This window comes from Thermobifida sp. (assembly GCF_017577275.1).
GTDB lineage: Bacteria > Actinomycetota > Actinomycetes > Streptosporangiales > Streptosporangiaceae > Thermobifida > Thermobifida fusca.
Genome location: NZ_PITY01000014.1, coordinates 56,618 through 113,463 on the forward strand (window position 1 = coordinate 56,618; position 56,846 = coordinate 113,463).

Annotated in this window: 56 protein-coding genes and 1 pseudogene (2 of these 57 running past the window's edge); 26 read left to right on the top strand and 31 right to left on the bottom strand. The window is 67.9% G+C overall.

The genetic code is table 11. The features are described 5' to 3' along the window. On the top strand, window positions 1-1,168 hold the 3' portion of the coding sequence (locus CW348_RS02485; RefSeq protein ID WP_011290610.1) for a serine/threonine-protein kinase. The gene continues 542 nt to the left of window position 1, outside the view; 1,168 of the gene's 1,710 nt are visible here — the last part of the coding sequence; its start codon lies beyond the left edge, outside the window; it ends in the stop codon at window positions 1,166-1,168. 97 nt (window positions 1,169-1,265) lie between these two features. After that, on the top strand, window positions 1,266-2,051 hold the full coding sequence (locus CW348_RS02490) for an alpha/beta fold hydrolase (RefSeq protein ID WP_011290609.1): 786 nt from the start codon (window positions 1,266-1,268) through the stop codon (window positions 2,049-2,051). A gap of 454 nt (window positions 2,052-2,505) precedes the next feature. On the opposite strand, the gene CW348_RS02495 is transcribed toward CW348_RS02490, so the two are convergent. Together CW348_RS02495 and CW348_RS02500 are read right to left on the bottom strand one after the other, a co-directional pair. Beyond that, complete coding sequence (locus CW348_RS02495; protein ID WP_011290608.1) at window positions 2,506-2,736, bottom strand: hypothetical protein; 231 nt, start codon at window positions 2,734-2,736, stop codon at window positions 2,506-2,508. An 84-nt stretch (window positions 2,737-2,820) separates the two neighbouring features. Next, window positions 2,821-3,915, bottom strand: coding sequence for a Vms1/Ankzf1 family peptidyl-tRNA hydrolase (locus CW348_RS02500; RefSeq protein ID WP_258076908.1), 1,095 nt, complete (start codon window positions 3,913-3,915; stop codon window positions 2,821-2,823). 257 nt (window positions 3,916-4,172) lie between these two features. On the opposite strand from CW348_RS02500, the gene CW348_RS02505 reads away from it, so the two are divergent. Beyond that, window positions 4,173-4,361, top strand: coding sequence for a hypothetical protein (locus CW348_RS02505; protein ID WP_016188038.1), 189 nt, complete (start codon window positions 4,173-4,175; stop codon window positions 4,359-4,361). An 86-nt stretch (window positions 4,362-4,447) separates the two neighbouring features. Here CW348_RS02505 and purL read toward each other — a convergent pair whose 3' ends face one another. The 3 genes from purL to purQ are packed head-to-tail and all read right to left on the bottom strand — an operon-like array spanning window position 4,448 to window position 8,001. After that, window positions 4,448-6,745, bottom strand: coding sequence for a phosphoribosylformylglycinamidine synthase subunit PurL (gene purL / locus CW348_RS02510; RefSeq protein ID WP_287462645.1), 2,298 nt, complete (start codon window positions 6,743-6,745; stop codon window positions 4,448-4,450). Between the two features lie 32 nt (window positions 6,746-6,777). Continuing rightward, window positions 6,778-7,260, bottom strand: a complete 483-nt coding sequence (locus tag CW348_RS02515; RefSeq protein ID WP_011290604.1) for a hypothetical protein — start codon at window positions 7,258-7,260, stop codon at window positions 6,778-6,780. 33 nt (window positions 7,261-7,293) lie between these two features. Next, complete coding sequence (purQ, locus tag CW348_RS02520; RefSeq protein ID WP_011290603.1) at window positions 7,294-8,001, bottom strand: phosphoribosylformylglycinamidine synthase subunit PurQ; 708 nt, start codon at window positions 7,999-8,001, stop codon at window positions 7,294-7,296. A 199-nt stretch (window positions 8,002-8,200) separates the two neighbouring features. On the opposite strand from purQ, the gene CW348_RS02525 reads away from it, so the two are divergent. Next, the gene (locus tag CW348_RS02525; RefSeq protein WP_016188037.1) at window positions 8,201-9,157 is read left to right on the top strand and encodes an alpha/beta hydrolase; all 957 of its coding nucleotides are present in this window, start codon (window positions 8,201-8,203) and stop codon (window positions 9,155-9,157) included. A 40-nt stretch (window positions 9,158-9,197) separates the two neighbouring features. After that, window positions 9,198-9,884: a class I SAM-dependent methyltransferase gene (locus CW348_RS02530; protein ID WP_104612924.1), complete on the top strand. Its 687-nt coding sequence runs from the start codon at window positions 9,198-9,200 to the stop codon at window positions 9,882-9,884. A 125-nt stretch (window positions 9,885-10,009) separates the two neighbouring features. On the opposite strand, the gene CW348_RS02535 is transcribed toward CW348_RS02530, so the two are convergent. The 9 genes from CW348_RS02535 to CW348_RS02575 form a co-directional block, all read right to left on the bottom strand. After that, window positions 10,010-11,359 (bottom strand): polysaccharide lyase family 1 protein, encoded by a 1,350-nt coding sequence (locus CW348_RS02535; protein WP_011290600.1) that lies wholly within the window; start codon window positions 11,357-11,359, stop codon window positions 10,010-10,012. 239 nt (window positions 11,360-11,598) lie between these two features. Then, a complete protein-coding gene (locus CW348_RS02540) occupies window positions 11,599-11,838 on the bottom strand; it encodes a hypothetical protein (RefSeq protein ID WP_016188034.1) in 240 nt (79 codons plus the stop codon). 39 nt (window positions 11,839-11,877) lie between these two features. Then, window positions 11,878-12,138 (bottom strand): hypothetical protein, encoded by a 261-nt coding sequence (locus CW348_RS02545; RefSeq protein ID WP_011290598.1) that lies wholly within the window; start codon window positions 12,136-12,138, stop codon window positions 11,878-11,880. A gap of 81 nt (window positions 12,139-12,219) precedes the next feature. Further along, a complete protein-coding gene (locus CW348_RS02550; RefSeq protein WP_011290597.1) occupies window positions 12,220-13,050 on the bottom strand; it encodes a class I SAM-dependent methyltransferase in 831 nt (276 codons plus the stop codon). A gap of 178 nt (window positions 13,051-13,228) precedes the next feature. Further along, window positions 13,229-13,801 (bottom strand): DoxX family membrane protein, encoded by a 573-nt coding sequence (locus CW348_RS02555; RefSeq protein WP_011290596.1) that lies wholly within the window; start codon window positions 13,799-13,801, stop codon window positions 13,229-13,231. Between the two features lie 314 nt (window positions 13,802-14,115). After that, window positions 14,116-14,913, bottom strand: a complete 798-nt coding sequence (locus CW348_RS02560; RefSeq protein WP_276525619.1) for an SURF1 family protein — start codon at window positions 14,911-14,913, stop codon at window positions 14,116-14,118. A gap of 55 nt (window positions 14,914-14,968) precedes the next feature. After that, on the bottom strand, window positions 14,969-16,900 hold the full coding sequence (locus tag CW348_RS02565; protein WP_238569702.1) for an endonuclease/exonuclease/phosphatase family protein: 1,932 nt from the start codon (window positions 16,898-16,900) through the stop codon (window positions 14,969-14,971). A gap of 280 nt (window positions 16,901-17,180) precedes the next feature. After that, entirely contained in the window at window positions 17,181-17,981 is an 801-nt protein-coding gene (locus tag CW348_RS02570; RefSeq protein WP_104612925.1) for a chaplin family protein, read from the bottom strand. 884 nt (window positions 17,982-18,865) lie between these two features. Continuing rightward, window positions 18,866-19,288 carry a Fur family transcriptional regulator gene (locus CW348_RS02575; RefSeq protein ID WP_011290592.1) on the bottom strand — a complete coding sequence of 141 codons (423 nt, stop codon included), beginning with the start codon at window positions 19,286-19,288 and terminating at the stop codon, window positions 18,866-18,868. 269 nt (window positions 19,289-19,557) lie between these two features. Here CW348_RS02575 and CW348_RS02580 point away from each other — a divergent pair, with 269 nt between their 5' ends. The 4 genes from CW348_RS02580 (at window position 19,558) to CW348_RS02595 (ending at window position 24,138) form a co-directional block, all read left to right on the top strand. Continuing rightward, the gene (locus CW348_RS02580) at window positions 19,558-20,694 is read left to right on the top strand and encodes a CapA family protein (RefSeq protein ID WP_011290591.1); all 1,137 of its coding nucleotides are present in this window, start codon (window positions 19,558-19,560) and stop codon (window positions 20,692-20,694) included. Window positions 20,695-21,525: 831 nt separating this feature from the next. Next, the gene (locus CW348_RS02585; protein WP_061783842.1) at window positions 21,526-22,149 is read left to right on the top strand and encodes a TetR/AcrR family transcriptional regulator; all 624 of its coding nucleotides are present in this window, start codon (window positions 21,526-21,528) and stop codon (window positions 22,147-22,149) included. A 205-nt stretch (window positions 22,150-22,354) separates the two neighbouring features. Next, window positions 22,355-23,239, top strand: a complete 885-nt coding sequence (locus tag CW348_RS02590) for a S9 family peptidase (RefSeq protein ID WP_173668430.1) — start codon at window positions 22,355-22,357, stop codon at window positions 23,237-23,239. Window positions 23,240-23,511: 272 nt separating this feature from the next. Beyond that, window positions 23,512-24,138 (top strand): HD family hydrolase, encoded by a 627-nt coding sequence (locus tag CW348_RS02595; RefSeq protein ID WP_011290588.1) that lies wholly within the window; start codon window positions 23,512-23,514, stop codon window positions 24,136-24,138. A 10-nt stretch (window positions 24,139-24,148) separates the two neighbouring features. Here the strand turns inward: CW348_RS02595 and CW348_RS02600 are convergent, their stop codons facing one another. After that, window positions 24,149-24,901, bottom strand: coding sequence for a sulfite exporter TauE/SafE family protein (locus tag CW348_RS02600; RefSeq protein WP_011290587.1), 753 nt, complete (start codon window positions 24,899-24,901; stop codon window positions 24,149-24,151). Window positions 24,902-25,016: 115 nt separating this feature from the next. Next, on the bottom strand, window positions 25,017-25,802 hold the full coding sequence (locus CW348_RS02605) for an ABC transporter ATP-binding protein (RefSeq protein WP_011290586.1): 786 nt from the start codon (window positions 25,800-25,802) through the stop codon (window positions 25,017-25,019). Between the two features lie 414 nt (window positions 25,803-26,216). On the opposite strand from CW348_RS02605, the gene CW348_RS02610 reads away from it, so the two are divergent. The 3 genes from CW348_RS02610 (at window position 26,217) to serB (ending at window position 28,872) form a co-directional block, all read left to right on the top strand. Beyond that, window positions 26,217-26,837, top strand: a complete 621-nt coding sequence (locus CW348_RS02610) for a DUF1707 domain-containing protein (RefSeq protein ID WP_011290585.1) — start codon at window positions 26,217-26,219, stop codon at window positions 26,835-26,837. A 29-nt stretch (window positions 26,838-26,866) separates the two neighbouring features. Continuing rightward, entirely contained in the window at window positions 26,867-27,481 is a 615-nt protein-coding gene (locus tag CW348_RS02615) for a DUF1707 domain-containing protein (protein ID WP_011290584.1), read from the top strand. Between the two features lie 161 nt (window positions 27,482-27,642). Next, window positions 27,643-28,872, top strand: a complete 1,230-nt coding sequence (gene serB / locus CW348_RS02620) for a phosphoserine phosphatase SerB (protein ID WP_227480977.1) — start codon at window positions 27,643-27,645, stop codon at window positions 28,870-28,872. Window positions 28,873-28,896: 24 nt separating this feature from the next. Here the strand turns inward: serB and CW348_RS02625 are convergent, their stop codons facing one another. From CW348_RS02625 to CW348_RS02645, 5 genes are all read right to left on the bottom strand, one after another. Further along, entirely contained in the window at window positions 28,897-29,370 is a 474-nt protein-coding gene (locus tag CW348_RS02625; RefSeq protein ID WP_011290582.1) for a histidine phosphatase family protein, read from the bottom strand. A gap of 224 nt (window positions 29,371-29,594) precedes the next feature. Then, window positions 29,595-31,949 (bottom strand): sodium-translocating pyrophosphatase, encoded by a 2,355-nt coding sequence (locus tag CW348_RS02630; RefSeq protein ID WP_016188027.1) that lies wholly within the window; start codon window positions 31,947-31,949, stop codon window positions 29,595-29,597. Window positions 31,950-32,521: 572 nt separating this feature from the next. Beyond that, window positions 32,522-33,019: a DUF309 domain-containing protein gene (locus CW348_RS02635; protein WP_011290580.1), complete on the bottom strand. Its 498-nt coding sequence runs from the start codon at window positions 33,017-33,019 to the stop codon at window positions 32,522-32,524. Continuing rightward, window positions 33,000-33,935, bottom strand: coding sequence for an alpha/beta fold hydrolase (locus CW348_RS02640; protein ID WP_016188025.1), 936 nt, complete (start codon window positions 33,933-33,935; stop codon window positions 33,000-33,002). The genes CW348_RS02635 and CW348_RS02640 overlap by 20 nt, the downstream gene beginning before the upstream one ends. After that, entirely contained in the window at window positions 33,932-34,366 is a 435-nt protein-coding gene (locus tag CW348_RS02645) for a phage holin family protein (protein ID WP_169803314.1), read from the bottom strand. The genes CW348_RS02640 and CW348_RS02645 overlap by 4 nt, the downstream gene beginning before the upstream one ends. 205 nt (window positions 34,367-34,571) lie before the next feature. Between CW348_RS02645 and CW348_RS02650 the strand changes: the two genes are divergently transcribed. From CW348_RS02650 to CW348_RS02685, 8 genes and pseudogenes are all read left to right on the top strand, one after another. After that, entirely contained in the window at window positions 34,572-35,357 is a 786-nt protein-coding gene (locus CW348_RS02650; protein WP_049755009.1) for a Fic family protein, read from the top strand. 724 nt (window positions 35,358-36,081) lie between these two features. Then, complete coding sequence (ssd, locus tag CW348_RS02655; protein ID WP_104612926.1) at window positions 36,082-37,176, top strand: septum site-determining protein Ssd; 1,095 nt, start codon at window positions 36,082-36,084, stop codon at window positions 37,174-37,176. Continuing rightward, window positions 37,173-38,369 carry a TadA family conjugal transfer-associated ATPase gene (locus CW348_RS02660; RefSeq protein WP_011290575.1) on the top strand — a complete coding sequence of 399 codons (1,197 nt, stop codon included), beginning with the start codon at window positions 37,173-37,175 and terminating at the stop codon, window positions 38,367-38,369. Before ssd ends, CW348_RS02660 begins: the two co-directional genes overlap by 4 nt. A gap of 2 nt (window positions 38,370-38,371) precedes the next feature. Beyond that, a complete protein-coding gene (locus CW348_RS02665) occupies window positions 38,372-39,124 on the top strand; it encodes a type II secretion system F family protein (RefSeq protein WP_011290574.1) in 753 nt (250 codons plus the stop codon). Between the two features lie 12 nt (window positions 39,125-39,136). Next, on the top strand, window positions 39,137-39,877 hold the full coding sequence (locus CW348_RS02670) for a type II secretion system F family protein (RefSeq protein WP_016188021.1): 741 nt from the start codon (window positions 39,137-39,139) through the stop codon (window positions 39,875-39,877). Between the two features lie 134 nt (window positions 39,878-40,011). Continuing rightward, window positions 40,012-40,218: a DUF4244 domain-containing protein gene (locus tag CW348_RS02675; RefSeq protein WP_011290572.1), complete on the top strand. Its 207-nt coding sequence runs from the start codon at window positions 40,012-40,014 to the stop codon at window positions 40,216-40,218. Beyond that, window positions 40,211-40,666, top strand: coding sequence for a TadE family type IV pilus minor pilin (locus CW348_RS02680; protein WP_227480976.1), 456 nt, complete (start codon window positions 40,211-40,213; stop codon window positions 40,664-40,666). The genes CW348_RS02675 and CW348_RS02680 overlap by 8 nt, the downstream gene beginning before the upstream one ends. Window positions 40,667-40,703: 37 nt before the next feature. After that, window positions 40,704-40,922, top strand: a pseudogene (locus tag CW348_RS02685) (Rv3654c family TadE-like protein); the annotation flags it as partial. 96 nt (window positions 40,923-41,018) lie between these two features. Here CW348_RS02685 and CW348_RS02690 read toward each other — a convergent pair. Beyond that, window positions 41,019-43,304 (bottom strand): DEAD/DEAH box helicase, encoded by a 2,286-nt coding sequence (locus CW348_RS02690; RefSeq protein ID WP_104612927.1) that lies wholly within the window; start codon window positions 43,302-43,304, stop codon window positions 41,019-41,021. A gap of 222 nt (window positions 43,305-43,526) precedes the next feature. Between CW348_RS02690 and CW348_RS02695 the strand changes: the two genes are divergently transcribed. Both CW348_RS02695 and CW348_RS02700 read left to right on the top strand, forming a co-directional pair. Further along, window positions 43,527-43,880, top strand: a complete 354-nt coding sequence (locus tag CW348_RS02695; protein WP_011290569.1) for an STAS domain-containing protein — start codon at window positions 43,527-43,529, stop codon at window positions 43,878-43,880. Between the two features lie 7 nt (window positions 43,881-43,887). Beyond that, window positions 43,888-44,433 carry an ATP-binding protein gene (locus CW348_RS02700; RefSeq protein ID WP_011290568.1) on the top strand — a complete coding sequence of 182 codons (546 nt, stop codon included), beginning with the start codon at window positions 43,888-43,890 and terminating at the stop codon, window positions 44,431-44,433. Between the two features lie 99 nt (window positions 44,434-44,532). On the opposite strand, the gene CW348_RS02705 is transcribed toward CW348_RS02700, so the two are convergent. Genes CW348_RS02705 through nth form a run of 3 tightly spaced genes read right to left on the bottom strand, consistent with a single transcriptional unit; the run spans window position 44,533 to window position 47,080 of the window. After that, a complete protein-coding gene (locus CW348_RS02705; RefSeq protein ID WP_016188019.1) occupies window positions 44,533-45,711 on the bottom strand; it encodes a MarP family serine protease in 1,179 nt (392 codons plus the stop codon). A gap of 32 nt (window positions 45,712-45,743) precedes the next feature. Further along, the gene (locus tag CW348_RS02710) at window positions 45,744-46,409 is read right to left on the bottom strand and encodes a CoA pyrophosphatase (protein WP_011290566.1); all 666 of its coding nucleotides are present in this window, start codon (window positions 46,407-46,409) and stop codon (window positions 45,744-45,746) included. Beyond that, window positions 46,406-47,080, bottom strand: a complete 675-nt coding sequence (gene nth / locus CW348_RS02715) for an endonuclease III (protein WP_081430380.1) — start codon at window positions 47,078-47,080, stop codon at window positions 46,406-46,408. Before nth ends, CW348_RS02710 begins: the two co-directional genes overlap by 4 nt. Before the next feature lie 363 nt (window positions 47,081-47,443). On the opposite strand from nth, the gene CW348_RS02720 reads away from it, so the two are divergent. Next, window positions 47,444-48,130 (top strand): Crp/Fnr family transcriptional regulator, encoded by a 687-nt coding sequence (locus CW348_RS02720; protein ID WP_011290564.1) that lies wholly within the window; start codon window positions 47,444-47,446, stop codon window positions 48,128-48,130. A 168-nt stretch (window positions 48,131-48,298) separates the two neighbouring features. Here CW348_RS02720 and CW348_RS02725 read toward each other — a convergent pair whose 3' ends face one another. From CW348_RS02725 to CW348_RS02740, 4 genes are read right to left on the bottom strand one after another with little or no spacing between them, the layout of a single operon-like run. Further along, on the bottom strand, window positions 48,299-49,114 hold the full coding sequence (locus CW348_RS02725) for an MBL fold metallo-hydrolase (protein WP_038043041.1): 816 nt from the start codon (window positions 49,112-49,114) through the stop codon (window positions 48,299-48,301). Window positions 49,115-49,152: 38 nt separating this feature from the next. After that, the gene (locus tag CW348_RS02730; protein ID WP_011290562.1) at window positions 49,153-50,085 is read right to left on the bottom strand and encodes an NUDIX domain-containing protein; all 933 of its coding nucleotides are present in this window, start codon (window positions 50,083-50,085) and stop codon (window positions 49,153-49,155) included. A gap of 46 nt (window positions 50,086-50,131) precedes the next feature. Next, complete coding sequence (locus CW348_RS02735) at window positions 50,132-50,599, bottom strand: RidA family protein (RefSeq protein ID WP_011290561.1); 468 nt, start codon at window positions 50,597-50,599, stop codon at window positions 50,132-50,134. Further along, complete coding sequence (locus CW348_RS02740) at window positions 50,596-50,769, bottom strand: DUF4177 domain-containing protein (protein ID WP_011290560.1); 174 nt, start codon at window positions 50,767-50,769, stop codon at window positions 50,596-50,598. Before CW348_RS02740 ends, CW348_RS02735 begins: the two co-directional genes overlap by 4 nt. A 118-nt stretch (window positions 50,770-50,887) precedes the next feature. Here CW348_RS02740 and CW348_RS02745 point away from each other — a divergent pair, with 118 nt between their 5' ends. After that, complete coding sequence (locus CW348_RS02745) at window positions 50,888-51,901, top strand: ArsA-related P-loop ATPase (RefSeq protein ID WP_041427540.1); 1,014 nt, start codon at window positions 50,888-50,890, stop codon at window positions 51,899-51,901. Continuing rightward, window positions 51,898-53,037 carry an ArsA family ATPase gene (locus tag CW348_RS02750; RefSeq protein WP_011290558.1) on the top strand — a complete coding sequence of 380 codons (1,140 nt, stop codon included), beginning with the start codon at window positions 51,898-51,900 and terminating at the stop codon, window positions 53,035-53,037. Before CW348_RS02745 ends, CW348_RS02750 begins: the two co-directional genes overlap by 4 nt. 271 nt (window positions 53,038-53,308) lie before the next feature. On the opposite strand, the gene CW348_RS02755 is transcribed toward CW348_RS02750, so the two are convergent. Continuing rightward, the gene (locus tag CW348_RS02755; protein ID WP_011290557.1) at window positions 53,309-53,617 is read right to left on the bottom strand and encodes a WhiB family transcriptional regulator; all 309 of its coding nucleotides are present in this window, start codon (window positions 53,615-53,617) and stop codon (window positions 53,309-53,311) included. Window positions 53,618-54,083: 466 nt separating this feature from the next. Here CW348_RS02755 and CW348_RS02760 point away from each other — a divergent pair, with 466 nt between their 5' ends. Continuing rightward, entirely contained in the window at window positions 54,084-56,489 is a 2,406-nt protein-coding gene (locus CW348_RS02760) for a penicillin-binding protein (protein ID WP_011290556.1), read from the top strand. A gap of 77 nt (window positions 56,490-56,566) precedes the next feature. On the opposite strand, the gene CW348_RS02765 is transcribed toward CW348_RS02760, so the two are convergent. Beyond that, window positions 56,567-56,846, bottom strand: partial view of a GatB/YqeY domain-containing protein gene (locus CW348_RS02765; protein ID WP_104612928.1) — the 3' portion only. 173 nt of this gene lie beyond the right edge of the window; only the last 280 of its 453 coding nucleotides appear in the window; its start codon lies beyond the right edge, outside the window — the gene reads right to left on this strand; the stop codon is at window positions 56,567-56,569.

Below are 56,846 nucleotides of genomic sequence, written 5' to 3' on the forward strand. Positions count from 1 at the left end.
GGAACAGGTGGAAGGACGCGAACTCACCCCGGCCGTGGACATCTTCGCCTGGGCCGGGGTCATGGTGTTCGCCGCCACCGGACAGTCGCCCTTCCACGACGAAACCCTGCCCGCGATCATCAACCGGGTCCTCCACCAGCCGCCCCGCCTCGACGGAGTGGACGAGCGGCTCCGGCCGCTCCTGGAGGCCTGCCTCGCCAAAGAGCCGGAGCGCCGCCCCACCGCGGTGCAGGTCCTCGGTGTCCTCGTCGGCCACGACCCGGCGACACTCCCCCAGGTGCCGGTCGAAGAAGTCCTGGAAAACGGGTACACCGCGGCCCTCAACGAGCAGACGCAGATCGCGGCGACCGCTGCACTGCCGATCCCCATCGGCGACCAGGCCCCAGAACCCGCCCCCACCGCGGTGATGCCCGCGGCCGAAGACACCCCCGCCCCGGAGTCCCGCACGCCGGTGAGCGGCCTGGCCGCGCTCGCCGCGAACCGCCCCGCCGACGAGGCCCCCGCCAGCAGTCCCCCGAGCGGCCCGCTGCGTACCACGAGCGGACTCGCCGCCCTCGTCAACACGGGAGAGAACAAGCAGCCAACCGCCTCCTCTCCCGGGGAGGGCCCGCCGCGCCGGAGTGCCGGTCCCGGCCACCAGCCGCTGCCCCCGCGTTCCACACGCGAGCGGAAAACCGTCCTGTCCTGGCTTGTGGCCGCGGGGATCCTCATCATCGTCCTGGCCGGCGGCTGGTTCCTCATCGACACGTTCCTGCTCTCCCCCAACGGGCAGTCCCCCGAAGCCACCCCGGTGGACGGCACCCGCCGCGACACCCCGGCACAGGACGGCATCGACGACTCCGTCCCTTCCCCGTCCGCGATCGACCCCGACACCCCCACGAGCAGCGACACCGGCTACCCCGGCGGAGAGCTCTACCCGTCCCTGCCGTACGACGACATGTCCCAGACCGACCCCATGGAAGAGCCGCACCTCAACCCCACCATTCCCGGGGAAGGCCCCTGGCACAGTCCCCCCGCCGGGGAGGAGGCTCCCGGACAGCCCCACGGAGGCGGTGCTGAGGAAGGCGGTTCCGAAGGGGGCGAGCAGCCGGGCACCGGCGGGCCCGGGGGAAGCGGAGAAGGCGGGGCCGGCGTAGGCCGAGTGGCTGTCTCGCCGGCCGCTCCATGACCGGAACGGCCTGCTCCGTGCCGGACGCACCCGGAAAATGCCCTACGGCTCAAGGGAATGCCGGTAGGCTTTGGCTCGCTGTCCCAGGAGGTCCCAGATGGCCGTTGTCCCCCTTCAGCACCGCTTCGACGGACCGCGGACCGCACCGGTGGTGGTGCTGGTCCCCACCCTCGGCACGAAGTGGTCGATGTGGGAGCCGCAGATGCCGGAGCTCACCCGCCGCTTGCGGGTACTCCGTGTCAACCACCGCGGCCACGGCTCGTCTCCCGCTCCTCCCGGCCCCTATTCCATGCAGGAGCTCGGCGGCGACCTGCTGACCCTCCTCGACGAGTGTGACCTGGAGCAGGTGTCGTTCATCGGGATCGGTTTGGGGGCGATGGTGGCGCTGTGGGTGGCTGCCACGAACCCTTCCCGGGTCTCCCGGCTGGCATTGGTCTCCACCACGGCGTGGGCGCCCCCGCTGCCCCGTTGGCGCGACATCGGCGACCGGGTACGCCACTTCGGGATCTCCTCAGTGATCGACGAGGTCACCCGCTCCTGGTTCACGCCTGGTTTCTGCGAGCGGCGGCCCGACATTGTCACCCGGTTCACCGAAGAATTCGAGAAGATCTCGCCGGAAGGCTACGCCGGGTGCTGTGACGCCATCGCCGCCTTGGACCACCGACCGCTGGCGCGGCTAGTCCACGCACCCACCGTGGTGATCGCGGGCGCCCACGACCCGCAGACCCCGCCGGGTCACGGCCGCAGGCTCGCAGCCCTCCTCCCCCACGCCCGCTTTGAGGTCGTCAGCGGTGCCGCTCACCTCGTCAACGTGGAACGCTCCGACGTCGTCAACGAGCTGCTGCTCCAGCACCTGGACCCGCTCTCGGTCCACTGGCCTTGACTGCGGTACCGCAATAGAGACGACGCCCCGTCTCACACCGGCGGCCCTGCCGTGGCGGCAGCTCTGCGCCTACCCGTTCCGGAGGTCAAAAGGCCGTCCGCTGGCCTGTGCCGCCAGGCCCGCCATTCCGAATCCAGAAAATTCACGCCTTCGGGGATAGACGCACATCCCCTTTTTTATTTCCGGGACTACCCGGAAAGCACACCACCGGGTCTTCTGCGACAGCGGTCCGGAATATCTGCCCCGGCACAAAAACCTCGGAAACATCTTCAGTTGCTCGCGGCCGCCCGCTGAAGAATTTCCTTCTCTTCCCGCAAAACACGCGTCCGGGGTTTTCGCCGCGGCGGCCGCTTTTCCAACCTTCAACAGCGGAATGCGTCAGCGGGGAACCGCGGGCGGGCGCTCCGCCCCTGCCGCGGACCGCGCCACGCCGCCCCCACCGCGGTCGCCGGCATCACCGCTCGTAGCGGCGGCGGCGACTCACCCAGTAGACGTTCAGACACGCCGCGAGGAAACCCGCACCCAAAACGACCGCCAACGGCACGGAGTCCGCCCACACCGCGGCGAGCACCGCTCCCACCAGGAGCACCACTGCACCGAAGACAGCGAGGACCAGGCGGAACGTCAGCGCGCTCGCCGGCCGGTCGTGACTTCCCAACGGCCCTTTGAGACTTCCGCGTCGCATACTCCCCTCCACCGACGGTCGTAGCCTCGCAACGGTCTTCCCTCGGAGGGCAGAACGACGGCTATGACGACGTCCGCCCAGCGGCTACCGCACTGCTGTGGTGTACCGCAGGATGGCCCCGACGCCCTCCGCAGCGCTGTTGTCCGTCAACTCTACGAACTCGGCATCGGTGTAGGCAGCCGCCCGCAGGAGCAGGGCACTGGCCGGCGCCTGGATCGCGCTCTCGGGGTCGCTCAGCGACTCCCGGTCCACCGACACTTCCAGCGGATCGGTGCGGGAGCCCCAAATCCACGGCTCCTTCCCCAAGTCCGCTGCCAGGAGCAGCGTCTTCACTTGGGCGCGGCGCAGGGCTTCCGCGGCAGCCGCGATCCCCTGGGTCGCCCCCTCACCCCGGCTCAGCGCCGTAGTGAACTCGGCACGTTCCCGCTTCCTGGTCTCGGCCACCACGCAGTCCACCACACCGTCTGCGGCCTCCCGCAGACTGGCCAGCGCCGCCGGATCGTGCCGTCCCCCGCCGGGATGCTCCACGAGGATGTCGCGCACCCGTTCGCTCAAGTGGTCACGGAGCTTGCCGATCGCCCGCTCGTCTCCGCCGACGAACACGACCTCGGCGCCCACATGGGCAGCCGTATCCTCCACGTCTTTGGCCACTTCTTGGGCGTTGGCGTCCCACAGGTTCTCCGAGCGGCGCTGGTAGTGCTTGTGCGTCCACCCGCCGACCCGCACCTTCTGGATGTGCAGGGTGCTGCCGGAGAAACTCCGCTGGAACTCGGGTTTGTGCTGGGCAGCGGTGTAGGCGGACACATCAGCCCCTTCCCGGTCCGCCGCCACCGTCACATAGGGGATCTGGTGGTTGCGGTCGATGACCACGCCGAGAGGGTAAGCGACCGGCCACCAGACCGCGCTGTCCCGCAGCGGCGGCCGGGACAGGGTGAACGCGCCCAGCACTCTTCCCTCTGCGGCGAACAGTGCCTCCCCCTGCGGGCCGGGAACACCGGGTTCTCCCTCCGCCACTTCGTCCAACGCTTGCAGGGTCGCCTCATCGGCCCCCTGCTCGGCGAGGCGCTCCCGGGCGGCACGCCAGCGCAGCTCGATCTCTTTGAAGGCGCTCTCTGTGGTCCGAGTGGTGTCCAGGTAGACCGAGGCCACCGGAGCGGTCGTCTCGTACAACGGTCGCAAGAAACCCAGATGCATGCGCCGCGGGCCTGTTGATCGGCGGCCCGCTCACCCCCTCCGAACTCGGTGGTCAACCTTGTCCGGTTCCGCTGCCCGACTCGGGAAGGAGCATGCGCAGGGCTGGGGAAAAAGCCCGCGGTCCGCCCGGTTCGCGCCGGTGCATTGCGGGACTTCTGGGGCGTGGAACGCGTTTCCTGACCGGATGGTCGGGTAGTGCGAAGGATCCAGCCGGTTCAGGAGGTGGAAGGGAGACACCCCTCATGGAGCGCGGCAGCGATAAACACGGTCCCCGACTCGACGAGAGCCTCAAACACGAGATCGAGGGGGCACTCAAAAGCGGCGGCCCGACCCGGGCCCACGAAGACCGCGAACCGGAGCCTTTGGTTGATGACGAGGGAATCCCGGCCACCGACCGTGAGGCAATCCAGCGCAGGCAGCGGAGCGAATAAGCCGCTGCCCGGTCTGCACCCCCGCACGATCCCCGACCGCAGGCTTGGCCCGGCCCCAACTCGGCGGGGCCGGGCCGTACCACAAACTACTTGTTCCCGAAGAGCGCGGGCAGCGTCGACTCGTACGCGTCGCGCAGCTCGGCCACCTCAATGCTGATCCGCCCGGTGCGGTGGACCATGGTCAGCGCGGACCCACCGACAGTACCCAGCCTCCTGACCGGAACCCCGTGCTTGGCGCACAGGTCCACCAGGGCGGTCTCGTGCTCGGGCCGCACACTCACCACGGCGCGCGCCGCGGATTCGCTGAACAGTGCGGTGAACGCGTCATCGCCGAGGTCGACTTCGCAGCCGACGCCGCCGCGCAGGCAGGACTCGGCGAGCGCCACCGCGAGCCCGCCGTCGGAAAGGTCGTGCGCCGAAACCAGCAGTTCCGCTGCGGCGCCGTCGATGAGCACCCGGCCGAGGGCCGCCTCAGCGTCGAGGTCGATCTGGGGCGGGCGGCCGCCCAGGTGCCCGTGGATGACATCCGCCCATGCCGAACCGCCCAGTTCCAGCCGGGTCTCGCCGAGCAGGAAGACCACACTCTCGCCTTCAGCGCTGAATGCGCTGGTCACCCGCTTGTGAACGTCGTCGATGACCCCGAGCACGCCGATCACCGGAGTGGGGTTGATCGCGGTGCTCCCGGTCTGGTTGTAGAAGCTGACGTTGCCGCCGGTCACCGGAGTGCCGAGCGCCTGACAGGCGTCCGCCAGGCCGCGGGTAGCTTCGGCGAACTGCCACATCACCCCCGGGTCCTCAGGAGAGCCGAAGTTGAGGCAGTTGGTGACGGCGAGAGGGCGGGCCCCCGTGGCCGCGACGTTGCGGTACGCCTCGGCGTAGGCGAGCTGGGTACCGACGTAGGGGTCGAGACGGGTGTAGCGGCCGTTGCCGTCGGTGGCCAGCGCCACCCCGCGGTCGGTGTCCTCGGCGATCCGGATCATGCCGCTGTCGTGCGGCATGGCCAGGACCGTGTTCCCCATCACGTACCGGTCGTACTGGTCGGTGATCCAGCTCGAGTCGCAGATGCCGGGGGCTGCCAGCACTCGCAGCACCTGGTCGCGGAGCTCTTCGTCGCTGCTGGGGCGGGGCAGTGCCGCAGGGTCGTCGGCGAGCAGGGCGTCCTGGTCGGCGGGCCGCTCAATCGTCCGGTGGTACACCGGCCCCTGGTCGGCAGCGGTCCGGGGCGGCAGGTCCACGATCGTCTCCCCGCGCCAGGTCATGACGAGGCGTCCACCCCGCGCCTCTTCCTCTGGGGTGACGTCGGTCACTTCGCCGATCACGCTGGCGAGAATGTCCCACTTGGCGCAGACGGCGAGGAACTCGTCGAGCTTGTCGGGCTCGACGATCGCCATCATCCGCTCCTGCGACTCGCTCATCAGGATTTCCTCGGGGGTGAGCCGAGGGTCGCGGAGCGGGACCCGGTCCAGTTCGATCCGCATGCCGCCGGTGCCTCCCGCCGCGAGTTCGGTGGTCGCGCAGGACACGCCCGCGGCACCCAGGTCCTGGATGCCGACGACGAGGTCTTTGGCGTACAGCTCCATGCAGCATTCGATGAGGAGCTTCTCCAGGAACGGGTCGCCGACCTGGACACTGGGCCGCTTGGCCTGGCTTTCCTCGTCGAAGCTCGCGCTGGCGAGGACGGACGCGCCGCCGATACCGTCGGGGCCGGTGGCCGCGCCGAACAGCACGACGTGGTTGCCCGGTCCGGACGCCTGGGCGAGCTTGATGTTCTCGTGCTTGAGCACGCCCACGCAGAGGGCGTTGACCAGCGGGTTGCTGGCGTATCCCGCGTCGAAGCCGACCTCACCGCCGATGTTGGGAAGCCCCAGGCAGTTGCCGTAGGAGGAGATCCCGGAGACAACCCCGGGCAGCACCCGCTGGGTGTCGGGGGCGTCGGCGGGCCCGAACCGCAGCGAGTCCATCACCGCGACCGGGCGGGCACCCATGGAGAGGATGTCGCGCACGATACCGCCGACACCGGTCGCCGCCCCCTGGTGCGGCTCCACGTAGGAGGGGTGGTTGTGCGACTCGATCTTGAAGGTGACCGCGTAGCCGTCGCCGACGTCCACCACGCCCGCGTTCTCGCCGATCCCGACGAGCAGCACGTCGGTGTCGGGCGCTTTCTCCCCGAACTGGCGGAGGTGGACTTTGGAACTCTTGTAGGAGCAGTGCTCGCTCCACATGACCGAGTAGATGGCCAACTCGGCGGAGGTGGGACGGCGGCCGAGGATCTCCCGGACCCGCGCGTACTCCTCGTCCTTCATACCGAGTTCGGTGTAGGGCTGCGGGAGGTCCGGGGTGGCCGCGGCCTTGGCGACAGTATCGAACCTGGGCTCTTCAGACATACGGGCTGTTTCCGTTCGGGAAGTGGAGCGGATCAACGTTGCGGAGACGGGGGCGGCGGCACGCGGTGGGCGAGGAGCAGACCCGCCGTGGTGCCTTCGACGTAGGGCTCGAGGCTGCCCTGGACCAGGACCGTGCCGTTGCTGAGCGCCGATTGGGAGTAGGGCACCTCATCAGGGTCGGTCTCGCCTTCCGGCAGGAGGCGTTCCCACCCCTGGTCGCTCAGGTGCGTGTAGATCGTCTCGATCGCCTCCTCGGCGTCGAGTCCTTCAGCGGTGACCCCGACCGGGCGGTAGCACTCCTGCGGAGTGCACTGCTGTCCGAGGTCGGTGTAGCTGATGCCGTCCGGGGCCGCCCCCAGCACCTCCAGCGGCGGTGCGGCTGCGGGCACGACGGGAGCGGTGTCGGAGGTCCACGGCCGGTACAGCAGGGTGACGGCTGTCGTGGTCAGCAGCGCGAGGATCCCCGCTACCGCCAGGCCGACTTGGACCCTTCTGGAGCGCAGCAGCGCCATCATCGAGACATCATCCCCCGAGCCCTGCGGGCGTGCTCAACCAGCGGTCTCGGGCACCGGAGTACTACCGGTCAGGTGGGCCAGGAGCGAGGTGAAGAAGCCGAGACCGTCCGTGGAGGGCCCGGTGAGCGCCTCCACAGCGTGTTCCGGGTGCGGCATGAGCCCCACCACGTTGCGGTGCTCGTTGGTCACTCCGGCGATGTTGTCCATGGAGCCGTTGGGCGCGGAGTCGACGTACCGCACCACCACGCGGTTGTCGCGTTTCAGTTCGGCGATGGTCTCCGGGTCGGCCACATAGTTGCCCTCCCCGCTTTTGAGCGGGATGAGGAGTTCCTGGCCGGGCGAGTAGCCGTTGGTCCAGACGGTGTCCGCGGCCTCGACCCTGATCAACTGGTCGCGGCAGATGAAGTGCCGTGACGCGTTGCGGGTCAGTGCGCCGGGCAGCAGCTGGCTTTCGCACAGGATCTGGAACCCGTTGCAGATTCCCAGCACCGGAAGGTTGCCGGAGCGGGCAGCGGGCACGATCTCGGTCATGATCGGCGCGAAGCGGGCAATGGCCCCACAGCGCAGATAGTCGCCGTAGGAGAAGCCGCCAGGCAGCACGACCGCGTCGACACCTTTGAGGTCGGCGTCGCCGTGCCAGAGTGAGACGGGTTCTGCGCCGGCGATCCGCACCGCGCGCGCAGCGTCCCTGTCGTCAAGGGAACCAGGGAAGGTGACGACGCCCACACGTGGGGCAGCCATATGGGCACTCTCCGAAATCGTCGATGGGAGCAAGGCTGGGCCGAGTCTCGTCCCGAACAGCTCGACCTTGTATGAGACTACCCGCTGTGTGAGGCTGTGGTCGTGGCGCTGCCCCGCTTGCAGCCCCGCGGGGCGGGCCTCCCCGGGGAGCGTCGCCTGCGGAGTCCCCGGCAGAAATCCCGCCAGGAAAGGGAATTCCATGCCGCTGGATCCGGAAACCCGCGCGCTGATCGACGAACTCGTCTCCGGCTCCCCGCCCGGGGAAGCGGTAGGGGTGCCGGACGCCTCGCTGCACTCCTCGCTGCGGGAGCGCCGGATCGTCGGCCCTGGCGTGGCTCTCGTGCGTGACCTTACGATTCCCTCCCCCGCGGGCGGGATCCCGGCCCGGCTCTACCATCCGGCGCCGGACAATCCTGCCACCGGGTGCGCGGTGTTTTTCCACGGCGGCGGCTACGTCTTCGGGAATCTCGACACGCACGACCACATTGCGCGCCTGCTCGCCGCGGAAAGCAGGGCCGCCGTGGTCGCGGTGGACTACCGTCTGGCCCCGCAGCACCGGTTCCCGGCCGCGGTCGAGGACGCGTTCACCGCGACCCGCTGGGTGGCTGAGCACGCTACCCGACTGGGGGTGGATGCCGCGCGACTGGCGGTGGTAGGCGACAGTGCGGGCGGCGGGCTCGCCGCGGCAGTCGCTCTCCTGGTCCGGGACGGAGGCCCCCCGCTGGCTGCACAAGTGCTCATCTACCCGGTGATCGACCTGACCGGCTACCCGGTCACCGCGGACACCCCGTACCCTTCCCGGATCGCCCACGGCGAAGGCTGCTTCCTCACCACCGCGGCGATGCAGCACGTGGTCGAACAGTATCTGGCGGATCCCGCGGACGCCGCGGACTTCCGGGCGTCGCCGATCCGTGCGGCGGACCTGTCTGGTGCGGCGCCCGCCCTGGTGGTCAGCGCCGAGTTCGACCCGCTCCGCGACGAGGCGGAAGCCTATGCGCGCGCGTTGGCAGCCGTCGGGGTGCCCGCCACCACAGTCCGGATCAACGGGGGTGTGCACGGCATGTTCGGCCTGGGACCGCTCCTGCCGCTGAGCCGCCACGCAGAGCTTCCGGTCATTGCGCTGCTGCGCGACACGCTGCAACCGCCACAGCGGTGATTGACCCCCGTCTTACCTCTTGACGCAGTAGCGTTCCCCCATGGCAGCCACCCATGACCCCCGACCCTTCCGATGGCCCAGGCTTATTCGGGACGGTGGACTCTTTTTTCGGCAGGCGGTGCAGACTTTCCGCACCACGGGCGCCATCATTCCCAGCGGTGCCGCACTCGCCAGCGAGCTGGCCCGCTACGTTGCCCAGCGGAACGATCCCGCGTCGTCGTTGAGCATTCTGGAAGCAGGCCCCGGTACCGGTCCCGTCTCCCGGGCTATTGCGGCGCGTATGCGCCCCGGTGACGCTGTGGACTTGGTCGAAGCCAATCCGGTGTTCGTCGAGCACCTCACCCGGCTGGTCAAGAGCGATCCGGTGTTCCAGCCGATCGCCGACCGCGTCACCATCCACCCGACACTGGTCACTGAACTGGGCACCGACCGCCAGTTCGACGTGATCATCTCCGGGCTGCCGTTTGCGAACTTCACCGCGGACGAGGTCCGCACCATCATGGAGTACTACTTCAGCGTGCTCCGCCCCGGCGGCTACGTGTCTTTCTTCAGCTACCTGTACCTCAAGCAGGTCACAGCGGTGGTCTCTCCGCTCGACGACTATCTGCGCCGGGTGCGGTCCGGCTGGGAGGTGCGGGAGTGGGTGAACCGGTACGCGGTGGACCAGGTGCACGTGTACCGGAACATTCCCCCGGCGTGCGTCTTTCACCTGCGTAAACCGCTCTGAAAACGCGGGATGCGGTCCCGGGGCCGGGACCGCATCGGAGGAGCCCGCCGCAGTGGCGGGGCTGGGGTGAGAGCCGCGGTAGCGGGCTGCTCCGTGGGGGACGGGAGACGCCACCGAAGGGTTGGTCAGAGGATGTGGCCCACCCCGGCTTTCTGCACCTTGGCGGGCACCGACTGGGTGGGGTCGATCCGGCCGTGGAGCGGAGGGCTCCAGGTCTGCTTGTTCTCGATGGTCGGGCTGTGGACCGCGTTGTATTCGTCGAGGAAGCTCACCTGGTGGTGCCGGGAGCGGCCGTTGGCGTAGCTTCCCTTCTCGTACATCTGGGTGCCCTTCCAGTGGGCGACGACCTGGGAGAAGTCGACGGACGGGTCGATGTCGAAGTAGTTGTTCTCCGCGTACAGCGCGGATTCCACGCCGACCCCCCACGAGTACTCGTAGGTCTTCTCGCCCTCGGGCGTGGCAGGGATCACGTAGTGGTTGTTGTACACGTGGACCTGCCCGTAGCGGACCCGGGGAGCGCGCTGCAGCACGTTCTCCCAGCGGTTGTGGTGCAGGGTGACCCGCAGTTTGCCCACGTCGTAGGTTGGCGAGTCGGTGCTGCCGATGAGCATGGTCTTGTCGTGGTCGCGCAGCACGTTGTAGGAGACGGTGACCAGGTCGGCCCCGTGGGTGATGTCCAGGAGCCCGTCGTGGACCTGGAATTCGCGGCCGAAGTATTCGGGCAGGTCACGGTCGAGTACTGCGCCGTCGCTGAACTCGTTGTGGTCGATCCACACGTGGGTGGAGCGGCGGACCGAGACTCCGTCGAATTCGGAGTTCCAGTTCCCTTCGGGGCCGTCCGTGGGATCCCACTGGGGGAAGCAGTCCTGGGCGGTTTCGAAGATGATGTTGCGGATGATCACGTTGTCGACGCTGTCCACCATGACCTGGGCGCCGACGAGTGTGGCGTCGTCGCCCAGGCCGATGAGGGTCGTGTTGGAGCCGACTTCGATGACGACCTGGTCGCGCTGGTTGCGGTAGGAGCGTTCCCGCGCTTCTTCGAGGGGGCCGGACGGTTCCTGGTCCCAGCCCCAGACTTCGGGGTCGTAGGTAGCGAGGTAGGCGTCGAAGTCGTATTCCGGGTCGGCGTAGTCGTCGCAGGTGAGCTGGTTGCCGTGCTCGTCGGTGTTGGCGTCGATGCGCCCCTTGAGGAAGACGATCTTGGGTGTGTCGTTGGTGCGGCCTCCGGCCAGTGCCTCGCGCAGTTCGGCGTAGGTCGTGACAACGTAGACGTGTTCGGGGTCGGCCGCAGCGCCGCCGGTGGTACCGCCGTCGTAGGCGGCCCAGCCGTCGTTGGGGGCGAGCACTTCGCGGGCGACTTGTTCGGCTTTGGGGGAGACCCCGGCGTGGTGGTGCGGCTGAGCCAACGCGCTGCTGGGTGCCGCCAGGGTGAGCGGCAGCGCGAGGGCCACGCCGAGGGTGGCAGCTCTTCGCATAGAACTCTCCTCGTCACCCGGCTCACAGCCGGTGAACGGTGATGGGGGAAGCAACTCGGGAAAGCGCTTTACGTGAAACTAGTCACATAAGCTACGCGATGTCAATCAGAGAATTCCAGAAAACCTCGACAAACAGGGGATTTTCCAGCAGACCCGGTTTCCTCTCAAGGGAAAGCCCTTACCACAAAGGCCGAGAGCGCCGCTCCCCGCTGCCGGGGGAGGGGCGACCGCGCGAACAGTCAACCTCCCATAGCGGCCACCGCCGTGTCGAAGCCGCGCGCGAGCGCAGCCGGATCCTGCCGGGCAGCCTGCTCGTCCAACTCCCCGCGGCTCACCACTTCGAGTGCGCCCCGGTACCCCTGGCTGTCCCTCCGGTCCGGCGGCACCACCTCAGCAGCGCCGCCCCGGACCACGAGCACCGTTCCAGCATCAGTCGAGCGCAGCAGCTCCGCCACATGTTCAGCGCGGATAACCCCCATGCCTCCTCCTGTCTGCTTCGGCCTGGCCCCGCGGTGCACCTACCGCGCCGCCCGGTACTTCTCCCGGCGCTGCTCGTACTCTGCGCGGTCGATCTCTCCCTCAGCGAGCTGCCGGTCGAGGTCCCGGAGCAGCGAATCGCTCTCCAACCGCCTCCGCTCCCAGAACTCTGGTGAACGGACCTGCCGCTCCGCGGACCGCTGCGCGTGCCAGAGCACCACCACGACGGTGATGATCACCCCCACCGGAATGATCACGGCCAACAGGGCCATCAGCAGGAGCCCGAATTCCATGCCGTTCATTGCCCTCCGCTCCCTTCGGCGGGCAGTCAGGTCGTAGCCTTCCGCTACCCAGCCCGCCGCAGCCGACACACCGGCAGAGCGCTAGGGGCGATCGGCCACAAAAATCGCTGTACCGGGGATGATGCGGCCTCGCAGCGGACTCCATCCGCCCCAGACCTGGTCGTTGTCCTCGGGCCACTCCGGTTCGACGATGTCGCGGATGACCAGTCCAGCGTCGGCGAGGGCACGCACCCAGTCGCCGATCGTGTGGTGGGCTTCCACGTACAGGGCGCGCCCGTACTCGTCCTCCTCCACATAGGGGCGGCGGTCGAAATAGGAGTCGCGGGCCTGCAGTCCGTCTTCCCCCGGACTGTCGGGAAAGCACCAGCGGATCGGGTGGCTGACCGAGAACGCCAGCCGCCCGCCCGGCCGCAGCACCCGGGCCGCTTCCGCCAGCGCGGTCCGGATATCCGGAATGAACGGGAAAGCGCCAAACGAGGAGCAGACCACGTCGAATGACGCGTCGGCAAACGGCAGCCACTGCGCATCGGCCTGCACCACGGGCAGCCGGTGCCCAGTGGCCTTGTCCAGGCGGTGCGAATGCTGGAGCTGCCGGGCGGACATGTCAATCCCCACGACTTCGGCGACCCCTTGGGCACGCAGCCACCGGCCGCACTGTCCTGCCCCGCAGCCGATTTCCAAGACCCGCCGCCCCACCAGATCCGCCGGGTTCCCCAGCAACTGCGCTTCCCGTTCAGTGAGCCCTTCGGGACCCCACACGAACTCGGCATCGCCGAGGAAACTGCCGTGCTCCGCCTGGTATTCGTCGGCGGCGCGCTCCCACCACAGCCGGCTGGCCCGGGCACTCTCCTGCGGGCCGAGGGGGCGGCGTGCAACCCGGTGGACGGTCGCCTGCTCCACGTCGTCGATCATGTCCTCATTCTTGCCGCAGGCCCCATGAGAGTGGGGGCCGTACCGCGGGTACGGCCCCCTGCGGGCACTGTTATGGACCTTCCGGTATTCCGGTCGGACCGGTGATGTTCTCCCGCTCTCCCGCTGAGCCATCACCCCCTTTCTCCTCTTTCCTGTGTGGAGCGTGGGGAAGACGGAGTCAGCGGAGCACGGGGAAACGGCGCACGATCCCCAGGTTGCTCCACCAGCCACCGAGTCCGAAGGTGTCGCCGGCGTTCGTCAACGCGAGAGCGATCACGGTGAGCCCCATGACGATGTGGTCGTCCATGAAGGGGTTGGTTTCGGGAGGCAGCACGGCGGTCCACATCAGGAAGAGCAGGAGGGCGCCTGTTGCGGCCGCGATACGCATCCCGATCCCCAGCAGAAGGGCCACCCCGATCCCGAGGAGGCCGAGCATGAAGAGGAAGTCAGCCCAGGCTGCACCGGCAATGGCGCGGTAGGCATCCGCGAACGGTCCCGAGACTGCGTTCGTGAGAAAGCCGTGGGTGGGGCTGCCGCCGTTGATCCATGCTCGTTCTGCGGGTGTGGCGAAGCCCAGACCGATCAGTTTGTCCAGGAAAGCCCAGAGGAAGATCCACCCGATGGACAGCCGGATAGCGGCGAGGACTCCGCGGGCCCACGGGTGGGCCACGATGGGCCGGGGGTCCGTCGACGAGCGGTCGCTTTCGGCGTGCGGGGAAACTGTCCGGACCGTGGTTTTCTCCTCCAGCATTGCAACACCCTTTCGCGGTGCCTGTGGAACCACTTCCAGACAACTCCTGACGCCGATCTTCTTCCAGGGTCTTCCGTAAGGGGAGAGCAAGCCGGAAGGTCCCAGAAAAAGCGACGTATTTATAGATTGAGGGTGTCTTTGCGGGGATATGACTACGGACTAGTTCAAGGTTCTGCCCCTGTCCGGAACTTTCCGGACTCAATCCCTTGTGACCTGCATTAATGCAGAATTCTTTGTCCTATAGGACAGGGGGTCGCTCCTCGCTTTCCACCGGTTTTCCGCGGGGAGCGCCCTGCATGCCAAGGTGAATTCTGTCACACCTTGTTCGGAGTGGTGGAAGAAACGGTGTCCGGCTCGGCGGGTTCCGATTTCTGTGCCGCGTCCTGGACTTCACGGCGGACCAGGAAAACCCATCCGCCAACGGCGATCACCGTGAACGTCCACCATTGGACCGCATAGGAGAAGTTCATCCCCGTGTTGACCTTGGTCACTTCGACCGGTTCGGGCGCGGCTGCGGGAGCCGGGGTCTCCTCGACCAGTTCCACATACCCCCCGTACACCTCGTAAGGGAGGTCTGCGGCAATGGCGGGCACGTCGATGAGCATGATCTGCCCTTCGGGAAGCCCGTCCCGGGAGTGGATGCCGGTGCTCTCCGGGGTCTCCGAGACTTGCAACCGCCCCGTCACGGTGACTTCTCCCTGGGCAGCGGGCGGCACCTCGGGACTCTCGGTCGCCGTGGGCGGCTGCGCCACCCATCCCCGGTTGACGAGTACCGCTGTGCCGTCCTCCGTCACCAAAGGGGTGAGGACGTGCATCCCGACCCCGCCGGAACCGCTCCGGTTGCGCACGAGGAGCTCCCGGTCAGGGTCGTAGGTGCCCGTGACCGTGACCCTCCGCCAGCGGTCCTCGGGGGCGACTTCGCCACCGACCGAGGTCAGCTCCTCAATCGGGACCGGGTCGGCGGCAAGGTTGGCCTCCTGCAGCTCGACTACCGCGGCTTTGGTCTCGGCCCGTTCGTACTGCCACAGCCCCAGGGCGATGAACGAGGGCACCACCACGAGCAGCAGCACGTGGAACGCCATCATCCGAGGCGAGATCAGGACACGAAGCACACCATCGAGGCTAGGGGATCGTCGCCGGTCCCCTGCACCGCCCCGGTCACTTCGCTCAGGTCCCGTACACCAGGGGACTCTCCAACCGCAGCACCGCCATCACCGCTACGTGGTCCGAGTAGGAGGCGGGGAGCACCGCGCCCTGTTCCCGGACGAGACCTGCGGTAGCAAAGATGTGGTCGAGCTCCTTGTCGGGGTCGTCAGCAGGGAAGGTGGGGGAGGGACGCACCCGGAACAGCGCGTCGTACAGTCCGGCGCGCTCCATCTCCCGCCAGGCTGCGCCGTTGCGTTCGAAGTTGAAGTCACCGCCCACAATGACGGGGCGTCCATGCGCGGAGCGGCGTTTGATGATGATGTCAGCCAAGTCCGCGGCCTGCAGGGTCGGCTCTTTGGGCTCCTCGCCCTCTTCCGTGCCCGGAGACTGCAGATGGGTGGCGATCACCTCGATCTCCGTGGTTTCGTATTTGACCACGACGGCCAGTGCTTGAGCTCCGGTCGTCGAACCGTAGCCGCGCAGCGGATAGCCGACAGTCTCCACGATCGGCAGCCGGGTCAGGACGGCATCGCCCCACAGTTGTCCGTTGGAGGGGGCGAACACGGCCTGCATGTCGAGCATTCGGGCGAGGGTGCCGAGGGTGTCCTGGCCTCCGGTGAGGAACCAGCCCCGGTCCACTTCGTTGAGTAGTACCACGTCGGGCTGGGCGCGCTGGATGGTCTCGGCGATCCCTTCGATGTCGTATGTACCGGTGAGGCCGTACCCCATCCGTATGTTGTAGGCGACCACCCGCAGCTCGTTGACCGCGGGAGTCCGCGTGGTGTCGGAGAAGGGGTCTGTCGTCGCATAGAGCGGCACCACCTGGGGCAGGATCGCGGCCACGATTCCTGCGCTGGCGGCAAGCGTCGCCCCCGGCCACCGGTAGAACACGGACCGGCGGACCCGGCTTCCGGAGTCGCGGTCTTTGGCCCGTCCGTGCACGACCGCCGCCACAGCGATGAGCAGTGCCACCCCGACGACGAGGGCGTCCGTCGGGTAGCCCAGGGTGTATCCCGCGTAGATGCCCAGCAGGACGGCGTAGAAGACGAGGCTGCCGAAGAACACGGCCAGGCTGGCGTTGTTGGCTCGTGGGGGGCGGCCCCGCGCCCCCGGCCAGTCCGCCCAGCTCAACGCAGCGATGAGAGCGATCGCCCCTACCGCTTGGGCGATGGGAGCGTAGAAGGGGAGGAGCCCGGGGACTCCCTCATCGGTCGTGGTGGGGAAGATCGCTGCACCGACCGCGATGACGAGCACGGCCCCGGAGAGGAGCGGGGTGGAGCCGGGGGTGGAGGAAGCTCCCGCGACCACGGCCGCCAGTGCCACGGCCATCATGACGAGGGCAGCGGCCCACCCGTCCGGCCAGCCAGTCGCTGCTTCCGCGCGGGCCGGCGCGGCCGTAACGGTCACCGCGACCAGCAGCGCGGGCGGCAGCAAGAAGCACAGCACGGAGTCGGCGGCCTGTTTAACGAAGTCGTCCCGGCTCACGCGGGAGGTTCTGGCCAGCACCCAGGCGAAGAGCAGGAGCTGCACAGCGGTCAGCACCCAGCCGAGCACCTCGGAGCGCCACACCACCGCATAGGTGCCCAGGGCGGTGTGGGTGAGGGTGGCCAAGGCGATGCCGGCCGCGAAACCGCGCAGCAGGGAGCGGCGCATCCGCACGACGATCGTGGCGAGCCAGGTCAGCCCGACAGCGAGCCCGAGGGAGGACACGTACAACTGGAGCTGCTCCCCACTGAGGCCTTGGAGCCCGAGCCGCGCCCCCACGAGCAGGACCGCGAACCACACGTCCACTGGCAGTTGGGCGGAGCGCTCCACCGTCTTCTGGGTGACGAGGAAGCGCAGCAGCAGGATGGGGAGCGGGGCGAGGAACCAGACGAGGACGAAAAGCCCGACGTTCTGCAGTGGTGTCGTCCCTTCCTGGCCAAAAACTATGACTAGTGACGACAACCACACACGGAGTATGTCGAGGAGAATCCAGACTCCGGCTCCGATCGTCGCTATAGGGACGAATCCACGGTCAGTGAGGCTCTTCGGAGTGCCCATAAGAGTCCTTCTTCTGTTTAGAACCCCGACTTATCCCCCGTCCAGCAGAGAGATTGTGTCTTAGATCACTGAAAAATCCAAGCTTTTCCGAGTTCCTTCGGAACTGTGAATTTTGTCTTCTCAGACACGCAAGTGCCCCCGGCAGGACTGCCGGGGGCACGGAACGTGGGAAGCAGGAAAGGAACGGGAATCAGTTCTCGCTTGCGTTCCGCTTCCGCCGCGTGAAGTACATGGCCGCACCGCCGCCGCCTAGAGCCGCGACAGCAGCGGCAACCAGGCCGCCGAGGGCCGCACCGGTCACCGGCAGGGTGTCCTCAGCCGCGGGAGCGGGCTTGGCGTCTTCCGCGGGCTTGTCGTCGGCGGCGGGCTTTTCGCCGCCCTCATCGGGCTTGGGCTGCTCGCTGCCGCCGCCGGGCTGCTCAGGCTCCGCGGGCTTGTTCGGGGCGGCGGTGTCCTCTTCCGGGCAGTCGGACTCGGCCGAGCCGAGGACCGAGACCGCGTTCCCGCAGACGTTGACGTCGGCGTCGATCGGAACGGCGATCTTGTTGTCGTTGAGAAGGCCGCCGCCAGAGCCGTCGGAGGGGACGTCGCTGCTGTTCACCACGTCGTCCGCGGCGTCCTCCAACGCTTCGACGATGGTGTCGCAGGTGCCCTTGGCCTCACCGAGGGCGGTGATGGTGTTGCCGCAGACGTTGAGGGCGACATTCACCGGGATCACGATCTGGTTGCCGTTGGCGAGACCGCCGCCCTGGTTGCTCTGGAGCGTGACTGCTCCGCCGGACGCCGACTTCAGGGCGTCGACGAACGACTGGCAGGCGCCCTGGGCGTCGCCGAGTACGGCAACGGTGTTGCCACAGACGTCGAGAGCGACGTCCACCGGAATGATGATCTGGTTGCCGCTGACGGCCTGATCCGCAGAGGCGGGAGAGGCGAATCCGACCGCCAAACCGGCCGCAAGTACAGCAGCCGAGGCAAACGTGGTTTTACGCATGTTTCCGGTATGACCTTTCGCTAACTATTACTCGTGGCGAATGACAGAGCACAAAGAGTCACCGTGAGCGGGATCGGTGAACCACGGCTCGACATCCAAAGCTTGGTGCTGTGTTCAGCGGCGAGGGAGACCTTATAGGCCATTGGCGGGTCGATAAGAAATATCCGCGATCCACCCTTGGCCGCTGACAGACCGTAACGTTAGCAGTTTATTGGTCTTCCGTGAGACTTTCTGCGAGACCTTTTGAAGAACTCATGAGTTTCCCCGGACAGCTTTTCGTTCAAAAAGCCGGAAACGTTGCCACACCCCGCGAGCATCCCCGCAACCAGCACAGAGTCCACGAAAAAGGACAAAACAGATACACCACATATCTGCGACACGGGGCGATCAGCACCCGGAAGAATCGGAAAAAGCCGCATTCTCCTGATTCGCGGCAGAATATGAGAGAAAACCACATTTATGGTTGATATCCGAAGTTTTCCGCCGCAACGCTCACAGCAGAGAGGTCAGCGGGACGATCTATTGGCCGTACGGCGGAATCCCCCTCGATCGGAGCTCTGCTTCCGCGGTCAGGTGCTGTCCTACCGGTCGACTCAATTCATCCGATGACCGGATCTTTTGCTGTCTGGAGGGCTCTTCCTGTCGCAGCAGGCAGAACGGCTGAGGATGCAGTCTCCTGCTCAGAGCCCCGGTCCCGCTCCGGGACACCGGGAAGGCAGAGGCTGCGCCGCTTCTTTCCAGGAACCAGATGTCGCAGGGCCCTCATCGCTGCCCCGCGGAACGTGGTCGGACCTCTCCTGCCCGGAGACGCCCGGTATGCACACCGCCAGGCACGCTTCGCTCGGACACCGCCGGTCCCGTTTCCGGAACCTCGAGAGGCCGGATCAGTGCTCCGATTCCTTGGCCTTGCAGGAAGGGCAGACCCCCCAGAAGACCACTTCGGCCTCATCGACGGTGTAACCGTGCGCTTGCGACGGCGCCAAGCACGGGGCTTCCCCCACCACGCAGTCGATGTCGGTCACCTCACCGCAAGCGCGGCAGACCAGGTGGTGGTGGTTGTCGCCCACCCGCGTCTCATACCGTGCCGGGGATCCCGCAGGTTCGATACGGCGGAGCAGCCCGGCTGCGGTGAGAGCGTGCAGGCTGTCGTAGACGGCCTGAGTCGACACGTGCCCGACCCGTTCTCGGACAGCGCGCGCCACGCGGTCGGCGTCCAGGTGGTTCCCCTGGCGGACCGCGTCAAGGATCGCCAGGCGTGCGGCGGTCACCCGCAGCCCGGCAGCACGCAGCGAAGCGGCGTCGTCCATGGCTTACACCCCAAGAAGAGGTTATCTGGAATCGATCAAGAAAACGACCGTATCCACTTATTCTGCTGCACCCCTCCCAACACTCCTCCAAGAGCCCCAACTTTCGGTCGCTCCGTTATTACTCTGGGTAATCTCGCTGGTGCATTTCGATGACGCCAAGCCTGACATAAGTAACAAATCAGATTCATCATCACAGCTACCTACACCTGTCGTCCAGTGCCCCGCGTCTTCTATTCACGACGGCCGAACTAGCTTTCCAGGAGACACGTGTGACCCCGTTTTCCTCACTCACTCTCCCCAACGGTCGCCCGCTCCGCTTCGGTGCGCTGCTGGCTACCGCCCTGCTCGCCACCGCCTGCGGCACGGCCTCGGACGAGTTGAGCAACGACTCGTCTGACCGCCCTGCGCAGCCCACCCCGTCGGCCTCCGCCGAACCGGTCAAGGAGCCGTACACCGTGGCGATCGGTGGAGACGTCATGTTCGAGGGCATGCTGCGGCAGCGGCTGGACGCAGACCCGGCCACTGCCATGGGCCCGGTCGCCGAAGTCTTCCAGGAAGCCGACGTCAGCGTCGTCAACCTGGAGACCGCTGTCACCGACGGCGGCACCCCGGCCCCGGCCAAGCAGTTCGTGTTCCGCGCCCCGGCCACCGCCTTCACCGCTCTCAAAGAGGCCGGTATCGACGTGGCCACCGTGGCCAACAACCACGGCATGGACTACGGGACCGAAGGGCTCCTCGACACTCTCGAGAACGCCGAAGCCGCAGACTTCCCCATCATCGGCGCGGGCCGCGACATCGCCGAGGCGTATGAGCCCGAGTTCTTCGAAGTCAAAGGGAACACCCTGGCCATCATCGGCGCCACCGACGTCCTCGACGACCACCTCATCCCCGAATGGACTGCGGGTGAGGGCAAGCCCGGCCTGGCCTCCACCAAGGGCGAGATGATCACCCACGCGATCGACGCTGTGGAGAAGGCGAGCGCCGAAGCCGACGCCGTCATCGTGTTCCTGCACTGGGGGCTCGAAGGCGACCACTGCCCCCTGCCGCACGCCCCCGACCTCGCCAAGCAGCTCATCGACGCCGGCGCCACCGCTGTCGTCGGCGGACACGCCCACGTGGTCAGCCCCGGCGGGTACATGGGCAGCTCCTACGTGCACTACGGTCTCGGCAACTTCGTCTTCTACAACTTCAACGGCCCCACCGCTGAGACCGGTGTCCTCCGCCTCACCCTCCAGGGCGGGGAAATCCTCGAAGACGAATGGCTGCCCGGCCGCATCGAAGGCGGCGTCCCGATCCTGTTCGAAGACGAGCAAGCAATCGCCGAAGGAGTGGCCCGGTTCGAGGGCTACCGAGAACAGTGCAGCGGGATCAACTTGACCGCTGAACCGGGCGAACCGGCTGTCTGACCCGGCTGAGGAAGACCCCGACCAGCTTTCGCGCGGTACGGCGCCCGCCTGCACTGCCGTACCGCGCCCGCCCGGACGCGCCGCGCGGAAAAAGAACACGGAAAGCCGCTAGACAACTCCGCGTACGCGGGCGGCACGGCCGCACTGCCGCACCGCTGCTCGCCTCCGTCCCCGAGAACTACCCGCGGCGGCCTGCCCCTGCCGCACCGAGCAGACGACCGGCAGCTGGACACTGCCCTGCTTCCCGCACTACCCGGGAAGCACTCCCTCGGTCGACGGCGCCCCTCCTGCTTACCGGTTGCCGCGGCACATGCAGCCTTCGTATTCCCAGGCCAGGCCTGCCCCGTCTCTGCCGCACTAGGGAAACCCCTTTCGAGCGTGACGGACGTCCGCGGGCGCAGCGGCCTTTCATGGCGTGCCGCAGCAGAAAGCCCCCGCATCCCCTTCGGGGGAACGCCTCGCACGGCCGCTCCCTCCCCGCCATGCTCCCCGGGAACGGGAATCAGGACATCCTCTTTTCCGAGATTCGGACAGCGAAGCAGCGGAAAACCCCGCAGGCATCACGGCCACAAGTGGCCAAAATCTATGAAACGGACCATCTATACCCGGGAGTCGGAATAGTACATAAACAAACTGACCACGAAAGGCATCACAGAGATCGTGACCACCAATTCTCGATCTTCCACAACTCGACTTCCCGCACCATCCTCGTGTCCCACCACTTTCACTGGAGAGGAGGTCTTCCCCGCCCTCCGAAACGGATCAGCAGTCATCTCCCCGCCCTCCCTCATCAACGCGCCATTGCGCCGAATCCCCTCCCAGCAGCGCAGCATGGCGCGGGTCCAGCGCATGCTCGACGCCTGCGCGGAACTCCTGGACGAGGCCGGATACGCCGAACTCACCACCACCAAGATCGCGGAACGCGCCGGGGTCGCGATCGGCTCGGTCTACCAGTTCTTCCCCGATAAGAAGGCGATCACCCAAGCACTCGGCCTGCGCTATCTCGACATTTTCAGTGCGCGGATCGTCCGCCGGATCACCGAGCAGAACTTCGACCACTGGACCGAGACCGTTGACGCGATTATCGACGAATACGTCACTATGCACCGTGAGGAACCCGGATTCCGTTTTCTCCGGTTCGGTGACGCAATCGACCCCAAGCTGTTGGATTCCACCCGGGAGAACAATCAAGTCATCGCAACGCGCTTACGCGATCTGCTGATTTCCCTCGCCGGGGCCGTACAAAGTGAGAAGCTTGACTTAGCGGTCCTCGTCTCCGTCGAGGCCGCGGACGCGGTGCTCAAAATGGCTTTCCGCGACGACGCCGACGGCGACCCCCGTCTCATCACCGCGGCCAAACAGCTCGTCCGCAGCTATCTGGAACACGTCTTCGGCGACGAACCGGACACCGCCCAGGAACTCCACAAGAGTACAGACGACAGGTCACCGGCCTAGCGCCGACAGCAGTCCGCGCACCGGCCCCCGCTCCCCCAGTGGCCCGGCTGACCATCCGCGACCGTGGGACGGACCCTCCGGGGCAGCGGAGCAGCGCCTCGTCCGCCGCCCAGCCCCGCACACGCCCGTTATCCGCCTGCCCGCACACCACGAGGTCCGCGACGCGCCGGCCCACCCATCCCCCTCGGTCGGCGGGGCGCATCTCATGAGGGAGGAACTCGCAGTGGTAGCCGACAGCACACTGAGCCGAACGTTGACAGGAATCGCCGCCGGGGTCCCCTACCTCGCGATCCCGCCGTCCGACCCGGCCCCGACCGTGCCCATCGTCGTCGCATTGCACGCCTTCGAACCGCCGCGCAGCGAAGCCGCGCTCGCCGGCACCCTGCCACTACTCGGACTCCCCGCCTGGAGGTTCTACCTCGGCCTTCCCCTCTTCGGCCACCGCCTCCCCAAAGGCGGCGTGTCCGAAGTCAACCGCCTCGGCCGGGAAGACTACCTGCTCCAGCTCTACAGCCCGGTCGTGCGGCAGGCCGCAGCCGAACTCCCCCTCGCCGTCGCGGAACTCCGCCGGTCCTTCTCCCTCGCCGACGCTCCCCTCGGCCTCATGGGTGTTGGAGCGGGCGGAGCCGCCGTCTTCCTCGCCCTCATCGAAAGCGACCTGCCCGTCGGCGCCGTGGGCGTGGTCAACCCCGTCATCGACCCGACCCACGTCCTCTCCGCCCGGGAACGCCACCTCGGAGTCGACTACACGTGGGACGACCAGTCGCGGGACGCCGCTGCCGGACTGGACTTCACCGAACGAGCCGACGAACTCGCCTCCCGCGGGCCGGACACCCCTGTCCTCATCGTCAACGGCGAACACGACGAGATCATCCGGCCCAGCCACGGCCGTCTCCTCCACGACGCGCTCTCCCCGCACCACCAGCCCCACACTCTGCGGCACGTCGTGATTCCCGACCTCGCCCACACTCTAGGCCCCGAACCCGGGCTCGACCCTGGACCGCCCACCCCCGGGACGGTCCTCACCGACCGCGCCCTCACGGAATGGTTCCACACCCACCTGATCGCCCGCCCTCAGGCCGCGCCCTGACTGCTCCGCCCCCGCACCGGCCGCGGGCTGCCCCTCCGAAATCCGCTGCCGGCCAAGAACCGCTGCCCGGCTCCTCGGCGCTCGCTTGCCCCGCTTGCCTAGAGTCACCACTTCCCTGGTGAAGGGCCGGACATCCCCCACTGGTCCCAGCAGCGTGATGAATAATCACTTGGTGCCCCACTCTACGGCTACTCTCCCCGCTGGATGCTCAGCGTGAACGAGTGTCCTCTTCGTGGGGCTCGCGTGTGACAAGTTCTAGGAGGGCGACTCACGTGACTGAGCCGGCGCCGGTGTTCACCAGCGGAATCGATCATGAACGGCTCACTTCTCAACTCCGGTTCGTCCTGGAGGTCGACAAGCTCAAGCGCGTACTGCGGCGTTCTCTGCTCATTGACGGAGCCCGCCGCGAAAACTCTGCCGAGCACTCCTGGCACGTGGCGGTACTCGCTCGCGTATTCGCCGAATACGCCCCCGCGGGCACCGACATCGACCACGTGGTGAACATGCTGCTGGTGCACGACATCGTGGAAATCGACGCCGGAGACACCTACATCTACGACCAGGCCGCCGTGAGCACCCAGGCGGAACGGGAACGTGCCGCCGCGGACCGCATCTTCGCGCTCCTGCCCGAAGACCAGGCCGTGTGGGCACGGAACCTGTGGGACGAGTTCGAAGAACGCAAAACCCCCGAGGCGCGGTTCGCCAGAGCCATCGACCGCCTCTCCCCCCTGCTCGCCAACTGGCACACCGAAGGCGCCATGTGGCGGCAGTTCAAGATCTCCAAGGACGACGTGCTCAAGAACGTGAAACTCATCTCGGAGGGATCCGAGCCACTGGGCGCCTACGCGCTGGCGCTCGTCGATGACGCCGAACGGCGCGGCTACCTCAGCCGAAACTGACTGACCGGCCTCACCGCAGCACCAGTTGGACTGCTGCGGTGAGGCCGATGACGACGATCAGGGCGCGCAGCGCCCCCGGGCGGAGCCGGCGGCCGAACTTCGCGGCAAAATACCCCCCGATCACCGAACCGGTGGAGATCAGCGCCACCGCCCCCCAGTGGGGTTCAGCCAGGACAAGGTAGAACAGGGCCACCGACGCGTTGACGATCAGCGCCAGCACGTTCTTCAACGCGTTGAGGCGCTGCATCTCGTCATTGAGGGAACTGCTGAGCAGGCTGATCAAGATGACGCCCTGAGCGGCGACAAAATACCCGCCGTACACGCCCGCCCCGTAGACGCCGAGCGGCAGCAGCGGGCCGCCGTGGGGGCGGGCCGCACGACGCTCCTGCAGCCGCGCGCTGATCTGAGGCTGGAAAATAATGAGCGCGCAGGCGAACAGGATGAGCACAGGCGCAATCGACGTGAACACCCGCTCCGGCAAAGTGAGCAGCAGGGTTCCGCCGGTCAGCGCCCCCAGGAACGACATCCCGCCGAACCGCAGCACTCGGGCGCGCTGCCCAGCCAGCTCCCTGCGGTAGCCGATCACTCCGGCGATCGACCCCGGGGTGAGTCCGATGCTGTTGGAGATCATGGCCGTCACCGGAGAAATCCCGCACGCCAGCAGCGCCGGAAAAGTGAACAGCGTACCGGAGCCCACCAGCGTGTTGATGGCTCCCGCCCCGGCACCCGCAGCAAAGACGACGCATGCCTCCCACGCGTTCACGGACGCCCCCGAACCGGTGTGTGAACCTTCCCGAATCCCGTGCAGTCTATGAACCTGTTGCACCGGCCACGGAAGGCGGGGCTGCCGTCCCTGCTGCCCGGCCGTGCCGCCCCGGTTACGACGCTCGGGCCGACCAGCGCTCCCCGTCGAACTCCACCTTCAGCCCGATACCGAATGTGGTGCTGAGGTGGTCGGCGGTCATCACCTGCTCCAGCGGCCCCGCGGCCACCACCTTGCCTCCGCGCAGCAGCAGGCCGTGCGTAAACCCGGGGGGAATCTCCTCAACATGGTGGGTAACGAGCACGAGAGCGGGGGCAGACTCGTCTTTCGCGAGCGTGCCGAGGCGGCGCACCAGATCCTCCCGCGCGCCCAAGTCGAGCCCGGCCGCAGGCTCGTCCAAGAGCAGCAGCTCCGGGTTGGACATCAACGCTCGGGCGATCAGCACCCGTTTGCGTTCCCCTTCCGAAAGGGTGCCGAACGCACGGTCCTCGAACCGCAGCACTCCCCACCGGCCCAGCAGTGCCCGGGCCCGCGCATAGTCAGGGGCGCTGTACTCCTCTTTCCCTGTGCCCAGATAGCCGTAGGCGGCGCTGACCACCACGTCCCGGACGCGCATGTCGTCCTCAAGCTGGGCGGCCACCGCAGACGAGGCGAAGCCAATCATCGGCCGGAGCTCGAACACGTCTCCGCGGCCGAGCCGCTCACCGAGCACCTCCACCGTGCCCCGGGTGGGGTGCAGTTGAGTGGCGGCGATCCGCAGCAGGGTGGTCTTGCCTGCACCGTTCGGTCCCACGACCACCCAGCGCTCCCCTTCCGCCACAGTCCAGTCCACTGCGTCCAGCAACACCGTCTGGCCGCGGCGTACCCCGACCCCGCTCATGTGCAGCACGTGCCCGTTCATAGCTCTCCTTCGTGACAGCCCGAGTGCGAACATACTGGACGCTCGGCCGCCGACCGCGCCGGTCGCCCCCGATTCCACCCGCCCGCAGCGACCACCCTTCCAGACGGGGGTGACGGCCGCGTGAACGCCCGCCGCCCTGCGCCTGCGGGGCGCCCCCAGTCAGCGTGCCCGGACGCTTCCGTCCCGCTCGGCGCTGCCCTGGCCGCCACCACGGTCGTCCGGCAGCGCGCAAGGCCTCGACTGCGACTCCGGCGGGTCTCCCCGTCCCGCGTCCCCATCCCGGCAGCGCCCCGCACCCGTATTCTCGCCCCGCGTAATGCCGGGCGGTCTCAGGGTGTCCGCGTGTGAAACTCCGGGACACCTCAGGGTTGTCTCCCGATTCGCTCCCGCCGTCGAAGACAAATAATCGTGACCATGGGAAACGCCGCCAACCACTCGCACGCACTGCCCCCGGAGCGGCGCCGTGCCTCCGACGCCGACCGGGACCGCGTGGCCCAACTCCTCGGCGAGGCCTTCGTCGACGGGAGGCTGACCGCAGAAGAGCACGCTGAACGGCTCGACGCTCTCTCCACCGCCACAACCTTGGGGGATTTGCAGCCGCTCATCGCCGATCTGGGCCCTGCCCCGACGCTCTCCGAAGCCGAGGAGCTCCGGGCCTCCAGCACCGGTGCGGAGAACATCGTCGCCGTGTTCGGCTCCGCGAAGCGCAGCGGACGCTGGCTCGTGGAACCGCGCACCAACACGTCGACCCTGTTCGGAGAGATCGCGCTGGACTTGCGCGAAGCAGTCCTGTCCCAGCGTGAGGTGGTCATCCAGTGCGGGCTGGTTTTCGGCTCGCTGAAACTGACGGTTCCTCCCGGGGTGCGGATCGTCAACGAAACCACACCGATCTTCGGTGACGTCGACTTGAAGAAAACGGACTCGGCGGTCACGGTCAACGCGCCCACGATCCGCCTGCGGGGAAGCGTGATGTTCAGCTCAGTCAAAGTCCGGACACGCACTCTTGGGAAGAGGAAGCTGCCATGGATGCGTTGACGCCGTCTGCTGCTGTGAGGAGCTCCACCATGGACCTGGAACGTCTCCGCGCCTCTGACGCGGACCGCGAGCGCAGCGCCGAAGTGCTCCGCAACGCGCTTGCGGAAGGCCGCATCAACCACGAGGAACTCGACGAACGGTTGGACCGGGTGTACCGGGCGACCACTGTGGGGGAACTCGCCGAAATCACCCGCGACCTTCCCTCATCGCTCGGCGCGTCGCCTGCTTCGGGGACGGACCCGTCGCTGTCCTCCGCGGAGGCGCAGCAACTGGCCGCGCAAAGCCGGGGGAAAGAAGCGATTTCCGCGGTCTTCGGCGGGGTGGAGCGTGCGGGACGCTGGCTGGTGGAGCCGCACACCACCGTGTCCATCCTGTGCGGTGGGGTGGACCTGGACCTGCGGGAGGCGGTGCTCGCCCAGCGCGAAGTCGTCTTCCAGTGCGCGGTGATCTTCGGCGGGCTGCGGATCATCGTGCCGCCCGGCGTGCGGGTGGTCAACCAGGCCAATGTCTTCCTGGGCGGAGTGGACCTCAGTAAGGTGGACAGCGTCACTGATCCGAGCGCCCCGACGATCCGGATCACCGGGACCTGCCTGATGGGTGGCATCCAGGTGCTGGAACAGCGCCCCGGCCAGAAGTGCAGGTGACCGCGGCGCGGATCCGCTGCGGCTCTCCGTGGTACGTGATGTGGAGCACAGTACTGTCGGCCGGTGAAGGGTCCCACGTCGGGTAACAGAGTGTGCCCGCCCGGGACTGGGGTGCCCTGGTCTACGCCACTGTGGTCCAGCAGAGTACCTTTAGAGCCGTCATGACTCTCGCGAATTCCGTGCCTGAAACCCTGCTGGTGACGGTCACCGGTAAAGATCGTCCGGGCATCAGCGCTCGACTGCTGAGCACCTTGTCGGTCTTCCCGGTCACCATCACCGACTTGGAGCAGGTTGTCATTGGTGGGCGTCTGCTCCTGGGCGCTTTGCTGTCGGCCGACGAACGCGTTGCCCCCGGGGTCCGCAAAGAGCGCCTGTTCGAGGAGATCCGCTCGGCGGTTTCCAAAGTCGCGGTCGATATGGACATGGACGTCGACTTCATGGTCGACGGCGAGCGGGTGCGCCCCTGCACGGGGACCCGCCTCGACGTCACGATCATGGGGGACCCGCTGCGTCCAGGCGCGGTCGGCGCCATCGCTTCCTGTGTGGCACGGGCAGGAGCCAACATCGACCGTATCGAACGCTTGGCCAGCTACCCGGTGACCGCGCTCTCCCTCTCCTTGACCGGGGGCAACCTGGAACAGCTCCGCACCGACCTGGCGTTGGAGGCCGCCACCCAGTCGGTGGACGTGGCCGTGCAGACGAGCGGCCTCCACCGGCGGTCCAAGCACCTGGTGGTGATGGACGTCGACTCCACGCTCATCCAGTGCGAGGTCATCGAACTGCTCGCCCAGTACGCGGGCTGCGGGGACGAGGTCGCCCGGATCACCGAGGAGGCGATGCGCGGTGAACTGGACTTCGAGGAGTCGCTGCGGCGGCGCGTCGCCCTGCTGAAAGGGCTGGACGCGAGCATCCTGGAAGAAGTGCGCGAGAAGATGACGCTCACCCCGGGAGCGCGCACCCTGATCCGCACCCTCAAATTCCTCGGCTACGAGTGCGCCATCGTCAGCGGCGGCTTCACCCAGCTCACCGACTACCTGGTGGAAGAGCTCGGCATCGACTACTCGGCGGCCAACGTCCTCGAAATCGTCGACGGCAAGCTCACCGGTTCGCTGGTCGGACCGATCATCGACCGGAAAGGCAAGGCCGCGGCCCTGGAGCGGTTCGCCGCGGAGGCGGGGGTGCCGCTCAGCCAGACCGTGGCGATCGGCGACGGCGCGAACGACCTCGACATGCTCCGGGTCGCCGGGCTCGGGGTGGCGTTCAACGCCAAACCGGTGGTCCGTGCCCAGGCCGACACGTCGGTGAACGTGCCCTACCTCGACACGGTGCTCTTCCTGCTGGGGATCTCCCGGGAGGAAGTGGAAGCCGCGGAACGGGGCAGCTACGCCTGACCGCAGGGACGCGGGACGGCTCGGTCACATTACGAGCCGCAGCCGCCCGGTTCCCGGAGCGATGTAGAGCCAGTCGACGTCCAGGTCGACCACCGCCACCGAGGCGGGAGGAAAGGACAGGTACCCGGATTCGCTGTCGAACGCGGCGGCGAGCTGCGCCATCGTCGGATTGTGGCCGACCACGAGCAGGGTGCGCACCTGGGGGTCGACGTAGCTGACCAGCTGCAGCGCGGTGTCCACGTCTGCGGTGTACAGCTCTGCGTCGAAGTCCACTTCGGGCTCGCACGGCAGTTGTTCCGCGACCAGGTCCCACGTCTGCCGGGTGCGCCGGGCGGTGGAGCAGAGGACGTGGTCGGGGAGCAGACCTTCCCGGGCGAGGCGTTCGCCCACCATCCTGGCCTGCTGGCGTCCTTCCTGGGTGAGGGGGCGGTCGACGTCAGCAAGAGACGCGGAATGTTCGGCTTGGGCGTGGCGGAGAACGACCAACCGGCGGCTCATGACGTGATCACCGTCGCCACGATGGCTAGTAGGGCGATGAATGCCACCATCACGCCGACGATGACGGCGAGCCCTCTCATACCGCTCATGCCGTCAGTCTGCCATGGGTCGAGTACGGTGCCCAGACCACCCGGAAGGTTGCCGGGTTCCACGGGCGTCGCGCCGGGAAGGGGAGCCGCGTGCTTCCCGGCGCGACGGGTTTTCTTCTGGCGGACAGCCGCCGGTCACTCCTGGGAGGATGCGCCTCCGCCCTGGCTGACCGGCTCCTCCTTGGCGGCGCCCTGGTCGGCTGCCGGCGCCTCCGGCTGCGTCTTGGTGGCCTCAGCGGCGAAGCTGCCGTCCGTGCTGCGCCGCTTGCTCCACACGATGACGCCGACGAGCAGCGCCACGGAGGCCACGGTGATGCCGAGCCGCAGGGCGAGGTTGTCGGCGTAGATGACCACGCTCGGCGCAATGAGCAGCGCCACCAGGTTCATCACCTTGAGCAGCGGGTTGATGGCCGGGCCCGCGGTGTCCTTGAAGGGGTCGCCGATGGTGTCGCCGATGACGGTGGCCTCGTGCGCTTCAGAGCCTTTGCCGCCGTAGTGCCCGTCTTCGACGAGTTTCTTCGCGTTGTCCCAGGCACCGCCGGAGTTGGCAAGGAAGACCGCCATGAGGGCGCCCGCCGCGATACCGCCGCCGAGGAACGCGCCGAGCGGGGCGTAGCCGAGGGCGAAGCCGAGCGCGATGGGGGTGAGGACCGCGAGCAGTCCGGGAGTGATGAGCTCCCGTAGCGAGTCGCGCGTGCAGATGTCGACGACTCGGCCGTATTCGGGTTTCTCCGTGCCGTCCATGATCCCCGGCCGGGTCCGGAACTGTTCGCGGACTTCGTGGACGACGCGGCCCGCAGCACGGCCCACCGCCATAATGGCCAGCCCGGAGAACAGGAAGACGACGGCCGCTCCGATGATCACGCCTACGAGCACGTCCGGCTGGTCCACGGAGAGGCTGAACTCCGTGGCGCCCAGTTCCGCTTCGACCGCGGTGCGGAAGGCGCCGAAGAGCGCGGTCGCGGCGAGTACCGCGGTGGCGATCGCAATGCCCTTGGTGATCGCCTTGGTGGTGTTCCCCACCGCGTCCAGGCTGTTGAGCACCTCAGCCCCGGAGCCTTCCACGTCCCCGGACATTTCGGCGATGCCTTGCGCGTTGTCTGCGACCGGGCCGAACGTGTCCATGGCCACGATGACTCCGACGGTGGTCAGCAGGCCGGTTCCGGCGAGGGCCACAGCGAACAGGCTGACGGTGATGTTGCCGCCGCCCAGGAGGAACGCCGCGTAGACGGCTCCGGCGATGAGCAGCGCCGAATAGACGGCAGACTCCAGTCCCACGGACACGCCGGCGAGGACCACGGTCGCCGGTCCGCTGCGGGAGCTCTCCCCGATTTCCCGTACCGGCGGGCGGTTGGTTTCGGTGAAGTAGCCGGTGAGCAGCTGGATGGCTGCGGCGAGCAGGAGGCCGATGAGTACCGCGCCGATCGCGATGAGCTGCGGGTTGCCGTCCAAGGCAGCGATATCTGCGGGGACGCCCTCCAGTTCCGCGAAGGTGTCGGGCAGGTAGAGCAGGGCTGCTCCCACGACGAGGACGGCGGAGATGACCGCTGAGATGAAGAACCCGCGGTTGATCGCCGCCATGGCGTTGGCGTCGCGGGCGCGGGGGGAGACCACGAAGATCCCGATGATCGCGGTGATGACCCCGATCATGGGCACGAGGAGCGGGAAGACGAGTCCTTCCGTGCCGAAGGCGACCCGGCCCAGGACGAGGGAGGCGACGAGGACCACCGCGTACGACTCGAACAGGTCGGCGGCCATGCCCGCGCAGTCGCCGACGTTGTCGCCCACGTTGTCCGCGATAGTGGCGGCATTGCGGGGGTCGTCTTCGGGGATGTGGTGTTCGACTTTGCCTACCAGGTCGGCGCCGACGTCAGCCGCCTTGGTGAAGATTCCGCCGCCGACCCGCATGAACATGGCGAGCAGGGCCGCGCCGAACCCGAAGCCTTCCAGGACGATCGGGGCGTCGGCCCGGTAGATGAGGACTACGAGAGCTGCGCCGAGCAGGCCGAGGCCGACGGTGAACATGCCGGCGACACCGCCGGTGCGGAAGGCGATCCGCATGGCAGCTCGTGCTTCTCCGGCGCGGGCGGCCGCGGCGACGCGGAGGTTGCCGCGCACGGCGAGCCACATGCCGAGGAACCCGGTCATCGCGGAGAAGAGCGCGCCGATCGCGAAGAAGATGGAGCGTCCCCAGCGGACGGCTTCCGTGTCTGCGGGCAACAGGAGAAGCAGCAGGGGAATGATAATGACAAAGACCGCGAGGGTGCGGAATTGGCGTTTGAGATAGGCAGCCGCGCCTTCTTGGACCGCTCGTGCGATATTCTGCATGCGCTCTGTGCCTTGGCTTGCGGCGAGAACCTCACGCACGAGGGTCCCGGCAACAGCCAGCGCGAGCAGTGCCACCGCGAGAACCACGATGACGAGCGTGAGATCCATACCGAGCAGAGCGAGCTCGGCGCCGCTGTCAGCGGCAAGGTTGAGCCCGGTCAATCCGTCCTCCTCCAGACGGGCAGGGCCCCGCCCGGGTGCTCGCTCCGCCGTCCAGGGCTTTCCGGACGGGTCGCCCTCCAGCACGTCAGGCGGGGTCTTGCCGGTGCCTCCATGGTCGGGAAAATCCCCATCGTTTCCGTTGTATTAACGGATTCGATGTGCCGGGAGTCTACGCATCGTTACCCGGAAATGTGAGGTCCCAAAGGAGGTTTTCGAGAAAACCTTGGGGTTTGCGGTCCGACAACACCCCAAAAAATGCGACATTCACCCAACGGAGAGAACAAACTTCTCTTTTGTCGCTTTTTTCGCAAAAAATGACAAAACGCAACAAATAACGCATGGAGCGCATGCGCCACGGCGCTCAAGGCATCCCCGCGGCGCGATCACCCAGCGGCACAGCAATCACGGAACGCACGATTCGCTGCACGCTGCCCGCCACGCCACCGCACGCGGGAGCCTCCTCGGGAAAGATCCGCCCGGGCATCCCCAGCCCGGTCCCCCACCCGCGGAACACCGCTGGGCGCCGCGCTGCGCCCAGCCCGCGCTACGGTCGCAGTCCGAGCCCTGGCCCGTCACCCTCCAGCAGCCCGGACCAGCCGCAGCTCTGCCGGATCAACTTCGGCCGCCCTGCCAGCTTCGATCCGATCAGCCATCGCCCGCGCACAGGCGGCCACCCCCAGCGCATCCACCCCGTGGGGCGCCTCCGCGCCGTACTCGGCCACCCGGTCCGCTCCCCGGCGCAGCAGGCGGGCCGCCCCCACAGTGTTCCCGCGCTGCGCATGCGTCACCCCCACCGCGACCTGGGCCAGTCCGCGCCACAGCTCCCGTTGCGGGCCGTCCACCGACTTCCACACCGCCTCCAGCACCTCGTGGGCGTGGAAGGCGTACCCCTCGTCCAGCAGCCGCTGGGCCTCCCGCAGCCCTTCAGTGGGGGAGAACTCCGCGTCGTCGGGCACCCGCGGCACCCCTGGAGCCCCATACGGCAGCGGACGCCCGTACCGGTCCCGGGGCCGCTGGTTCTGCGCCCGGCCGTCTGCTCTACGGTCCCGGTCACGTCTGTGCTGCGTCATCGGAAAGCCACTCCACAAGCAGTGCATTCACCTGGTCGGGGCGTTCCTGGTGAGGGAAGTGCCCCGCGCCCTCCACCAACCGCAACCGGTAGGGCGCGCGTACGTGCCGCTCCAGTCCGTGCGCTGCCGCAGGCAGGATGAGGGGGTCCGCAACACCGTGCACGTACAGCGTGGGGACCGGACTGGGCTCACGCATGCGTTGCAGGTAACGATAGCCGTCCGGGCGGAACCGGGACCGGAACAGCCACCGGTGATACTCCACCGAGCAGTGGGCCACCAAGGGGATCTGGAACGCTTCCCGGAAACGCTGCTCCGTCTGCGCATCCGGCCAACCCGAGCACGACCAGGCACGCAGCGCCTCGGCCACTGCCTGCGCGTTGCGGGCGACCAGGCGGCGTTCCGGCAGCATCGGCACCTGCAGGCCGAGCAGCTCCCACAGGCCGCGGGCCCGGTGCCAGTGCGCCACAGTCGCCGTAGCCAACTGCACCGGATGAGGCGCCGACAAGGCGACCAGCCGCCGGACCGCACGGGGGTGGCACACACTCATCGTCCAACCGATCAGGCCGCCCAGGCCGTGCCCGACCACGGCCGCATCGGCCTCCCCCAGCACCCGGATCAGCCCGGCGATATCCGAAGCCGCAGTGAACAGGTCGTATCCGCGGGGCGGCTTGTCGCTCGCACCATAGCCGCGCAGATCAACGGCGACCGCGCGGTAGCCCGCTGCAGAAAGCGCGGTGATCTGCTGCTCCCACGCCCACCAGAACTGCGGAAAACCGTGGAGCAGCACGACCAGCGGCCCCGTTCCGGCCTCCACCACGTGGAACCGGATCCCTCCGGCGCTGACCAGCCGATGGGTCCATGGACCCTCGATCAGAACCGCAGACTCGTCGGGAACGTTGCTGATCCTGTGAATCACTGTTGCGCGGTATGTTCGCGACGCAGTACGGCCTTGGTCTTGTCGAAGGTCTCCTTCGACCGCGGCATCCCGCGGATCTTCTTGTAGGAGCGCACACCGACGATCCCGAGGATGACCGCCACCAGCGTGTACACAAGGGTAACGATCAAGAAGGCCAGCCATCCAGGCAGACCGAACGCGATCAACGCGAACGCGATCGTCATCGAAGCCAGAATGAGGATCAGGTGCGCGACCAAGGCAGCGGTGATGACCAGCGCGGTCCCTTGGACGACCCGGCGGACGTCCGCGGCCAGCTCCGTCCGAGCAAGTTCAAGCTGCAGGCTCACCAGATGGCTGAGGTGACCGGTCACCTCAGAGGTGAGTTCTCCCAGTGAACGCCGGGGCGCGTCGACGTCCACCGGCTTCCGGCCACCCGTGTTGGTTTTGGACACCGCGGCGGCTCCTTCCATCGGACACATCTCTGGGGAATCCTTGCATAGTTCCCTGCGGCCAGTCCGCTACCGTGCGGGTGCGCGGCGTGTGTCCCCATGGCGTGCGCCCGCGGCCGGCACCGCTCTAGGACTCCCCCGGTCGCGCGCCCCGGCACCACCTCGGCGTAGGGTGCATAACGTGAACGCTGTGCCGACCGATCCTCTGATGCGGATCGCCGAAATTCCCGAGGTCGCTCGCGCGGTCGATGAAACCCGCAGCCTCGTTGACATGCTGATCGGGCAACGGGTGCTGCGCCGCCGCGGCAGCGACGTCTCCATGGAAGCGGCTCTGCGCGGGGCCCGTGCCTCAGCCGTGCTGGAAGGAGCCGACGTCTCCCTCGAGCAGGTGCGCTTCGGGGAGAGCGACGATCCCCGGGTGCGGGGGTCGGTGCGGGTCTCCGGGGAGCTCGGGCTGCTGGTGGAGACCTGGTCTAAGGCGCCCCGCCAGGTCCTGGCCCGCCTGCACGTCCTGGCCGCCTCCGACGTGGTCGCGCCCGAAGCGCTGGGCCGTCCCCGCCGCGACGGGGACGACGTGACCGATCCCCTCGAGCTGGGCTCGCCGCCGCCCGCGTCCGAAGTCATCGCCCGGCTGGAGGCGTTGACTTCCCTGCTCACTGCGCGGACCGAGGCGCCTGCCGTGGTGGTCGGCGCGATCGTGCACGGGGAACTGCTGGCGCTGCGCCCCTTCGGCTGGGGGGACGGCATCGTCGCGCGCGCCGCGGAACGGTTGACCTTGATGGCGCGCGGCCTGGACCCCAACTCGCTGGTCCCTACCCAGTTGGGGCACGAGCAGCGCCGTGAGCACTACGCTGCTGCGCTGCGCGGCTATATGACCGGGACCCCGGAGGGTGTGGCGGGGTGGGTAGTGCACTGCGCACAAGCGGTCATGGAAGGGGCACGCGACTCGCTTGCCACCTGTGAAGCCATCCGGCGCGCCACGACCCGACGCTAAACCGGTGGGGGACGCTGCGTACCGGCAACCGCAGCAACGAAAAGGAAACAGCGCGGTAGCACCGTGACATCAACGGCAACAATCCGGAAAAACGGCAAAAAACACGCAACAAGGGCGATACCGGGACATCCCTGAGTGGGAGGTTCACAGCATCGCCCATACCACGCCGGACTGGGCTAACATGCGTGCATTATCGCTAGTCTGACCAGGCGGTTCCCTGATCTCGACGGGCCACTCACGGCGCGGTGACGCGTGGGTACCCAGTTGCGGCGTGTCCGATGGGGCGACCCCATCGATTACTTCCTTTCTACGCCTGGTCAGACAGCTTGGAAAGGGGCCGGAAGGCTATTTTTTCGTCAAGTAGGTAAAGTGACTCGATAACTTTACGTATATTATCTATTACTCGGAGGGTCGATCCGGCTGGAGACCGCGGAGAACACCCCGTTCCCGCATGGGAAACGGCACTCCTACGATTGCCCTCCCCATTGACCTCACCGGATACGGGACCGACTCTTCCCCCCGGAGTCGGACCGTCGGACGGCCCCCGCCTTTCCCCCCTGGCGGGGGCCGTCCCCTTGGACGCCGGAGCTTTCCCGGCCCGGCACTGCTGTGCAGCACCCTTGTCAACCGTGGTTATCCACAGCTCGCACAGTTCGGCTTCGCACCGCCCAGACAGCTACGGAAGCGTGGACACCCGGCACACCGCTGTCTTGGGAGGTCCGCGATGCCGTCCACATCTTCCGCACGTCCCCTGTTCCTCACCGACGATCCGGCGCTCCTCGACGACCTGCTCCGCCTCGCTGCCGCAGCCAACGTCGACGTCACCGTGGTCTCCTCTGCGGCACGGAGCAGCCGCTACTGGGCGCAGGCACCTCTCGTCGTCGTCGGCACCGACCTGGTGGGCGTGCTCGCCCGCGCCGAACCGCCCCGGCATGCGCACGCGGTCGTGGTCAGCCGCACCCCCCTCTCCCCGGCCCTGGACTTCAGCGTCTACCCCGACGCCATGCGGATCGGCGCCCGAGACGTTCTCGTCCTACCCGATGCAGAACAGCAGCTGGTGGCGCTCCTCACCGAATCCACCGACCATACCGGGGAAGAAGCCCTGGTCGTCTCCGTGATCGGCGGCCGGGGCGGGGCCGGAGCAAGCCTGCTCGCCGCGGCACTCGCGCTCGCCGGGCACCGTGCCGGACTGCGCACCGCACTGGTCGACGCCGATCCGCTCGGCGGAGGACTCGACATCCTGCTGGGTGCCGAGCATGTGCCCGGATCCCGCTGGGAGGAGTTCAGCAACCGACAGGGACGCATGCTCTGGCCAGCACTCCGCGACTCGCTGCCCCACATCCACGGTCTTCCCGTGGTGACCTGGACCCGGCACGGCCCGTACGCCCCGATTCCCCCGCAAGCCATGCGCACCGTGCTCCACGCCGCTACCCGGGGATGCCAGATGCTGGTCGTCGACCTGCCCCGGGCCCTCGACGCCGCTGCGGAAGAAGTACTGCGCCGCACCACGGTCGCCCTGATGATCCTCCCCGCTGAAGTGTCTGCCGTCGTGGCCGCGGAACGGCTGCTGCCCGCCCTCCGGGACTCCGTTGCGGACCTGCGGCTGGTGGTCCGCGGCGCAACCCCCGACATCCTGTCCGCGGAATCGGTGGCGTCCTCGCTCAAACTGCCCCTCGCCGGAGACCTCCCCGACGACACTGAACTGCCCCGCCTCCTCGACCAAGGGGAACTGCCCACGCGCCGCACCCGGTCCCCTCTCGTCGCGTTCAGCGAAGCATTCGTCGCCCACCTGTGCCCGGAACGGGTCCGGTCCGCATGAGCAGCCAACTTTCCCTTTCCGGAACAGCGGTGGCGCGACTGCTCGAAGCAGTCCGCACCCGGCTCATGCGCGAGTCGGTGGAACCGACCCCCGCCGCGGTAGCCGCCGCAGTCCGCGCGGAAGACACCACCCTGGGCGACGCCGAAGTGCTGGCGCTCTCCCGGCTCCTCCGCGCCGACCTCACCGGTGCCGGACCGTTGGAACCCTTGCTCGCCGCCCCGGACATCACCGACATCCTGGTCAACGGCCCGCACGAGATCTGGGTGGACGACGGCACCGGGCTGCGCCGCGTCAACGACATTGGCTTCCCCGACGACGACGCGGTGCGCCGCCTAGCGCAACGGCTGGCAGCCCAGGCCGGCCGCCGCTTGGATGCGGCGGAACCGTGGGTGGACGCCCAGCTCCCCTCCGGGGCGCGGCTGCACGCGGTCCTGCCCCCGGTGTCCCCGGAAGGTCCCCGGCTGTCGCTGCGGCTGCCCCGCCACCGCGTGTTCTCCCTTCCGGAACTGGTTTCCTTGGGCACGCTTCCCCCAGCAGGGGCGGCTCTGCTGCATTCCCTCGTGGCCTCCCGGTGCGCTTTCCTCATCTCCGGCGGCACCGGCACCGGGAAGACCACGCTGCTGTCCACCCTGCTGTCCCTTGCCGCTCCCACCGAGCGGCTGGTGCTGGTCGAAGACGCTGCCGAGCTCCGCCCCGACCACCCCCACGTGGTCCGATTGCAGTCGCGTCCACCCAACATCGAAGGGCGCGGCGGAGTGGAACTCCACGAACTCGTCCGCCAAGCACTGCGGATGCGCCCCGACCGGCTCATCGTCGGCGAAGTGCGCGGCCCCGAAGTCGTCTCCTTGCTGCACGCCCTCAACACGGGCCAGGAAGGCAGCGCGGGGACCCTGCACGCCAATACCGCAGCCGACGTCCCCGCCCGTATCGAAGCACTGGGGTGCGCGGCCGGGTTGAGCCGCGAAGCCGTGCACAGCCAGCTCGCCGCCACCCGCGCACTCGTCGTCCACCTGGTCCGCCCACCCAGCGGGCCACGCCGCGTCGCCCAAGTGTGCGTTCTGCGCCGCGGGTGCGACGGCCTGGTGGCAGCGGTACCGGCGGTCACCTTCACCGCGCACGGCGACCTGGTGCACGACACCGCGTTCCCCGAATTGTGCGACCGGATCGCTGTACCGCCGGGGAGGGGGCAGTGACCATGCTCGCCGACGGGATCGCCCGCTACGGGATGGTGGTGTGGACGGCCGGCTGGCTGGGCTGCGCCGTGGTGTGGGTACTGCCGTCCGCCGCCGAACTCCGGTTGCGGGCGCTCACCACGGCTCGCGCTCCGCGTCCTTCACTGCGTGCCCTGGCAGCAGTGGTGCGGCGCCGGTTGACGCACCGCCCCGGGCTGCTGGCGCGCCGCCGCCTGCGCGGCTGCGCTGACGTGTGCCGGGCTATCGCCGCGGAGCTCCGCTGCGGCAGCTCCCCGGGGAAGGCGCTCGCCGCCGCCCTCCGCGGCGCTGACCCGCTCATCGCGGCGGAACTCGCCGAAGCAGCAGTGCTCGCTGAAGCGGGACACGACCCGGTGCCTGCGCTGCGGGCTGCGTCCCGCCGTCCCGGCGGCACGGCATGGGCGAGCCTCGCGGTGTGCTGGCAGGTCGCTGCCTCGTCCGGCACCGGTGTAGCGGCGGTCGTGGAACGCCTCGCGGACGCGCTGGCACACCAGGATGCGCTCCACCGTGAACTCGACATCCACCTTGCGGGACCACGCACCACCGCGGTGCTGCTCGCCGGGCTTCCCATTGCCGGGCTGCTGATGGCGAGTGCGCTGGGTGGTGCTCCCCTCCTCTTCTTGTTCACCACACCGCTCGGATGGGGCTGCCTGTGCGCCGGGATCGCGCTCAACGCCGCGGGCGTGTGGTGGACCCGGCGTCTCGTCCACCGAGTGCTGCGCACCGCGGGAATGTGAACGGAGGCACCTGTGACGGGTCTCGATGTCGCTGTCATCGCGCTGGCCGCTGGAACGGGCGCGCTCGCGGTCGGAGACGGCCGGTCGCCCGCAGAACGGCGGCTCGCCGCCTTGTCGGCCCCTGCCCTACGCCGCCCACCCCGGCTTCTGCCCCGGCTTCCCCGCATGCTCGCCGCTGCTGCCGTACTCGCGGCCTGCTGGGCGCTGGGCGGGGCAGGACTCGGCTTGTTCGGGGGCGCACTCCTCGCCGGGTTCGTGGTGTGGCGGCGGAAACGGGCCGCAGCGTCCCCACCGTCCGCCGGGCGGGACACGGAGATCACGGCCGTGCTGCCCCTGGCCCTGGACCTGTTGGCGGCCGGGCTGCGCGCGGGAGCACACCCCACCGACATGGTGGCGGCGGTAGCCCAGGCTCTCGGCGGGCCGCTCGGTACCGCGCTGGACGGGGTGGCCCGGCAGTTACGGCTCGGCGCCGATCCGGCGCGCGCCTGGCAGAGTCTGCACGCCCCCGCAGAGCTGGCCGCGGTAGGCCGGGCCCTGGCCCGGGCAAGCCACACTGGCGCCCCACTGGCCGACGTGGTGGAGTCCCACGCCGCCGACTGCCGCCGTACCGCCCGCGCGACAGCCCTCGAGCTGGCCCACCGCACCGGGGTAGCCGTCGTCATCCCCCTGGGTGTGTGCTTTCTGCCCGCGTTCGTCCTCCTCGGCGTGGTGCCCCTGGCCGCGGGCCTCGTGTCTGGTCTGGTCCTTCCCTGACCGCCCAGCGGCCTTACCAGCGCCGGTCTCGAGTTATCCACAGCCGCGTCTTCCCCCGCCGCACGCCCCGTATCGCCCGGCCACGCTAAACGCTGTGTCGGGCTGTTACGCCCTCGCCTTGTACGGAGGTTCCTGTGTCTGCTGCTCCTGTTCTGCTGCTCCGCTGTCTTCTTCGGTCCGCTGGCCGCGGCCGCGACACCGGAATGGCCACATCCGAATACGCCCTCGTCACTGTGGCGGCCTGCGCGTTCGCCGCGGTCCTCTACGCCATTCTGACCAGCGCTGAGCTCCGCACCGCCCTCACCCGCATGGTCATCGACGCTCTCGGGATGGGTGGTTGAGCCGATGCGCCGCCCTCCCACGGCCCGTCCCACAGCCCCGGCACGCCAGGGCACCAGTGCCCTGTTCCGGGACCGGGGAGCGGTGACCGCGGAAACCGCGGTGGTGCTCCCCGGGCTGGCGCTGCTGCTGGGCGTCGCGCTCTGCTGTGTCCACGCCGCAGCAGCCCACGTGGCGTGCGTGGACGCTGCCCGGGTGGGGGCCCGCGCGCTCGCGCGCGGCGACGACGAGGCAGTCGTCCGCTCCCTTGTCGCCCAGGCCGGTCCCCCGGAGGCCACGGCGGAACTGTCCATGGCGGAAGGTTTCGCCCGGGTAGAGGTCACTGCCCCGGTCCGGATCATCCCCGGGCTGCCTCCGACAGTGCGGGTCAGCGGCACCGCCGCGATCCCCGCGGAACCCGAGGTGGATGCTCTAGCGGTGAGGAGTGCTGATGCGCCCTCCAGCCCTTGATCGCGGCTCCGGCACCGTGTGGGTGCTCACCTTCGCCATGCTGGTCTGGGCGTGCGTAGTCGCAATCGTCGTGGTGGCGAGCGTACGCGTGGACCGGCACCGGGCTGCTGCCGCCGCTGACCTCGCCGCCCTCGCCGGGGCGGAGCAGGCCGCCTCGGGGGCCGACCGGGCCTGCGCGGTGGCCCGCCGCACTGCGCACGCGAACCAGGCCCGGCTGGTCGACTGCACCGTGTCTGGGCTGACTGTTACGGTCACCGTAGCTGTGCCGGGCCGTATAGGACCAGCGCAGCTCACCGCAGTCTCCCGGGCTGGTCCGGTCGGCGCAGAGCACAAGGCTGTATCCCCGGCCTGGCTAGGCCGCTTCCAGCAGCGCGTCCAGGAGCCGGACCGCTCCCGGCTTGCTGAGCGGCTCGTTGCCGTTACCGCATTTGGGCGATTGGATGCAGGACGGGCACCCGGTAGCGCACTCGCAGGCCGCGATCGCGTCCCGTGTGGCGCGCAACCAGTCCCGCGCAGCGGCGTAGCCGCGTTCCGCGAACCCTGCGCCTCCCTCGTGCCCGTCGTAGACGAAGACGGTGAGCAGCCCGGTGTCGGGGTGCAGCGCAGTGGACACCCCGCCGATATCCCACCGGTCGCAGGTGGCGAACAGCGGCAGCAGGCCGATCGACGCGTGCTCGGCTGCGTGGGCGGCGCCGCGCAGCTCCACCCCTTCGTCCCGCAGCCGTTCCTCAGCGTCCGGACCGACCGTCCACCACACCGCCTGCGACTCCAGGACCCGCTCCGGCAGTTCCAGCGGACGCTCGTCCAGGACCGCCCCGGTGCGCAGGTCGCGTCTCAGATAGCTCACCACTTGGCGGGCCACCCGCACTTTCCCGAAGCACACTGTGGCTTCCCCCCACCGCTCCTCGCGCGCGGTGGTGAGGATGTCGATGTGGGTGACCTCCCGCGCCCAGGTGCTGTAGCCGGGGTCTTCGCCGCGCACCAAGGCGATTCCGCTCTCCAAGTCCAACGCGGAGACCACATAGCTGAACCCTTGGTGCAGGTAGACCGCGCCGGGATGCACGGCCGAGCTCGCCGTGGCCTCGTCCACGGAGCCCAGCAGCACGCCGCTGTCTTCGTCCACGATCTGGACCGGCGCCCCGCCCGACCCCCGGATATCGGCCAAGGTGGAGGCCCGTTCCCGACGCGTCCAAAACCAGCCTCGAGGGCGGCGGCGCAGCAGCCCTCGGCCCACCAGCTCGGCAACCACATCGGACGCGTTCGGACCGAAGATCGGCAGTTCTTCCGGGGCGAGCGGAAGTTCCTCGGCTGCGGCACACAAGTGCGGGGCGAGCACATAGGGGTTGTCCGGGTCCAGGACCGTCGCTTCCACGTCCTGCCCGAAGATCGCGTCGGGATGGTGGACCAGGTAGGTGTCGAGCGGATCGTCCCGTGCGACGAACACGGCCAACGCGTCACGGCCGCTCCGGCCGGCCCGCCCGGCCTGCTGCCACAGCGAGGCCCGCGTCCCCGGCCAGCCGGCGAGCACCACAGCGTCCAGTCCGCTCACGTCCACCCCCAACTCAAGCGCGTTGGTGGTGGCCAGTCCCAGCAGCTCCCCGGACCGCAGGCGCTGCTCCAGCCGCCGCCGGTCCTCAGCCAGGTAGCCGCCCCGGTACGCGGCTACGCGCCGGGCCAGCTCTGGGCGCCCCGCATCGGCCAGTGCCCGCTGCGCCGCCAGCGCAACCAGTTCAGCCGCCTGCCGGGACCGCACGAACACCAGAGTGGACACCTCATGGGACACCAGGTCAGCCAACAGTTCCGCGGCGACCGCTGTCGCCGTGCGCCGCAGGGGCGCCCCCTGCTCCCCGGTCTTCTCCGTCAGCTCCGGCTCCACGAGAGCGAACCGCAGCGAGGCGCGCGCCGAACCGTCCCCGGTGACCGCGAACACGGGAAGCCCGGTGAGCTGCTGCGCTGTCTCCGCCGGCGTCGCCGTGGTCGCCGACGCCAGGATGAACCGCGGCTCGGCACCGTAGCAGCCGCACACCCGCCGCAGCCGCCGCAGGATCTGCGCGACATGCGACCCGAACACTCCCCGATAGTGGTGGGCCTCATCCACCACGACATAGCTGAGCCGGCGCAGAAACCCCGCCCAGACCGGGTGGCGCGCCACGATCGAACGGTGCAGCATGTCAGGGTTGGTCAGCACGTAGTTGGCGTGCGCCCGGGCCCAGGACCGTTCTTCCATCGGGGTGTCGCCGTCGTAGACGGCAGCCCGCACCCCGGGCAGCGCCAGCTCCGCGAGTTTGCGCTCCTGGTCGGCGGCGAGTGCTTTGGTGGGAGCCAGGTAGAGCACGCTGCCGCCCTCGGCGATCGCCGCGGTGCACGGCAGCAGAAAACCCAACGACTTCCCGGAAGAGATGCCAGTGGCTATGATCACATTGCTGCCACTGTGAGCCAGGTTCGCTGCCCGCACCTGGTGCGACCAGGGCTTCGCTACACCTGACTTGACCATGCGTTCCACCACCGCAGGCGACGCCCAGCCCGGCCAGTCCTCCCTCACCCCGGGACTATTCGTCAGGCTTTCCACATGGGTCACCTGCGCGGTGCGGGTATGGTCACGCCGCAGCCGTTGGAGAACCGGCTCCCAACGGTTCACACCCGACACCCTCCACAGGATCGTGCGCCTTGGTTATTCGGGACCGCAGTTGATAGCTGAACGATTTCAGTGTGACATCTGGGGGTACGACTGGCGCTACGGCGTGGTTTTCTTGACTTTGCCATAGATACAACAGCCTGGCGTGATTGAATTTCGTCCGGAGAGGGTAACGCCCGGCAGAGGATCCCTCGCGAGTTTTCGCTGTTCGGTGCTGGAGGACCAGTGGACTTGAAGCTTGATCACCACACCCAAGACGACACCGAGGTCGTCGTCGTCGAAGGGGAAATCGACGTCTATACGGCGCCTCGCCTGCGAGAGCTCCTCATCGACCTGGTGAACAAGGGCCACCACCACCTCATCGTCAACATGGAGAAGGTGGAGTTCCTCGACTCGACCGGGCTCGGTGTGCTTGTGGGCGGTCTCAAGCGCGTGCGGGCCCACGACGGCACCCTGGACTTGGTCTGCACCCAGGAGCGGATCCTGAAGATCTTCCGGATCACCGGTCTGACCAAGGTCTTCGGTATCTACGAGTCGGTGCAGGAGGCCATCGACAAGCGCAAGTCGAAGCAGTCGTAAGCCAACGATGGCGGTTGTCCAACTCACGATTAGCGCGCTGCCCGCGCATGTCCGCACCGCCAGGCTCATGGCTACGGCCGTGGCCCGGCGGGCGGGTGTCAGCGAGTCGACCCTCGACGAGATTCGCCTGGCCGTGGGCGAGGCGTGCTCCCGCGCCGTGGAGGCTCATCGCACCCACTGCCCCGACCAGCCGATCAAGCTGGAGTTGATCGACAGTTCCGGCCCGACGGGACCCGGTGGCCCCTCAGGTCCCGATCGGATCAACGGCAGCCGTTCCGGCCGCTTCGAAGTGGTCGTTTCCGACCACGCCCCAGCCAAGGAGAACGGCGCTCCAGCGTTCAACGGTTTCGAGGGCGGGCCGCACGCTTCGCTCGGTGAATCCCTCACCTCAGGCGGGTTCGGCGGATTGTCACCTGATGTCGGCCTTGCCGTCATCCGCGGTTTGGCTGACGAGGTGAGTATCGAACCCAGCGAGAACGGCACGGTGATCCGCATGAGCTGGCCGTTGGCCAGTAACGAGGCGGACATCTCCGAGGCGCATGGACTCGACTGACGCCTTCCGCACGTCCACGGGCGTCTCATGGTGAGACGCCCGTAATTCCTTCCCCCGTCCCCTCAAGCACCACACAAATCCGCCATGGCAGCGGTGCGCCTAGTCGCATTCCTGAGTGGACACCGGCGTGGTAGCGCGGATTCCCGCTTCCGCGTTCGCGGCAACCTCTTCTGCGGTCAACACGTAACCGGTTTCTTCGTCATTGGTGGCGGCCGCGAACACCACCCCGTACACGGTTCCCCGGGGTGAGAGCAGCGGCCCCCCAGAGTTTCCCGGCTGGATCACCGCGCGCACCTGGTAGATTTCCCGGCTCACCTGCTGGGAGTGGTAGAAGTCGGGTCCCCGTGCGGTCTGCTCGGCGCGGATCCGGGCGGGGACCACGGTGAACCCGCTGTCCCGGGGGAAACCGGCGACGACCGCGTCGTCGCCTTTCTTCGCCTGCATTTCGAATTCCAGCGGCTCCAAGTCGAGACCGGGCACGGCGAGCACCGCAAGATCCTGTTGGGGGTCGTAGAGGACCACGATCGCCTCGTACTGGGTACCGTCCCGGGTGACGATCCGCAGCTCCTCTTCCACCCCGGCCACCACGTGCGCGTTCGTCATGACACGCTCGTGCGCGTAGACGAACCCGGTGCCTTCGACCCGACGCTGGCAGGAGGGCGCGTTCCCCAGCACTTTGACGACGCTCTGGCTTGCCCGCCGCAGCTCTTCAGTGTTGAGCACCGACGGGTCGGGTTCCGCGACCTCCGCGGGCTCGCTGGTGCCCAACCCGCTGAAGACCTGCGGGAAAGCGCTCTGGTCGACGATCCTGCGGAAGGTGGAAAACCAGGTCTGCGCCGGATCAGGCATGACCCGGTCCACCGTCCGCAGGATCCGCGAATTCTGCACCTGCTCGGTGACCAGAGGAATCATCGAGTTAGCGACGGCGCTCCCCACCAGCCAGGACACCAGCAGCACCGACAGGGTGCTCACCAGGGCCCCGCCCATGGCGTCGAGGATCCGCGCCGAGTTCCACGTGACCCGGTTGCGGATGAGCGCGCCCAGATAGGAAGTGAAGAACTGGCCGAGCGCGGCGAACAGGAACACCATCGCGATCGCGATGAGCGCCTGCTGCGTGGGGTTGGGGACGAACGCTTGGATGACCGGAGGCGCGCCGAGCGCAGCCAGGACTCCCCCGCCGATGAAGCCCACAAAACTCAGGACTCCGACAATGAACCCCTGCCGGTAGCCCGAGATCGCGAAGACGATAATGAGCACGACGAGGATCGCGTCCAGCACACCCGCTCCTCTCCGCTGTCCCCAAGGTTGTTTTAAGGTGTGCCGCCACCGTCTCGGGCCACGGGTCGGAACACGTCGATGACTTCCACATTCTGGTCACGCCACGGCCGTTCCCACCCGCCCAACACGAGCAGACGATCCAGTATCCCAGCGGTGAATCCCCACACCAGCATGCCGCGCACCCGGAACGCCGGGCCGGTGCGCCCGTTGGACAGCACTGTACGCACCCGGTTGGCCGGGTCGGCGAGCTCTGCGATGGGGACACGGGTCACCGAGGCGACTTCGTCTGTGTCGACGGCACGCACTTCAGAAGGGGTGTGCCACCACGCCAGCACAGGGGTGACGCGGAACCCTGTGGGAGGAATGTAGAACTCCGGCAGGGTGCCGAGCACGTGGACTCCGTCGCGGACCACCCCCGTTTCCTCTTCGGCTTCCCGCAAGGCACAGTCCACTGGCCCGGCGTCCTGCGGTTCGAGCGCCCCTCCGGGGAAGGCGGGCTGCCCCGAGTGGCGCCGCAGCCCCGTGTTGCGTTGGATGAGGAGTACGTCGGGCCCGGCTTCGCCTTCCCCGAACAGCAGCAGGACCGCGGAGCTGCGCCCACCGGAAGCTGGGGGCCGCATCTCGACGGGCACCGGCATCCGCTTCGCGGCCTCGGTCAGTGACAGCAGCCATTCCGGAGTAGTGATCTGCGGTCTCATGAGAACGGCCCCGTCCGTACCAGCCGCCGCGCGGTCTCCTCGTCCACCGGTCCTTCACCGTAGGAGGGGCACAGGTGCTGGAGTTCGCAGGCACCGCACGCGGGGCGGCGGGCATGGCAGACTCGGCGCCCGTGCCAGATGAGCCGGTGGGATAGCATCGTCCACTCCTCGGGCGGGAACAGGGCAGCGATCTCCTGTTCCACTTTCACCGGGTCGGTCTGCCGGGTCATCCCGAAGCGGCGCACAAGCCGTCCGAAGTGGGTGTCGACGGTGAGGCCGGGAACACCGAAGGCGTTGCCCAGCACCACGTTGGCGGTCTTGCGGCCCACACCCGGCAGTTTCACCAAGTCTTCCAACCGGTCGGGAACTTCTCCGCCGTGTTCGTCGCACAACCGCTGGCCAAGCGCGATGATGTTGCGCGCCTTGGTGCGGTAGAAGCCAGTGGAGCGGATGATGTTTTCGAGCTCCTCCTGGTTGGCCGAAGCATAGTCGGCTGCAGAGCGGTAGCGGGCGAACAACACGGGGGTCACCTTGTTGACCCTCCGGTCCGTGCACTGGGCCGACAGGATGGTGGCTACCAGGAGTTCGAGGGGGGTAGTGAAATCAAGCTCACAGTGCGCGTCGGGATACATTCGCGCCAATTCCCGGTTGATTTGTCGGGAACGTCTCATCAAAGCGAGGCGAGTCTCACCCGTGGGCGTGTCGCGCTCCGCTGCGGACGCGTCGCCGCTAGCACCGGGGGAGGAGGAAGCAGTGTATACGTTGCGGGACACTGTTCCAGCCTACGTATCTTTTCTGCTTCGTGCCCGGTCAGCGCGGGATTCCGCGACAGCCTCAGGCTGTGTTATCCGCGGTTTCCTCCCGGCACTCCAGCGGAGTCCGCAGCCACGCCCTCGAGAAACAACTAGGATCGAAGTGCTGACGTCGGCTGTGACGAGCTGCTCGTACCCCCGGTGGGGTCCACCAGGGAACACGCCGGTTTCACAGCTTGTGCGATGTGCGTCACACTGTTGACGGTCAGGCTGCGAGGAGGAATGGTGGACGAGACCAACGAGGTGCTGAGCAAGGCCCCCCTGTTCGAGGCGCTTGACGAAGAAGGCGCGGCCGCGCTGCGTTCTTCCATCACCGAGGTGCGACTCGGCCGGGGCCAGACACTCTTCTCCGAGGGAGACGAGGGTGACCGTCTCTACGTCATGCTCAGCGGAAAGGTCAAACTCACCCGCAAGTCCGCTGACGGCCGTGAGAACCTGCTGGCGGTTCTCGGCCCGGGCGAAATGCTGGGTGAGCTCTCCCTGTTCGACCCGGGACCGCGGACGGCCAGCGCGGTTGCGGTAACCGACGCTGTGTTGGCCGGGCTGGGCCACGACGACTTGCGGCCGTTCATCATGCGGCAGCCCGAGGTCGCCGTCCACCTGCTGAAGGCGCTGGCCACCCGACTGCGGCGGACCAACGACGTGGTGGCGGACCTGGTCTTCACCGACGTTCCCGGCCGTGTCGCCAAGGCCCTGCTCGACCTGGCGGAACGTTTCGGCAAGCAGAGCGAGGACGGGCTCCACGTCCACCACGACCTGACGCAAGAAGAGCTGGCCCAGTTCGTGGGCGCGTCACGCGAAACCGTCAACAAGGCGCTGGCCGAATTCGCGCTGCGCGGCTGGCTGCGGATCGAAGCCAAAGCCGTGGTCCTGCTCGACGTGGAACGGCTGCGTCGCCGCGCCCGCTGACTTCGACCCCGGTCCGACCGCCTCAGTCCCGCGGCGTCGGGCGGTCGGACCGTGCCGGACAACCATCCTCCGCGCAGTAGGAACACCGGTGAAGCGGCCGCTCCGCCGACCCCGGCACGTCGAGTGTGCTCGGCATGCCCGTGCCGCCCGGCCGCGCCGCGGGCAGGCTCAGTCCGCCAGAACCTCCACGGGAACGTCTCCGCGGTCCACGAGGTACCGCACCTGGGCGCGGACGGACGCTTCGGTCGCGGCACGCAGCGCGGGATCCACGTCCGCGTACACCCGGTCCACGATCTCGGCCAGCGTGTCCGCCCCGGCCGCCACCGCGTCACGGATCTGTCCTAGCCGCTCTTCGCGGTGCTGGATGTAAGAGTTCAGCTTCCGCAGCGGATCCGTGCAGACGGGCCCGTGCGCGGGCAGCAGGGCGCGGATGTTCGCGCTGTCCACCAGGTCACGCAGCCGAATCAGGGAATTCAAATAGTCGCCCAGGTCTCCGCCGTCTTCTCCGACGATCACCGTGGTGCCCCGCCCCAGCACGGTGTCCCCGGTGAGGACGACGTCGTCCGCAGGCAGGTGGAAGCTCACCGAGTCCGCGGTGTGCCCGGGCGTGCGCAGCACCCGTACCCGCAGTCCGTCTGCTTCGACCACTTCTCCGTCGTCGAGCCCGTCCCCGCTGATGCGATGCGCCGGATCGACCGCGCGCACACGGCAGCCGGTCAGCTCGGAGAAGTACCGTGCCCCCGCGGCGTGGTCGGCATGGCCGTGGGTGAGCAGGGCCTGGGTGACCTGGGATCCCTGCTCTTGCACCATGCGCGCAACACGCTCCAGGTGCCGTTCGTGATGGGGTCCGGGGTCGACCACCAGCACGTTGCGGGCGCCAGGCTCCCGCAGTATCCACGTGTTCGTTCCGTCGAGCGTCATCGGGCCGGGATTCGGGCAGAGAACGCAACTTGCGCGCAGCGTCCCGGAACCGTCGATCCTCATCGCACCTCTTTTCGCGGCATGCCCGACTAGGGGGTCCATCAGAACGGATAATCAACACCATCGGGAACGATCAGTGTGATTCCCCCCGCAGACTTCCGGAACTCCGGTTGCACCGGAACGATCTCCCGTTCCGCGGCCAACACCTCCTCAGGTGTGGCGTATCCGATGAGGCTCTTCAGGTTGGCCACCGTGGGCGGCAGCATCGCCAACTGCCCCGCCCGCCACTGCCGCACCGCCTCCTCCGGGGACATCCACGTGACATGGTCGGCTTCCCCGCCCACGTCGCGAGGCTGCTGGCCTTCCGGCAGGACCGCGACAAAGAACCTGGTGTCGTAGCGGCGCGGCTCCATCGCCGGGGTGATCCACCGCGCCCACGGACACAGTAGATCCGAGCGGAGCACCAGCCCTCGCCGGTCAAGCAGTTCCGCGAGCGACAGGGAACGGTTGAGCAGCGCCTGCCGGTCTTCCTCCCAGTCGTCCCCCCGCGTATCGGCTACCACTTCATTCTCGGAGGGACCGGCCAGCAGCACCCCGGACTCTTCAAAGGTTTCCCGTACCGCCGCGCAGACGAGGGCGCGCGCCAGTGCCTCGTCCGCCCCGAACGCGCGAGCCCACTCCCGGGGCGGCGGCCCGCTCCAGCGGATCGTGTGGTCGCTGTCCCGCGGATCCACCGACCCCCCGGGGAAGGCGTACATGCCCGGAGCGAACCGCATCGAAGCGACCCGCCGCAGCAGGTACACCTCGAGACCTCGATCTGCCTGACGCACCAGCAGCACGGTCGCGGCGTCCCGAGGCCGCACCGGAGTCACCCGCCCCGCGAGCACGTCCCACATGCGGGGAGTGATCTCGCCGCTGCCAAGGTGGCGGATGACCTCACCCTCCGAGAGAGTCGCTTCTTCGGAGGGAGACACGGGAGCGGAGGAAGGCTTCTCCTCTTCTTCCCGCCGGCATTCTGAATGGTTCGCTGACACGGAGCCTCCTCCCCGGGGGACGGTGACGTTGCCTGGTCGGACCGGACTAGTCGACCTCGACGATCACCTCAACCTCGACCGGGGCGTTCAACGGGAGCACGGCCACACCCACCGCGCTACGCGCATGCTTGCCGGCTTCGCCGAACACCTCGGTGAACAGTTCACTGGCCCCATTGATGACCTGCGGCTGGCCGGTGAACGACGGGTCGCTGGCCACGAATCCCACGACCTTGACCACGCGTTTCACCCGGGACAGCTCGCCCACCTCGGCTTTGATGGCGGCGATCGCGTTCAACGCGCACACCGCGGCCAGCTCCTTGGCCTGCTCCGGGTCGACGTCGGCCCCCACTTTGCCGGTCGCACGGAGCTCCCCGCCGACCACCGGAAGCTGCCCGGAGACGTAGACGTGGCTCCCGCTGCGCACGGTCGGCAGGTATGCGGCCACGGGAGGGACCACCTCGGGCAGGGTGTGCCCGAGCTCCGCCAATCGTGTCTCAGGGGTCTTCGTCGTCATTTCTTCTCGCGCTTCAGGTAGGCGACCAACTGCTGGTTGCGCGGGTCATCGCCGATCGTGGGGCCGGGGATCACCGTGACCAACTCCCACCCGTCTTCGCCCCAATTGTCCAGAATTTGCTTGGTTGCGTGCGACAACAACGGCACAGTCGCGTACTCCCACTTCGTCATGGCGCCAACCTTATAGCGACCGTTCCCCGCACGGCAGGGGTCCATGACCCTTACCAGCACCATCACTCCCGGCGGCGGCAGGGCGAGACCTCAACCCGCAGTGCATAGACTCCGTGGGGTGAGCTCACGCGATCGCGATTGGGACGGAGTCCGCCTCCACGTCGTCACCGGCAAAGGAGGCACCGGGAAAACCACCGTCGCCGCAGCACTCGCTCTAGCCCTGGCCGCGGAAGGCGGCAAAGTGCTGCTGGTGGAAGTTGAAGAACGGCACGGCATCGCCCCGCTCTTCGGCCTCGACTCGCTGTCCTATGCGGAACGCGAAATCGCCGCCGCCGACAACGGCGGCACGGTCTACGCGCTCGCCGTCGACGCTGAGGCAGCGCTCCTGGAATACCTGGAGATGTTCTACGGCCTGCGCCGGGTCGGCGGTGCACTCCGCCGCTTCGGCGTCATCGACTTCGCCACCACGATCGCGCCCGGCGCCCGCGACATCCTCCTGACCGGCAAAGTCACCGAAGCAGTGCGCCGCCGCACCCCGCAGAGTGCCCGGCACGACGGTCCCGGCCCGTACGTCTACGACGCCGTAGTGCTCGACGCCCCGCCCACCGGCCGCATCACTCGTTTCCTCAACGTCACCGCCGAAGTCTCCGGCCTGGCCCGGGTAGGCCCGGTCCGCGACCACGCCGCCCGGGTCATAGACGTCATCCGCTCCCCCGAAACCGTGGTGCACTTCGTCACCCTGCTCGAAGAAATGCCGGTCCAAGAATGCGTGGAGGGAATCGCGGAGGCACGCGACGCAGGACTGCATGTGGGAGGCATCCTGGTGAACATGGTCCGCCCCGCGCTGCTAGAGGACTCCGTGCTCGCCGCAGCGTCCCAAGGTGTCGTCGACGTCGCCGCGCTCACCCGCGGCCTTCAGGCCGCCAGCCTCCCCGACCCGTCCCGTCTCGCCCAGGAGCTGTCCAAAGAAATCGTGGAACACGCCCGGCACATGCGAGTAGCAGCCGAAGCCCGCAGCCGGCTCGCCGCAGCCGGACGCCCCTGCTACGACGTCCCTTTCCTCGACGACGGGGTCGACCTTGACGGCCTCCGCCGACTCGCCCGCGAACTACGCGACCAGGGGGCAGTGTGAACCCCACCCCTCCCCGCACCCTCGACGTGGACGACCTCCTCGACAACCCCGGCACCCGAATCGTGGTGTGCTGCGGCTCCGGAGGCGTCGGCAAGACCACCACGGCCGCGGCCCTGGCCTTGCGCGCCGCAGAACGCGGACGGCACACCGTGGTGATCACCGTGGACCCGGCCCGCCGACTCGCCCAATCCCTGGGACTGACCGAACTGGACAACACCCCGCGCCCGGTCCCCGGTGTCGCGGACAGCAACGGCGGATCACTGCACGCCATGATGCTGGACATGAAACGCACCTTCGACGAGACCGTCGAAGCGCACGCAGACCCCCAGCGGGCGGAGCAGATCCTCAACAACCCCTTCTACCAGTCCTTGTCGTCCAGCTTCGCGGGCACGCAGGAGTACATGGCGATGGAGAAGCTGGGCCAGTTGCGGCGTTCCGACGAATGGGACCTCATCGTCGTCGACACCCCGCCCAGCCGGTCCGCACTGGACTTCCTCGACGCCCCCAAACGGCTCGGCAGATTCCTCGACGGCCGCCTGGTCAGATTCCTGGGCACCCCCGCACGCGGCGGAGCCTTCCGCCTGCTCGGCGCAGGGTTCGGCCTGGTGACCGGGGTGATCACGAAGATCCTCGGCACCCAGCTCCTCAAAGACGTGCAGTCCTTCATCGGCGCGTTCGACGCTGTCTTCGGCGGATTCCAGGAACGGGCCGAACAGACCTACCGGATCCTGCAAACCGAAGGCACCGCGTTCCTCGTCGTGGCCGCACCCGAGCTCGACGCGCTGCGGGAAGCCTCCTACTTCGTGGCACGGCTCTCCGCAGAACAGATGCCGCTGGCCGGCCTGGTCCTCAACCGCGTCCAACAGGTCCACGCCGACCTCTCAGCGGAACAAGGCTCGGCCGCGGCGGAGCTGCTCGAAGCAACCGGGGAGCATCCCCTCGCCGCCGCGGCACTCCGCCTGCATGCCGGACGGGTCCGACAGCGGAACCGGGAGCAGCGACTGCGCAACCGGTTCGCTGCGGACCATCCTGACGTTGCGATAGCGGAAGTCCCGGCCTACCCGGAAGACGTCCACGACCTGGACGCGCTCCGCGCGATCGGCCGGGCACTCGCTGGTGTGTCCACCGTGCCGTAACGGCCCGGTGCCCTCAGGAAGGGGCGGCTGCTCCCCTCGGTCGCGTGGACGCCGCGTCTCCTCTCACCACGTGTCCTCGACAAGAGCAGCCCCACCCCACACCCTCCCAATGAATGGTGGACGGACCTGTCCCGCGCTTGCACGGCTCCGTCCGGAAGACGGCTGGTTCCCCCGTCTTGCTCTGTCGCTGCCGAAAACCACCCTCCACGGTCTCCGGAACGTGCACCGGGGGCGCGGGCGGCCACGGGCTTCCTCCCTGCCCGTGGTGCCGTCAACCCTTGACGAACTGGTCCTTAGCAGCCCCGGACTGCTGGTAGTGCTGCCGGGCGTCTTCGAGCAGTGCCCGCCACGAGGTCACCTCGGGGCGGCGCCGCAGCAGAGCCCTCCGCTCGCGTTCGGTCATCCCTCCCCAGACACCGAACTCGATCCGGTTGTCCAGCGCGTCAGCCAGACACTCGGTGCGGACCGGGCACCCCCGGCAGATGAGTTTGGCCCGGTTCTGCGCGGCCCCCTGGACGAACAGCGAGTCGGGGTCGATCTCCCGACAGGCAGCACGCGCAGCCCAGTCTGTACTCCACATGTGCCCCACTCCCAAAGATCATCATGTGTTGTGTGCTGTGACAGAAGCCAGCCGACGGGCGCGGACATCGACTGGCACGGAGGAACAGAGACGACCTCTGCGGGCACACCGGATCGGCTCAACGGGTACGACGGGGTGCGGGGCCCGTATGAGATGTACCGTCTCTTGCATCTCCGCTGGTAAAGAAATTACGGTCCGCACCCCAAAGTCAACAGTCCCCATTAGGCCCATTTCTGATATAGCTCAGGTGGACCATTAAAGCTTTGAAAACTAGTCACCTAGTGACTACCCAGAGTAATAAAGTGCGTGTGGGCGGCGACCCTCCCCAAGTCCCTGATCATGGAAAGATGGGAATCAGGGCTCGCGGATCGACCACATCCGGAACCGACAACAACGCGAAGCCCACGGCGGTTCGTCGCTGTTTTCTCGTTTCCGAACGTAATCTGGACGGGTGGGTCAAGGGACATTGCTGCAGAAACTCGGTCAGTTGTTCGGGGTCTCGGTCGCTGCCGGAGTACTCGTGGCTGCGCTCGCCGCTCCCGCCCTCGGCGGTATCGGCATCGCTGCCCGCAACGTAGCGACCGGCTTCCTCAACATGCCCAGCGAGCTAGAGACCCCGCCGCCGCCCCAACGCTCGATCATCTACGACGCAGAAGGCGGCGTCATCGCTGAGGTGTACGACCGGAACCGGGAACTGGTAGAACTCGACCAGATCGCCCCGATCATGCAGCAGGCGATCATCGCCATCGAGGACAGCCGGTTCTACGAGCACGGCGGCCTCGACATCGTGGGCACCTTCCGCGCCGCCCTGCGCACCATCGCCGGGCGCACCCAAGGCGGCTCCTCCATCACCCAGCAGTACGTCAAAAACGTGCTGATCGAAAGCGCCACATCCCAGGCGGAACAAGAAGAAGCCCGCGAAACCACCCTGGGACGCAAGATCCGCGAACTGCGCTACGCCATCGCGCTCGAACAGCGGATGACCAAAGACGAAATCCTCGAGGGCTACCTCAACATCGCCTACTTCGGGGACGGCGCCTACGGTGCCGAGTCCGCGGCCCAGCACTTCTTCAGCGTCAGCGCCAGCGAACTCAACCTCAACCAGGCTGCCACCCTTGCCGGTCTCGTCCGCTACCCCGAGCTGTACAACCCCCGCCTCAACCCGGACCAGGCCCAAGAACGGCGCGACGTGGTCCTCGACCGGATGGTCGCCACCGGGGTGATCACCGAAGAAGAAGCCGAGAAGACCAAAGCGCAAGACCTGGAACTCGACATCTCCACGCCCAGCAACGGGTGCATGCCCAGCAAGCAGCCGTTCTTCTGCGACTACGTGATCCAGGAGATCGAGAAGAACGAAGCGTTCGGGGAGACCGAAACCGAACGCGCCCGCTGGCTGCGCACCGCAGGCCTGGAGATCTACACCACGCTCGACCCCGACATGCAGGAGGCTGGGCAGAAAGCCGTAGACAAGTGGGTGCCGCGCAAGAACGAAGCCCGCAAGGTCGCCGCCGAAGTCTTGATTGAACCCGGCACCGGGGAGATCCGGGCCATGGTGCAGAGCCGCAACTACGGCCCCGACGAAAGCAAACTCGGCGAAACCTCCATCAACTTCACAGCCAACGCCGACCGCGGCGGCAGCACCGGCTTCCAAGCCGGCTCCACCTTCAAAGCCATCACCCTGGCCGCGGCCCTCGAAAAAGGACTGCCGTACAGCACGTCCTTCACCTCGGGCAGCACCATCACTGTCACCGGCCAGAAGAACTGCGACGGCAACACTCTCGCCCCGTGGACAGTGAGCAACTCCAGCGAAAGCGGCGGCGCCGCCACCCACAACATGGTGTCGGGCACCAAAGGCTCGGTGAACACCTACTTCGCCCAACTGCAGAAACGGGTCGGCCTGTGCAACGTCATCAAAATGGCGGAAAAACTCGGCCTGACCCGGGCCGACGGCCAAAGCTACGACAACCCGCGCACCCAGGGGAACAACTCCTTCACCCTGGGCAGTGAGGAAGTCTCCCCGCTGAACGTGGCCGCCGCCTACGCGACCTTCGCCTCGCGGGGCATCTACTGCAAGCCGATGGCGATCACCAAGATCGTCGACCGCCAGGCCGGGCGCACCATCGAAATGGAACCGGAGTGCGAACGGCGCATCTCCAAAGATGTCGCCGACGGCGTGAACTACCTGCTCCAGCAGACCTTCAAAGGCGGCACCGCCACCGGACTGGGTATCGGCCGCCCTGCCGCCGGAAAGACGGGAACCACCGACAACTCGGCGAGCGCCTGGTTCGCGGGCTACACCCCGAACCTGGCCGGCGCCGTGTTCGTCGGCGACCCGCGCGGCCCCAACCAGTACCCGCTGCGGAACGTCACCCTCGGCGGACGCTACTACTCGGTGGTCTACGGCGCGACCATCCCCGGTCCGATCTGGCAGGAAACCATGCGGGAAGCCGTGAAGAAACTGGACGAGAAGAGCTTCGCACGGTCGCCCGCACGGTTCGGCTCCACCAGCGAACCCGCGCCGCCACGACGAGAGGACCCCACGGACGCCAACCCGGCTTCCAGCCCGGGAAGCGTACCCAACGTGGTTGGCATGTCCCGTGACCAAGCGGTAGCCGCCATCGAATCCGCCGGCTACCGGGCGAACGTGGCCGACCGGCGGCTGCCGTCCAGCCACCCGGAAGGCACCGTGGCCCTCGTCGAGCCTTCCGCGGGCTCCCGCCTCGCCGAAGGCTCCGTCGTCAACATCTTCCTGAGCCGCGGCCCCGCCGACAACGGCAACAGCAACGGCGGCAACGGCAACGGCGGCTGGGAATTCCCCGGCGGAGGCGGCTGGGAGCTCCCCGCCTTAGATGACCAGTGGGGCGCGTTCTAGCTAGTCCCAACTCACCACTGTGGCCCTCGAGCACTGGTGCTCGAGGGCCACACGCTTCCTCAGCCTGGGGACAAAAGTCACGACAACTGGCGGCGCACCTCGTCAGCGACCCGGCGGCCCTCAGCACGCCCCGCAACCCGGGGAGTGAGCAGCTTCATCACCGCGCCCATCCCCTTGACGTCGCTCACCCCGGCCTCCGCGATCGCCGCCCGAACCAGATCAGCCAGCTCTTCGTCGCTGAGCTGCTCCGGCAAATACTCGGACAGCACCTCGCCTTCGGCACGCTCGTCCGCTGCCCGGTCCGCGCGCCCACCCTGCTCGAAAGCCTCCGCGGCCTCGCGACGCTTCTTCACTTCC

Bases quoted from the DNA above. Each gene is read 5' to 3' on its own strand.
- CW348_RS02490 (WP_011290609.1), top strand. From the start codon at position 1,266: ATGGCCGTTGTCCCCCTTCAGCACCGCTTCGACGGACCGCGGACCGCA.
- CW348_RS02495 (WP_011290608.1), bottom strand. From the start codon at position 2,736: ATGCGACGCGGAAGTCTCAAAGGGCCGTTGGGAAGTCACGACCGGCCG.
- CW348_RS02505 (WP_016188038.1), top strand. From the start codon at position 4,173: ATGGAGCGCGGCAGCGATAAACACGGTCCCCGACTCGACGAGAGCCTC.
- purL (WP_287462645.1), bottom strand. From the start codon at position 6,745: ATGTCTGAAGAGCCCAGGTTCGATACTGTCGCCAAGGCCGCGGCCACC.
- CW348_RS02515 (WP_011290604.1), bottom strand. From the start codon at position 7,260: ATGATGGCGCTGCTGCGCTCCAGAAGGGTCCAAGTCGGCCTGGCGGTA.
- purQ (WP_011290603.1), bottom strand. From the start codon at position 8,001: ATGGCTGCCCCACGTGTGGGCGTCGTCACCTTCCCTGGTTCCCTTGAC.
- CW348_RS02525 (WP_016188037.1), top strand. From the start codon at position 8,201: ATGCCGCTGGATCCGGAAACCCGCGCGCTGATCGACGAACTCGTCTCC.
- CW348_RS02530 (WP_104612924.1), top strand. From the start codon at position 9,198: ATGGCAGCCACCCATGACCCCCGACCCTTCCGATGGCCCAGGCTTATT.
- CW348_RS02535 (WP_011290600.1), bottom strand. From the start codon at position 11,359: ATGCGAAGAGCTGCCACCCTCGGCGTGGCCCTCGCGCTGCCGCTCACC.
- CW348_RS02540 (WP_016188034.1), bottom strand. From the start codon at position 11,838: ATGGGGGTTATCCGCGCTGAACATGTGGCGGAGCTGCTGCGCTCGACT.
- CW348_RS02545 (WP_011290598.1), bottom strand. From the start codon at position 12,138: ATGAACGGCATGGAATTCGGGCTCCTGCTGATGGCCCTGTTGGCCGTG.
- CW348_RS02550 (WP_011290597.1), bottom strand. From the start codon at position 13,050: ATGATCGACGACGTGGAGCAGGCGACCGTCCACCGGGTTGCACGCCGC.
- CW348_RS02555 (WP_011290596.1), bottom strand. From the start codon at position 13,801: ATGCTGGAGGAGAAAACCACGGTCCGGACAGTTTCCCCGCACGCCGAA.
- CW348_RS02570 (WP_104612925.1), bottom strand. From the start codon at position 17,981: ATGCGTAAAACCACGTTTGCCTCGGCTGCTGTACTTGCGGCCGGTTTG.
- CW348_RS02575 (WP_011290592.1), bottom strand. From the start codon at position 19,288: ATGGACGACGCCGCTTCGCTGCGTGCTGCCGGGCTGCGGGTGACCGCC.
- CW348_RS02585 (WP_061783842.1), top strand. From the start codon at position 21,526: ATGGCGCGGGTCCAGCGCATGCTCGACGCCTGCGCGGAACTCCTGGAC.
- CW348_RS02590 (WP_173668430.1), top strand. From the start codon at position 22,355: ATGAGGGAGGAACTCGCAGTGGTAGCCGACAGCACACTGAGCCGAACG.
- CW348_RS02605 (WP_011290586.1), bottom strand. From the start codon at position 25,802: ATGAACGGGCACGTGCTGCACATGAGCGGGGTCGGGGTACGCCGCGGC.
- CW348_RS02610 (WP_011290585.1), top strand. From the start codon at position 26,217: ATGGGAAACGCCGCCAACCACTCGCACGCACTGCCCCCGGAGCGGCGC.
- CW348_RS02615 (WP_011290584.1), top strand. From the start codon at position 26,867: ATGGACCTGGAACGTCTCCGCGCCTCTGACGCGGACCGCGAGCGCAGC.
- serB (WP_227480977.1), top strand. From the start codon at position 27,643: ATGACTCTCGCGAATTCCGTGCCTGAAACCCTGCTGGTGACGGTCACC.
- CW348_RS02625 (WP_011290582.1), bottom strand. From the start codon at position 29,370: ATGAGCCGCCGGTTGGTCGTTCTCCGCCACGCCCAAGCCGAACATTCC.
- CW348_RS02635 (WP_011290580.1), bottom strand. From the start codon at position 33,019: ATGACGCAGCACAGACGTGACCGGGACCGTAGAGCAGACGGCCGGGCG.
- CW348_RS02650 (WP_049755009.1), top strand. From the start codon at position 34,572: ATGCGGATCGCCGAAATTCCCGAGGTCGCTCGCGCGGTCGATGAAACC.
- ssd (WP_104612926.1), top strand. From the start codon at position 36,082: ATGCCGTCCACATCTTCCGCACGTCCCCTGTTCCTCACCGACGATCCG.
- CW348_RS02660 (WP_011290575.1), top strand. From the start codon at position 37,173: ATGAGCAGCCAACTTTCCCTTTCCGGAACAGCGGTGGCGCGACTGCTC.
- CW348_RS02665 (WP_011290574.1), top strand. From the start codon at position 38,372: ATGCTCGCCGACGGGATCGCCCGCTACGGGATGGTGGTGTGGACGGCC.
- CW348_RS02700 (WP_011290568.1), top strand. From the start codon at position 43,888: ATGGCGGTTGTCCAACTCACGATTAGCGCGCTGCCCGCGCATGTCCGC.
- CW348_RS02710 (WP_011290566.1), bottom strand. From the start codon at position 46,409: ATGAGACCGCAGATCACTACTCCGGAATGGCTGCTGTCACTGACCGAG.
- nth (WP_081430380.1), bottom strand. From the start codon at position 47,080: ATGAGACGTTCCCGACAAATCAACCGGGAATTGGCGCGAATGTATCCC.
- CW348_RS02720 (WP_011290564.1), top strand. From the start codon at position 47,444: ATGGTGGACGAGACCAACGAGGTGCTGAGCAAGGCCCCCCTGTTCGAG.
- CW348_RS02725 (WP_038043041.1), bottom strand. From the start codon at position 49,114: ATGAGGATCGACGGTTCCGGGACGCTGCGCGCAAGTTGCGTTCTCTGC.
- CW348_RS02735 (WP_011290561.1), bottom strand. From the start codon at position 50,599: ATGACGACGAAGACCCCTGAGACACGATTGGCGGAGCTCGGGCACACC.
- CW348_RS02740 (WP_011290560.1), bottom strand. From the start codon at position 50,769: ATGACGAAGTGGGAGTACGCGACTGTGCCGTTGTTGTCGCACGCAACC.
- CW348_RS02755 (WP_011290557.1), bottom strand. From the start codon at position 53,617: ATGTGGAGTACAGACTGGGCTGCGCGTGCTGCCTGTCGGGAGATCGAC.